Annotated in this window: 53 protein-coding genes (2 of these 53 running past the window's edge); 22 read left to right on the top strand and 31 right to left on the bottom strand. The window is 59.3% G+C overall.

Annotated elements, in window-relative coordinates; genetic code table 11:
* Positions 1 to 1,153, top strand: partial view of a glycosyltransferase family 39 protein gene (locus tag K0F75_RS15350; protein ID WP_219062717.1) — the 3' portion only. Its footprint begins 371 nt before the window's first position; the window shows 1,153 of its 1,524 coding nt (coding positions 372-1,524); its start codon lies off the left edge, out of view; the stop codon is at positions 1,151 to 1,153.
* Between the two features lie 89 nt (positions 1,154 to 1,242).
* Here the strand turns inward: K0F75_RS15350 and K0F75_RS15345 are convergent, their stop codons facing one another.
* The 21 genes from K0F75_RS15345 to K0F75_RS15245 form a co-directional block, all read right to left on the bottom strand.
* Positions 1,243 to 2,490, bottom strand: coding sequence for an SfnB family sulfur acquisition oxidoreductase (locus K0F75_RS15345; RefSeq protein WP_219062716.1), 1,248 nt, complete (start codon positions 2,488 to 2,490; stop codon positions 1,243 to 1,245).
* An 11-nt stretch (positions 2,491 to 2,501) separates the two neighbouring features.
* Positions 2,502 to 3,104: an OmpW family protein gene (locus K0F75_RS15340; RefSeq protein ID WP_257604399.1), complete on the bottom strand. Its 603-nt coding sequence runs from the start codon at positions 3,102 to 3,104 to the stop codon at positions 2,502 to 2,504.
* Between the two features lie 301 nt (positions 3,105 to 3,405).
* Positions 3,406 to 4,647 carry an acyl-CoA dehydrogenase family protein gene (locus tag K0F75_RS15335; RefSeq protein WP_219062715.1) on the bottom strand — a complete coding sequence of 414 codons (1,242 nt, stop codon included), beginning with the start codon at positions 4,645 to 4,647 and terminating at the stop codon, positions 3,406 to 3,408.
* A gap of 31 nt (positions 4,648 to 4,678) precedes the next feature.
* Positions 4,679 to 6,106, bottom strand: coding sequence for an LLM class flavin-dependent oxidoreductase (locus tag K0F75_RS15330; RefSeq protein ID WP_219062714.1), 1,428 nt, complete (start codon positions 6,104 to 6,106; stop codon positions 4,679 to 4,681).
* A gap of 258 nt (positions 6,107 to 6,364) precedes the next feature.
* Positions 6,365 to 7,552, bottom strand: a complete 1,188-nt coding sequence (locus tag K0F75_RS15325; RefSeq protein WP_219062823.1) for an acyl-CoA dehydrogenase family protein — start codon at positions 7,550 to 7,552, stop codon at positions 6,365 to 6,367.
* 90 nt (positions 7,553 to 7,642) lie between these two features.
* A complete protein-coding gene (locus K0F75_RS15320) occupies positions 7,643 to 8,488 on the bottom strand; it encodes an amidohydrolase family protein (protein WP_219062713.1) in 846 nt (281 codons plus the stop codon).
* Positions 8,485 to 9,633, bottom strand: coding sequence for an FMNH2-dependent alkanesulfonate monooxygenase (gene ssuD, locus K0F75_RS15315; RefSeq protein WP_219062712.1), 1,149 nt, complete (start codon positions 9,631 to 9,633; stop codon positions 8,485 to 8,487). The genes K0F75_RS15320 and ssuD overlap by 4 nt, the downstream gene beginning before the upstream one ends.
* 388 nt (positions 9,634 to 10,021) lie before the next feature.
* Complete coding sequence (locus K0F75_RS15310; RefSeq protein WP_219062711.1) at positions 10,022 to 12,169, bottom strand: EAL domain-containing protein; 2,148 nt, start codon at positions 12,167 to 12,169, stop codon at positions 10,022 to 10,024.
* On the bottom strand, positions 12,166 to 12,579 hold the full coding sequence (locus tag K0F75_RS15305) for a response regulator (RefSeq protein ID WP_219062710.1): 414 nt from the start codon (positions 12,577 to 12,579) through the stop codon (positions 12,166 to 12,168). The genes K0F75_RS15310 and K0F75_RS15305 overlap by 4 nt, the downstream gene beginning before the upstream one ends.
* Positions 12,564 to 14,312 (bottom strand): PAS domain-containing sensor histidine kinase, encoded by a 1,749-nt coding sequence (locus K0F75_RS15300; RefSeq protein WP_219062709.1) that lies wholly within the window; start codon positions 14,310 to 14,312, stop codon positions 12,564 to 12,566. The genes K0F75_RS15305 and K0F75_RS15300 overlap by 16 nt, the downstream gene beginning before the upstream one ends.
* 259 nt (positions 14,313 to 14,571) lie before the next feature.
* Positions 14,572 to 15,660 (bottom strand): macro domain-containing protein, encoded by a 1,089-nt coding sequence (locus K0F75_RS15295; protein ID WP_219062708.1) that lies wholly within the window; start codon positions 15,658 to 15,660, stop codon positions 14,572 to 14,574.
* Positions 15,657 to 16,301 (bottom strand): DUF4433 domain-containing protein, encoded by a 645-nt coding sequence (locus tag K0F75_RS15290; protein WP_219062707.1) that lies wholly within the window; start codon positions 16,299 to 16,301, stop codon positions 15,657 to 15,659. Before K0F75_RS15290 ends, K0F75_RS15295 begins: the two co-directional genes overlap by 4 nt.
* 731 nt (positions 16,302 to 17,032) lie before the next feature.
* Positions 17,033 to 17,767 (bottom strand): helix-turn-helix transcriptional regulator, encoded by a 735-nt coding sequence (locus tag K0F75_RS15285; RefSeq protein WP_219062706.1) that lies wholly within the window; start codon positions 17,765 to 17,767, stop codon positions 17,033 to 17,035.
* Between the two features lie 238 nt (positions 17,768 to 18,005).
* Positions 18,006 to 18,533 (bottom strand): inorganic diphosphatase, encoded by a 528-nt coding sequence (gene ppa / locus K0F75_RS15280; protein WP_219062705.1) that lies wholly within the window; start codon positions 18,531 to 18,533, stop codon positions 18,006 to 18,008.
* 115 nt (positions 18,534 to 18,648) lie between these two features.
* Entirely contained in the window at positions 18,649 to 19,461 is an 813-nt protein-coding gene (locus tag K0F75_RS15275) for a zinc-dependent peptidase (protein WP_219062704.1), read from the bottom strand.
* A gap of 6 nt (positions 19,462 to 19,467) precedes the next feature.
* On the bottom strand, positions 19,468 to 20,115 hold the full coding sequence (locus tag K0F75_RS15270) for a DedA family protein (protein WP_219062703.1): 648 nt from the start codon (positions 20,113 to 20,115) through the stop codon (positions 19,468 to 19,470).
* Between the two features lie 245 nt (positions 20,116 to 20,360).
* Entirely contained in the window at positions 20,361 to 20,819 is a 459-nt protein-coding gene (locus K0F75_RS15265; protein ID WP_219062702.1) for an N-acetyltransferase, read from the bottom strand.
* A gap of 104 nt (positions 20,820 to 20,923) precedes the next feature.
* Positions 20,924 to 21,784 (bottom strand): ethanolamine ammonia-lyase subunit EutC, encoded by an 861-nt coding sequence (eutC, locus tag K0F75_RS15260; protein ID WP_219062822.1) that lies wholly within the window; start codon positions 21,782 to 21,784, stop codon positions 20,924 to 20,926.
* A gap of 11 nt (positions 21,785 to 21,795) precedes the next feature.
* On the bottom strand, positions 21,796 to 23,190 hold the full coding sequence (locus K0F75_RS15255; RefSeq protein WP_219062701.1) for an ethanolamine ammonia-lyase subunit EutB: 1,395 nt from the start codon (positions 23,188 to 23,190) through the stop codon (positions 21,796 to 21,798).
* A 207-nt stretch (positions 23,191 to 23,397) separates the two neighbouring features.
* Positions 23,398 to 24,768 (bottom strand): ethanolamine permease, encoded by a 1,371-nt coding sequence (gene eat, locus K0F75_RS15250; protein WP_219062700.1) that lies wholly within the window; start codon positions 24,766 to 24,768, stop codon positions 23,398 to 23,400.
* Between the two features lie 133 nt (positions 24,769 to 24,901).
* The gene (locus tag K0F75_RS15245; RefSeq protein ID WP_219062699.1) at positions 24,902 to 26,422 is read right to left on the bottom strand and encodes an aldehyde dehydrogenase family protein; all 1,521 of its coding nucleotides are present in this window, start codon (positions 26,420 to 26,422) and stop codon (positions 24,902 to 24,904) included.
* A 298-nt stretch (positions 26,423 to 26,720) separates the two neighbouring features.
* On the opposite strand from K0F75_RS15245, the gene K0F75_RS15240 reads away from it, so the two are divergent.
* The 4 genes from K0F75_RS15240 (at position 26,721) to K0F75_RS15225 (ending at position 30,985) form a co-directional block, all read left to right on the top strand.
* Entirely contained in the window at positions 26,721 to 28,637 is a 1,917-nt protein-coding gene (locus K0F75_RS15240) for a sigma-54-dependent Fis family transcriptional regulator (RefSeq protein ID WP_219062698.1), read from the top strand.
* Positions 28,638 to 28,729: 92 nt separating this feature from the next.
* Complete coding sequence (gene mpl / locus K0F75_RS15235; RefSeq protein ID WP_219062697.1) at positions 28,730 to 30,079, top strand: UDP-N-acetylmuramate:L-alanyl-gamma-D-glutamyl-meso-diaminopimelate ligase; 1,350 nt, start codon at positions 28,730 to 28,732, stop codon at positions 30,077 to 30,079.
* A complete protein-coding gene (gene ubiX, locus K0F75_RS15230; RefSeq protein WP_219062696.1) occupies positions 30,076 to 30,705 on the top strand; it encodes a flavin prenyltransferase UbiX in 630 nt (209 codons plus the stop codon). The genes mpl and ubiX overlap by 4 nt, the downstream gene beginning before the upstream one ends.
* The gene (locus K0F75_RS15225; protein ID WP_219062695.1) at positions 30,698 to 30,985 is read left to right on the top strand and encodes a YceK/YidQ family lipoprotein; all 288 of its coding nucleotides are present in this window, start codon (positions 30,698 to 30,700) and stop codon (positions 30,983 to 30,985) included. The genes ubiX and K0F75_RS15225 overlap by 8 nt, the downstream gene beginning before the upstream one ends.
* A gap of 27 nt (positions 30,986 to 31,012) precedes the next feature.
* On the opposite strand, the gene K0F75_RS15220 is transcribed toward K0F75_RS15225, so the two are convergent.
* The 3 genes from K0F75_RS15220 to K0F75_RS15210 form a co-directional block, all read right to left on the bottom strand.
* The gene (locus K0F75_RS15220) at positions 31,013 to 31,654 is read right to left on the bottom strand and encodes an oxidoreductase (protein ID WP_219062694.1); all 642 of its coding nucleotides are present in this window, start codon (positions 31,652 to 31,654) and stop codon (positions 31,013 to 31,015) included.
* Positions 31,655 to 31,685: 31 nt separating this feature from the next.
* Complete coding sequence (locus tag K0F75_RS15215; protein WP_219062693.1) at positions 31,686 to 33,419, bottom strand: C13 family peptidase; 1,734 nt, start codon at positions 33,417 to 33,419, stop codon at positions 31,686 to 31,688.
* A 149-nt stretch (positions 33,420 to 33,568) separates the two neighbouring features.
* Positions 33,569 to 34,024, bottom strand: a complete 456-nt coding sequence (locus tag K0F75_RS15210; protein ID WP_219062692.1) for a MaoC family dehydratase — start codon at positions 34,022 to 34,024, stop codon at positions 33,569 to 33,571.
* 206 nt (positions 34,025 to 34,230) lie between these two features.
* Between K0F75_RS15210 and K0F75_RS15205 the strand changes: the two genes are divergently transcribed.
* The 3 genes from K0F75_RS15205 to K0F75_RS15195 are packed head-to-tail and all read left to right on the top strand — an operon-like array spanning position 34,231 to position 35,907.
* A complete protein-coding gene (locus tag K0F75_RS15205; RefSeq protein WP_219062691.1) occupies positions 34,231 to 34,593 on the top strand; it encodes a CidA/LrgA family protein in 363 nt (120 codons plus the stop codon).
* On the top strand, positions 34,590 to 35,306 hold the full coding sequence (locus K0F75_RS15200) for an LrgB family protein (RefSeq protein WP_374028673.1): 717 nt from the start codon (positions 34,590 to 34,592) through the stop codon (positions 35,304 to 35,306). The genes K0F75_RS15205 and K0F75_RS15200 overlap by 4 nt, the downstream gene beginning before the upstream one ends.
* Before the next feature lie 10 nt (positions 35,307 to 35,316).
* Positions 35,317 to 35,907 carry an LON peptidase substrate-binding domain-containing protein gene (locus K0F75_RS15195; RefSeq protein ID WP_219062690.1) on the top strand — a complete coding sequence of 197 codons (591 nt, stop codon included), beginning with the start codon at positions 35,317 to 35,319 and terminating at the stop codon, positions 35,905 to 35,907.
* A gap of 4 nt (positions 35,908 to 35,911) precedes the next feature.
* Here K0F75_RS15195 and K0F75_RS15190 read toward each other — a convergent pair whose 3' ends face one another.
* Both K0F75_RS15190 and K0F75_RS15185 read right to left on the bottom strand, forming a co-directional pair.
* Positions 35,912 to 37,252, bottom strand: a complete 1,341-nt coding sequence (locus tag K0F75_RS15190; protein ID WP_219062689.1) for a bifunctional DedA family/phosphatase PAP2 family protein — start codon at positions 37,250 to 37,252, stop codon at positions 35,912 to 35,914.
* 3 nt (positions 37,253 to 37,255) lie between these two features.
* On the bottom strand, positions 37,256 to 37,939 hold the full coding sequence (locus K0F75_RS15185) for a DNA-3-methyladenine glycosylase (RefSeq protein ID WP_219062688.1): 684 nt from the start codon (positions 37,937 to 37,939) through the stop codon (positions 37,256 to 37,258).
* Positions 37,940 to 38,169: 230 nt separating this feature from the next.
* On the opposite strand from K0F75_RS15185, the gene K0F75_RS15180 reads away from it, so the two are divergent.
* From K0F75_RS15180 to lipA, 12 genes are all read left to right on the top strand, one after another.
* Positions 38,170 to 39,441 (top strand): glutamate-5-semialdehyde dehydrogenase, encoded by a 1,272-nt coding sequence (locus K0F75_RS15180; RefSeq protein ID WP_219062687.1) that lies wholly within the window; start codon positions 38,170 to 38,172, stop codon positions 39,439 to 39,441.
* A gap of 49 nt (positions 39,442 to 39,490) precedes the next feature.
* Positions 39,491 to 40,150, top strand: a complete 660-nt coding sequence (nadD, locus tag K0F75_RS15175) for a nicotinate-nucleotide adenylyltransferase (protein ID WP_219062819.1) — start codon at positions 39,491 to 39,493, stop codon at positions 40,148 to 40,150.
* 58 nt (positions 40,151 to 40,208) lie between these two features.
* Positions 40,209 to 40,640 (top strand): ribosome silencing factor, encoded by a 432-nt coding sequence (rsfS, locus tag K0F75_RS15170; RefSeq protein ID WP_257604395.1) that lies wholly within the window; start codon positions 40,209 to 40,211, stop codon positions 40,638 to 40,640.
* A 9-nt stretch (positions 40,641 to 40,649) separates the two neighbouring features.
* Positions 40,650 to 41,117, top strand: coding sequence for a 23S rRNA (pseudouridine(1915)-N(3))-methyltransferase RlmH (gene rlmH / locus K0F75_RS15165; RefSeq protein ID WP_219062685.1), 468 nt, complete (start codon positions 40,650 to 40,652; stop codon positions 41,115 to 41,117).
* A 19-nt stretch (positions 41,118 to 41,136) separates the two neighbouring features.
* Entirely contained in the window at positions 41,137 to 43,032 is a 1,896-nt protein-coding gene (gene mrdA, locus K0F75_RS15160; protein ID WP_219062684.1) for a penicillin-binding protein 2, read from the top strand.
* 31 nt (positions 43,033 to 43,063) lie between these two features.
* Entirely contained in the window at positions 43,064 to 44,167 is a 1,104-nt protein-coding gene (gene rodA / locus K0F75_RS15155; protein ID WP_219062817.1) for a rod shape-determining protein RodA, read from the top strand.
* A gap of 17 nt (positions 44,168 to 44,184) precedes the next feature.
* Positions 44,185 to 45,195, top strand: coding sequence for a lytic murein transglycosylase B (gene mltB, locus K0F75_RS15150; RefSeq protein WP_219062683.1), 1,011 nt, complete (start codon positions 44,185 to 44,187; stop codon positions 45,193 to 45,195).
* Positions 45,195 to 46,199 (top strand): septal ring lytic transglycosylase RlpA family protein, encoded by a 1,005-nt coding sequence (locus tag K0F75_RS15145; protein ID WP_219062682.1) that lies wholly within the window; start codon positions 45,195 to 45,197, stop codon positions 46,197 to 46,199. The genes mltB and K0F75_RS15145 overlap by 1 nt, the downstream gene beginning before the upstream one ends.
* A 234-nt stretch (positions 46,200 to 46,433) precedes the next feature.
* A complete protein-coding gene (locus tag K0F75_RS15140) occupies positions 46,434 to 47,594 on the top strand; it encodes a D-alanyl-D-alanine carboxypeptidase family protein (RefSeq protein ID WP_219062681.1) in 1,161 nt (386 codons plus the stop codon).
* 80 nt (positions 47,595 to 47,674) lie between these two features.
* Positions 47,675 to 47,950, top strand: a complete 276-nt coding sequence (locus K0F75_RS15135) for a DUF493 domain-containing protein (protein WP_219062680.1) — start codon at positions 47,675 to 47,677, stop codon at positions 47,948 to 47,950.
* Positions 47,950 to 48,597: a lipoyl(octanoyl) transferase LipB gene (lipB, locus tag K0F75_RS15130; RefSeq protein WP_219062679.1), complete on the top strand. Its 648-nt coding sequence runs from the start codon at positions 47,950 to 47,952 to the stop codon at positions 48,595 to 48,597. Before K0F75_RS15135 ends, lipB begins: the two co-directional genes overlap by 1 nt.
* 2 nt (positions 48,598 to 48,599) lie before the next feature.
* Entirely contained in the window at positions 48,600 to 49,619 is a 1,020-nt protein-coding gene (lipA, locus tag K0F75_RS15125) for a lipoyl synthase (protein WP_257604394.1), read from the top strand.
* Between the two features lie 121 nt (positions 49,620 to 49,740).
* Here lipA and K0F75_RS15120 read toward each other — a convergent pair whose 3' ends face one another.
* The 5 genes from K0F75_RS15120 to leuS all read right to left on the bottom strand — a co-directional run bounded on the left by K0F75_RS15120 (position 49,741) and on the right by leuS (position 55,807).
* Positions 49,741 to 51,072 (bottom strand): lytic murein transglycosylase, encoded by a 1,332-nt coding sequence (locus K0F75_RS15120; protein ID WP_219062678.1) that lies wholly within the window; start codon positions 51,070 to 51,072, stop codon positions 49,741 to 49,743.
* Positions 51,073 to 51,155: 83 nt separating this feature from the next.
* Entirely contained in the window at positions 51,156 to 51,311 is a 156-nt protein-coding gene (gene arfA, locus K0F75_RS15115; protein WP_219062677.1) for an alternative ribosome rescue factor ArfA, read from the bottom strand.
* A gap of 114 nt (positions 51,312 to 51,425) precedes the next feature.
* Positions 51,426 to 52,463 carry a DNA polymerase III subunit delta gene (gene holA, locus K0F75_RS15110; RefSeq protein ID WP_219062676.1) on the bottom strand — a complete coding sequence of 346 codons (1,038 nt, stop codon included), beginning with the start codon at positions 52,461 to 52,463 and terminating at the stop codon, positions 51,426 to 51,428.
* 42 nt (positions 52,464 to 52,505) lie between these two features.
* Positions 52,506 to 53,111, bottom strand: a complete 606-nt coding sequence (gene lptE / locus K0F75_RS15105; RefSeq protein WP_219062675.1) for an LPS assembly lipoprotein LptE — start codon at positions 53,109 to 53,111, stop codon at positions 52,506 to 52,508.
* A gap of 89 nt (positions 53,112 to 53,200) precedes the next feature.
* Positions 53,201 to 55,807 (bottom strand): leucine--tRNA ligase, encoded by a 2,607-nt coding sequence (gene leuS, locus K0F75_RS15100; protein ID WP_219062674.1) that lies wholly within the window; start codon positions 55,805 to 55,807, stop codon positions 53,201 to 53,203.
* A gap of 292 nt (positions 55,808 to 56,099) precedes the next feature.
* Here leuS and K0F75_RS15095 point away from each other — a divergent pair, with 292 nt between their 5' ends.
* Both K0F75_RS15095 and K0F75_RS15090 read left to right on the top strand, forming a co-directional pair.
* Positions 56,100 to 56,447, top strand: a complete 348-nt coding sequence (locus tag K0F75_RS15095; protein ID WP_219062673.1) for a hypothetical protein — start codon at positions 56,100 to 56,102, stop codon at positions 56,445 to 56,447.
* 122 nt (positions 56,448 to 56,569) lie between these two features.
* A protein-coding gene (locus K0F75_RS15090) for a YdcF family protein (protein ID WP_219062672.1) crosses the window boundary here: on the top strand, positions 56,570 to 56,652 show its start. It continues 679 nt past the right edge of the window; only the first 83 of its 762 coding nucleotides appear in the window; its start codon is at positions 56,570 to 56,572; its stop codon lies off the right edge, out of view.

The raw sequence follows: 56,652 nt of genomic DNA, 5'->3' as shown, positions 1-56,652 counted from the left end.
GACCTATCAGACCTTCAGCATTCTCAGAACCGGGCAGATCGATGGCTTCCTCTGCCTGTGGACCGTCCTCGGAATGTATGGCCTGGTGCGCCATCTGCTCCTTGGCCCGGCGTGGGGCTGGTTCTATGTTGCCTGCGCCGCCATGGGCTTTGGCATCATCAGCAAGGGGGTGGGGTTTGTCCCGATCCTGATGTTGATCCCTTATTTCTATGCCGTGCGCAAGGGTTGGCCAGGCGTCGTGGCGATGCCTGGCCGGGGACTCTCCTGGCTGCTCGGTCTGTTGGTGATGCTGGCGGCCGTTTCGGTCTGGCTCGTGCCACTGGTGGTGAGCGTGACGCTGCAAGGTGACGCAAACGGTATTGCTTACATTAAAGAAATCCTTCTGCACCAGACCGCCAATCGCTATGCCAATGCCTGGGAGCACAAGGAGCCGTTCTGGTACTTCTTCGTCATTGTCATCCCTAAATACTGGCTACCGATGTTCCTCGCGCTGCCGTGGTTCGTGCCCGCATGGCGCAAGCAGTTGGCTAAACATGACGGTCGGGTTTTGGTCTTGCTTGGCTGGGTCGTTTTGGTGCTCCTGTTTTTCTGCCTGAGCAGCGGCAAGCGTAAAATCTACATCTACCCGGCCTTGCCCGGCCTGGCGCTGGTGGCGGCCCCTCTGGTGCCGTGGCTTCTGCACCGCTGGTTTGTCCATCGCCCCCGTGGCCGCAAAATATTTTTTGCGCTGACGTTGGTCTGGTTCGGTGCCTGGTTTGCTCGCGGCTTTATCGAGCCGATCAACGACGGTCCAAACCCGCACGAAGCCATCATGCGTCAGGCTGCCGAACTGACGGGTGGGGCAGACCTGGTTCTGGCCCAATGGCGGGAAGGACATTGGTTATTCGCTCGACAGCCCATCGTACATTTCGGCTTTCTGACGGGGTCTACGGTCGATCAGGCCGCTCTGTGGTTGAGAGGTCATCCGCAGGCATTTGCCCTGGTTCCCTCGGGTGATCTGGCTCGATGCTTCCAGCCGGAGAAGGCCCGCCAGCTCGGTAATACGTCGCGGGCCGACTGGTCCCTGGTCGGTCCCGATGCGGACAATGGTCAATGCAACCCGGAGCCGCCCGCCAAGGTGTACCGATTCGTCTGGCAATCTTCCGTGATATGAGCGGCGTTGGCTGGGCGGGTGCGGCGTCGGGTTGATTTTTTCAGGGGGATACACCTCGTCAGCGCGACTGTGCTGACGAGGTGCAAGGCTTACAGCCAGGGGTGACGCGGCGGCTTGATCTCGTTCAAAACATAGTTGCCGATGGCGTGGAATTTCCAGCGCACGGGGTCGTGCAGAGTATGGGTGCGTGCGTTGCGCCAGTGACGGTCTAGGCCGTATTCCTCCAGCGTGGCGCGGGTGCCCGCCAGCTCAAACAACTTGTTGCTGGCCAGGATGGCGGCCTCGGTGGTGAGTATCTTGGCTTCTGCGGTGCGGATCGAGGCCACTGCGACGCTGTCTTCGCTCGGCTCGAGCAAGGCGTGGTCGATGGCGTCGGCAGCCAGATCGAGGACCGCTTCTGCGGCGCGCAGGCGCACCTGAATGTCGCCGATTTGTTGCAGGATATACGGGTCTTCAGTGGCCTTTTCCTGACCCGAATCAATCCAGGGGCGAGTGAAGCTGCGCACATATTTCAGGGTGTCTTCCAGGGCGCTACGGGCCAGGCCGGCGTCGATGGCAGCCTGGAGAAACTGGGAGATCGGCCCGGCAGCGGTAGGGTTGGCAAATGCGCGCCAGATCGGGATCACATGACTGGCCGGTACGCGCACCTTGTCGATCAGCACCGTGCCGCTTGCGGTGGTCCGCAGGCCGAAGCTGGACCAGTCGTTGACCACCTTGAGCCCCGAGGTATCGCGCGGGACGATGGCCAGATGCGGCAAGCCCTCATCATTGACCGCAACGATAGGAATCCAGTGTGCCAGCAAGGCCCCGGTGGAGAAAAACTTCTGCCCTTCGACGATAAAGTCGTCGCCCTCTGCGCTGATTTTGGTTTGGAACTCTGCAACGTTGCGCCCGCCGCGTTCGGAGAAGGCATTGCCGAAACGAGTGCCGGACAGCGCGAGGTCGAAGAAGAAGCGTTTCTGCTCCTCGGTGCCGTCCAGTGCGATGTGCACGAGAATGACGAAATGGTTCTGTGGCAACTGGCCCAGCGAGGCGTCGGCGGCCGCGATCAATTTGAAGACTTCGGCCACGGTACGGTAACTGGCCCCTAAGCCGCCGTACTGTTTGGGCACGACGATGCTCCACAGGCCGCTTTGCGAATAAGCGTCCAGTTCGGCGAATGGCAGTCGGCGTTCGCGGTCGCGCTGGATGGTTTCCTGGGCGAACTGGACGGCAAGTTGCTTGGCGGCATCGATGGCCTGGGCTTCGCTTTCCAGGCGAGTGGCGGGTGTTTTGGACTGGATCTGCAGGTACGGATCGCTCGGGCTGGCGGTATCGACTTTAGGTAATGAGCTCATGATGATTTCCTTTAGAAGCGGTAGCCGAGGTTGAGGCTGTAGATGGTGGGGTCGACATCGACACTGCCGACCTTGGTGCCAGCGATTTTTACGTCGCTGTTGATCTTCGCGTAGCGCACGTCAGCGCCCAGACTCCAGTGCTCGTCGATGGCCACATCCACACCGGCCTGAAACGCCGCGCCCCATGAGTCGGAGAGTTCAAGTTTGGCGCCGTTGTCCAGGTGCTCATCGAAGAAGTAGGTGTAATTGATGCCTACGCCTACGAAGGGCTGCACTTTGGCGCCGGGCAAGAAGTGGTATTGCAGCGAAACAATCGGCGGCAAGTGGCGGGTGCTGCCAACCTTGTCTCCGTTGAGCTTGATGTCGTGCTTGAACGGTAGGCCGCCGAGTACATCGATGGCCCAGTTGGGGGTGATGAAGTAGGCGATGTTGAACGTGGGACCGATAGAGCTATTGATGTCTATGGTCCCGGGCGTGATGTTGCCAGGGTCGGAGGTAGGCACAATGTCGCTGATACCTACGCGCACTTGCCACGGGCTTTCTGCGTAGACCAGTGGCGCCGCGACACATAGCAGGGCCCCGAGGGTTGTACGTCTTAGCCAGCGATACTGCATAAAGCACTTCCTTGATTCCAGGTGTGACGGACAGCGTTTTAAACGCCGATAGGGTTTGCTCCACCACGTCCGTACATCCGGTATGCAGGGCAGCACCAGACCTTTTGCAGGCTTTGTGCCAGATATCAAGTTGTTGGTTTTTAACGACTTTATGTCGATATAGCTGCGCGCAAGTGTCTGTCGAGTGACAGTGATGATGAAGTTCTGTTGCTGGCCCGACAGTCGTTTTTCCGTGGCGCGGAATAGACAAAGGCCAGCGCAAGCGCTGGCCTTTGTCGTCAGTGGGGCGATACCCGGTTTTTCAGGCGGTCTGCTTGCTGCCACCTCCGATCTGCCAGACATAAGGTGGTTCGGTGCCGTTGATTTCCCAGTCGCCGATGATGCGTTCCTTGTAGATCAACGGGTTGTGCGAAGCCGTTGTGCGGGCATTGCGCCAGTGCCGATCGAGTTGCTTGGTGGTACTGGTCGCCGATGCGCCCAGTGCATTGAACAGGTCGCTGGTGGCGCGTAGCACCAGTTCGGCGATTGCTACCTGCGCCTGGGCAGACTCCAGTTCTGCGGCGATGTTGGCATCGCGCTCTGCTTGTTCGTCCTTGCCATAGCGGGTGAGGTAGGCCCGCTGCGAGGCGTGCGCGGCCCGGATGGCGGCAGCTTCGGCGGCGTAGACCTGGGCCGACGCCTTGCCCACGACCTGTTGGATCTGGGCATCTGCGCTGGCGGACGACGCGTTGCCCGTGCTGAAGATGCGCGTACGTGTGCGCACTTCCTCGGCGATGTCGCGCACGGCGGCACGACCGGAACCCACCAGCACGGCCAGCAGCGTCAATTGATAGAACGCTGTCTGGTATTTGAAGCGGGTGGAGAAGTCGATGATGTTCTCTTCTTCGACCACGGCGTTCTCAAATACCGAGGTGCCGCTGCCGGTTGTGCGCTGCCCGAAGCCGTCCCAGTCGTCGCTCTGACGGACGCCCGGTTGCTGGACCCTGACGGCGGCGATCACGTCGGCGCCGTTGTCATCGCGCTGGGCATACAGGTCGATCCAGTCGGCGAAAAGGCTGCCGGTGCTGTAGTACTTGGTGCCATTCACGACCCACTGCTCGCCCTGACGGCTGACGCGGGTGATGACCTGGCCGATCTTCACGCCGCCCACCTCGGTCCAGGCGTTGCCGACCAGTTCACCGGCGACGAAGCGTTTGAACCAGACATCCTGAGAGTGGGTGGCGTGGGCGTTGAGACGGTCCTCGACAAACGCCAGGTGACCACGCAGCGCTTGCGGCAAGTTGGAGTCGGCCTCGGCCAGCTCGATCAGCAACTGGACCAGTTGTGGCAGCGAGGCGCCGGCTCCGCCGTGTTCAACCGGGATGCGCACGGCACCGAAACCGGCCTCTTTCAGCCATTTGATTTGCTCGAAGGGCAGTACGCGGTTGCGTTCACGCGCCACCGCGCCTTCGGCGATACGCGCGAAAATCGGCCTGAAACGCGCAGCTAGCTGCTCGTAGTCGGTACCAAGGGACAGGGGGTTTAACGGTTGATGGCTAGACATTGATTGAACTCCTCTTGGGCGATACTGCGCGTCAGGTCAGCTTGGAAAACTTGGACGGTTTGGTGCGGTCGGTGGCGTTGGCCCCTTCCGTGAACGCGCCGCGATACTGAGCGGCAGGGTGGTCGGCTGCGGCGTAGGCTGAATCGCTGTCGAGCAGGTTTTCCCGCAGGGTGCTGCCCTCATAGGAGGTGCGCACACGACCCCGGCGTTGCAGTTCGGGGACGATGTACTCGACGAAGTCCACAAACGACCCGGGTGTGATGGCATAGGCCAGGTTGAAGCCGTCGATACCGCCGACATCCACCCAACGCTCCAGCTCATCGGCCACTGTTTTCGGGCCGCCCACCAGCACGGGGCCAAGGCCGCCAATGCTGCGGTGCTTGATGATGTCGCGCGGAGTCCATTTGCGGTGTGGGTCGGCGGTGGCGAGCAGCTCCAATACCGAGCGAATGCTGTCGTTGTCGATGGCTTCCAGGGGTTGATCCGGGTCGTACTCGGAGAAGTCGATACCGGTCCAGCCGCCGTAGAACGACAGCATGCCTTCGCCATTGCTGTAGCCCAGGTATTCCTGGTATTTGGCTTGCGCAGCTTCATCGCTTTCGGCGGTGATCACCGTGAGCAACGTGAATATTTTCAGCGAGTCGCGTGTACGGCCTGCCTCCACGGCGCGGTTGCGGATGTCATCGGAGACTTCACGCGCCTGTTCCGGAGTGGCCGGGCTGATGAACACGCCTTCGGCATGCTTGGCGGCAAAGGCGCGACCGCGGGTGGAAGCGCCGGCCTGGAAAATTACCGGCGTGCGTTGCGGCGACGGCTCGGACAGGTGGATGCCGGGCACGTCGAAATACTTACCTTTGTGACCGATGGGGTGAACCTTGGTCGGGTCGGTGAAGATGCCTTTCTCACGGTCGCGCAGCACCGCGTCTTCATCCCAGGAACCCTCCCACAGCTTGTAGGTGACATCCAGAAACTCGTCGGCGATGTCGTAGCGTTCGTCGTGGGAGATCTGCTGCTTGAGGCCGAGATTGACTGCGGCGCTGTTCAAGTAGGAGGTCACCACGTTCCAGGCCACGCGGCCTTTGGTCAGGTGGTCGAGGGTGGAGAACTTGCGCGCCAGAGCATACGGCTGCTCGTAGGTCAGCGCAGAGGTCACACCGAAACCCAAGTGTTTGGTCACGGTGGCCATGGCCGGCACCTGAAAGAACGGGTCGTTCACCGGCACCTGGTCGGCGTCAACCAGCGAAGTTTCCACCGAGCCGCGATAGACGTCGTAGACACCGACGACGTCGGCGATGAACAGCGAGTCGAAATAGCCGCGTTCGAGCAACTTGGCCAGGTCGACCCAGTAGTCGAGGTCCTTGTATTTCCACGCCTGGCTTTCCGGGTGACGCCAAGTGCCAGCGGCCTGGTGGCTAACGCACGTCATGTCGAATGCATTGAGAATAATGCGAGATGCCATAGTCGGTTAACTCCTTACTCGATAGGTTCATTAAGCGCACGCGGCACATGAATGATTGTTTATGTCGAGATTGCACAGTCCGTGCCGAGTCAGGAAAGCCGCGTAATACAAGGGGTCTGGCTGTTTTTAGCGTCTGCAAGTGTTGGCCGGGCAACACTTTGCTGTTTGATTGAGCGATATCCAACAGTCCGGTTCGCCGCTAGGAGAGGCCGGGCAGCAAGCCCGGCCCGGTAATCAATTTCCTGCGTGGGCAGGGGCTCAGGAATAAAAACTGGGAGTAGGCGGTGTCTGCTTCAACGCCCACTCGCCGAGTTCGCGGATGCGATAGTCCACCGGGTCGTGCAGGGTCTGAGTGCGCAGGTTGCGCCAGTAGCGATCGAAGCGCCGAGATGCGTTGGTCGCACGGGCGCCGGTGACTTCGAACAGGCGGTTGCACACGTCCAGGCCGATCCGCGTGGCATAGACTTTGGCGCTGCCGATGGCGAGGGCCAGTTGCGCGCGCTCCTCGGCTTCCAGGTTTTCGGCTCTACTCCAGGCGTGGTCGAACCGTGTATTGGCCCGTTCGGCCAGTGCGCGAACGGCCTCCAGCCCCGCCCAGAACTCCCCGTAGTGGGCCAGCACGTACGGGTCGTCAACGGCTTTGCTGACATCGGCCTTGAACCAGGGGCGCGCCTCATTAACCGTATAGTCTCGAGCCTCTTCGAAGGCGCCTTCGGCGATCCCCAGGAACAGGTTGACGAAGGTCAGTTGCGCCAGCAGCGGCCTCAGGCTGGAAAAGTGCGTGCTCAGCGGGCCTGGATCGAGGAGCAGTTCGTTCTCCTCGACCCGCACGCGTTCAAAGCTGGCGCTGCCGCTGTCGGTCTGGCGTTGGCCCATGTTGTTCCAGTCGCCGTGCAACGTGATGCCGGTACGGTGGGTGGGAATGGCCGCAATCAGCAGCTTGCCACTGGGGCTTTCGTCCAGCGCCGAGGCGATCAGCATGTCGGAGTCGCTGGAGCCGGAACAGAAACTCTTGGTGCCGGAGAATTCGCGCCAGCCGTCGAAGCGGGTCGCTATCGTGCGGGTGTCCAGAGGATTGAGGGCGTTGCCCCAGAACCAGTTCTTGCGGGCGGTCTGTTCCAGCAAGGGCTGCCATTGATCTGGCCTGGCGAACAGGCGCACGGTGGCCAGCATCAAGTGCTGGAAGCCAAAGACGTGGGCGATGGAGCTGTCGACTTTGGCGAACTCGCGAACGATATTCAGGGCTTCGCTCCAGCTGGCACCGAGGCCGCCGAACTCGCGGGGAATACTGAGGGCGAGCAAGCCGCTGTCGCGCAGGGCGTCGCGCTCGGCCTTGGGGGTGCCGCCGCGTTCGTCGCGCTCGGCAGCGGTCGTGGCAAATCCGGCCGCCAGACGACGGGCGATCTGCAAGGGATCGTTTGGGGTGGTCACAGGTGACTCCTTGATTGGCTAGGGCGCAGGCCGTCACCGAGGTTCATGCGCCGGGCATCCCCCGTTGATAGACAGGTGCTTGCTCCGGCGCTTATCCAGGCTGCGTTACAGGCCGAACAGCCTCGCCGCGTTACCGTAGAACAGCTTGTCGAGTGCCGATTCGTTAAAGCCGAGGGCCTGGGCGTCGTCGATGGACTGGCGGATCGGCCTGAACGGATAGGACGAGCCAAACAGCAACTGGTCGCCAAGAAAGCTGTTGCCCGCCTGGACATAGGCTTCGCTGCCGGGCTGGAACAGGTACATGTCCGGGACCAGATAAATGTTCGGGTAGCGGAAGGCGACGCCGATGGCCTGTTGCACGTTCGGCCAGTAGCCGTGGTAGCAGACGATGGACAGTTGCGGGAACGCCTGAGCAACTTTGGCCAGGTGCCCTGGGTTGTTGAACGCCGGGTCGGGCGTGGTCGGGCCACTCATCAGGAACAGCGGGATACCGCGCTGTTGCAGATGTTCGTAGATCGGCCAATACAGCGCATCGTCCGGATGACGAGCCGGCGCGCCGAAGCCCGGCTCCAGGTCGATGCCGGAAAGGCCGAGCAGGTTGATAGCACGGTCGATCTCGGCAATAGCACCGTCGATGCCTTGCAGGGCGGGGTCGATACTGCCGATGCCGAGCAGTTCGTCATGGCCCTGAACGATGCCATGGATCAGGTCGTTGGGCAGATGCTGGCTTGGGGTGTGGCGGCCGACCACCACCGCCTTGCTCAACCCTGCATCGCGTACTTCGTCGAGGAAACCCTCGGGCGTCAGCGAGCGGGCGAAGTGTTCATCGTTGCCGCGAGTGCCCACTCGGCGATTGAGCCAGCGTGCGGTGGCGTATTCCGTGGAGCCGGGTGTGGCGCCGAAGAAGTCGTGGAGGTACGCCGGCCGGCAGCGCAAATCGATGACTTTCATGCGGCGGCCTCATCTTTTGCCTGTTTCTTGCCCGCGCGAACGTCGAACGCTCCCCCGGTCAATACCTGATCGCTCACGGTGACCGCTTGCTTGCCCGGCAGCAGCGGGAACACCAGTTCAGCGAAGCGGAAGGCCTCTTCCAGATGGGGGTAGCCAGACAGAACAAAGCGGTCGACGCCAAGGGCGGCGTATTCCAGCAGTCGTGCGGCGACTGTTTGTGGATCACCGACCAGCGCGGTGCCAGCGCCGCCGCGTACCAGGCCAACACCGGCCCAAAGGTTAGGCGACACTTCCAGCTTGTCGCGTTGCCCGCCATGCAGGGCGGCCATGCGCCGCTGGCCTTCGGAGTCCATCTTCGCGTAGTTCTGTTGCGCGTCAGCGATGGTGTCGTCGTCGAGGTGGCTGATCAGTTCTTCGGCTGCGGCCCATGCCTGCTCGTTGGTTTCGCGCACGATCACATGCAGACGCACGCCGAAATGCACCGTACGGCCGTGTTTTTTGGCCCGCGCACGCACGTCGGCGATTTTCTCGGCCACAGCTGCGGGCGGCTCGCCCCACGTCAGGTAGGCGTCGACATGCTTGGCGGCCAGTTCATGGGCGGCCGGTGAGGAGCCGCCGAAATACAACGGCGGATGAGGGCGCTGGACCGGCGGGAAGAAGTTTTGCGCGCCTTCCACCCGCACATGCTTGCCCGCGAAATCCACGGTCTCGCCGCTGAGCAGTTGGCGCCAGACGGTGAGGAACTCATCGGCGGCTTCGTAGCGTTGGTCGTGATCGAGGAAAATGCCGTCGGCGGCTAATTCAGTGGCATCACCACCGGGCACCACGTTGAGCAGCAAACGTCCGTGGCACGCCTGGTCCAGGGTCGCTGCCTGTCGCGCAGACGCAGTGGGGTTGCCGAGAGAGGTGCGCAGTGCAACCAACAATTTGATGCGCTGAGTCACCGGTACCAGGCTGGCGGCGGTGATCCACGGGTCGAGGCAACTGCTGCCCGTCGGGATCAACAAACCGTCATAGCCAAGGTTCTCGGCGGCCACAGCGATCTGCCGCATGTATTCGTTGGTGGCCGGGCGACCGCTGTCGGACTTGCCCAGGTACCGGGTGTCGCCGGAGGTGGGCAGAAACCAGAAAATATCGAGACTCATGAACATAATCCTCGTTGCAGGGGTGGGCGTCACTGGCCTCGAGCAAGGTGAGGAGCGACGGGGCGTGCAACGCAGGGCAAGTACGGCTTTGTTATCGGGGCTTGCTTGGGCAAGTCTGTGAGAAAACGTCGACAGCCAAGAAAGAGCAAAAGTTGTACCAGAAGCACAACCTGTTGATTTATATAGGATTAGATGTTTTTTCGGGGAGGGCGGTCTGTTGCGGTGCGGGCAAAGTGTTTCATGGCTGTTTGCGTGGCAACAGTTGGGGCGCAGTTCAGCGCGTAGGCGCTGGCTTGCCTGCGATAAGGGCCGACGAAATTGGAGGCGTGAAGACAGTTGTTCCTACAAAGGATTAGCGTTTGACTGGGCGTCGGTCGTAACGCTGAATTTACAACGGCTGGCCCACTCTGCATGAGTCCAGCAATGTCAGGCGTCTATCCTCGCGCAGTAATTGCTCGATGGCATGCAGGCCCAGCGGACGACTGAACAGATAGCCTTGAATCTGATCGCAGTGGTTGCGTTGCAGGAAGTCCATTTGCTCGACGGTTTCCACGCCTTCGGCAATCACGTCCAGCTTCAGGCTATGGGCCAAGTGGATGATGGCCAGGACGATGGCGGCGTCTTCCGAGTTGACGGTGACTTCGCGGATAAAGGAGATATCGATTTTCAGCGTGTCGATTTGAAACCGGCGCAGGTAGGACAGGCTCGAATAGCCGGTGCCAAAGTCATCGATGGACACCTTGATGCCCAGGCCGCGCAGTTTTTGCAGGCTGACGATGGTGCGCTCGGTATTGATCATGAGAGAGCTTTCGGTCAGTTCCAGTTCCAGTAAATCGGCTGCAACATCGTTGTTCGTGAGGGCGCTGATGACATCTGTCCACAGCTCGCCCTCATTGAATTGGCGGGCCGAAACGTTGACCGACACTTGAACCGGGCCGATGCCCGAGCGTTGCCACTGGGCGATCTGCCGACAGGCAGCGGCGATTATCCATTTGCCGACCGGGATGATCATCCCGGTCTCTTCCAGGGCTGGAATAAAGGCATTGGGCGAAATCAAACCATGGCCGGGACGCTCCCAGCGCAACAAGGCTTCCAGGCCGCAGACGCGGCCGTCGCTCAGGCGTACCTTGGGCTGATAGTGCAGGACGAACTCTTCATTCTCCACGGCTTTGCGCAGGGCTGTTTCCAGATCAAGGCGGGCCAACACCTCGGCATTCATTTCAGCCGTAAAGAATCGATAGCTGTCGCGACCGGCTTGCTTGGCCCGATACATGGCGGTGTCGGCGAATTTGATCAGTGTGTCCGGAACGATGTCATCGTCGGGGTACAGGGCAATCCCGATGCTTGCGGTCACCGGGACGTCATGGCCCTTTAGGTGGAAAGGCGCACGCAGTTCCTCGCGGACTTTGTTGACCATCGAGGTCGCGCCTTTCTGGCCGTCCTGCGTCATCAGGATGAGCGCAAACTCATCGCCACCCAGCCGTCCGACGGTGTCCCGGATGTCCACGCATTGCACCAGACGGTTACTGAGCTGGCGTAACAGTTCGTCGCCGATGGCGTGCCCGAAGGTGTCATTGACGTTCTTGAAGTGGTCCAGATCGATGAACAGGACCGCCACTTGCCATTTTTTTTCTGCGGCTTGAGCGAGGATGATTTGCAGGGTGGCATAAAACTGGGTGCGGTTGGGCAGGCCGGTGAGGGCATCGTAATGGGCCATGTGCAGCAGGCGCTTATCGGCCTCTTTACGCTCTGTTATATCGCGCACGACCCCGACGATGATCCATTCATCTCCCGAGCGATAAGCCTGACGGCGAATCTCGACCTGCACGTGCGAGCCGTTCTTGCACCGCAATTGGGTTTCGGTCAGTTCATTGGCGTTTTGGCCGGCGATAATATCGTCAAACAGCACCTGCAAGTCTGCGGTGGAGGAGCCGTCCAGTTCACCGGGGCACATCTGTAACAGTTCTTCGCGGCTATACCCGAGCATGTCGCAGGCACTGGCATTGAATTCGACGAAGCGCAAAGTGCTGCGATTGATGAGTGTGATAGCGTCCGCGGTCACGTCCATCGCCGTGCGAAACTGCTGCAGGTCCGCAGAACGTTGCTGTACCTGATCCTCAAGTTTGGCGCTGTGTTTGCGAAGCAAATCGCCAAACGTTTTGAGCCGCAGCAAATTTCGCACACGCAGCCACAGTTCGGCTCGGTCCACGGGCTTGCTCAGAAACTCTTCGACGCCGGCTTCCAGGGCCGCCAGGCGCGAGCTTCGGTCGCTCAACGCGGTGAGCATGATGATTGGAATGCTCGAGGTCTCAGCATTGGCCTTGAGATGGCTGGCGACCTGACAGCCATCCATTCCAGGCATCATGACGTCGAGCAGAATCAGGTCTGGCTGGGCGTACTTGATCGTCGCCAACGCCTTTTCGCCACTCACTGCGGTGCGGGTCCGATAGCCCTCGTGCTGCAGTAGCAGTTCCAGCAGTTTGCGTACATGGGGGTCGTCATCGACGATCAATACGGTTGCAGATGAACTGATCATGGGGTGGGCTCGGGCGGTGTCGTGTGAGGGGCGCTCGGTCCTGCGCGGTTGGTCAGCAACGTATCGATCGCAGCGTACAGCTCCCGGTAGCGCAGAGGCTTGGCGATGTAACCGTCGCAGCCGGCGATCTGACTCTTTTCCTTATCCTCCTTCATGGCCATCGCCGTCAGCGCTATGACGGGAATATTGGCCGTGGCAGGGTCCTGCTTGAGCAAGGCGGTAGCGGCAAGCCCGTCCATCCCGGGCAACTGAATGTCCATCAGGATCAAGTCGGGTTGTTTCTCGCGCGCGAGTGTCAGTCCGGTTTCCGCGTCCACCGCACACAACACGGTATGGCCCGCATTGCTGAGCAGCAGCCGGGCCAGCTTCATGTTGGCGGCATTGTCTTCAACGATCAGTACATGGGCCATGGCGTTGTCGCTCTTGTTACCTGCGGTCGCGGGGTTTGTCCTGAATCACGTAATGGCAGCCAGACGACGAAGCGCGCGCCGGCCCCAACCAGGCTGGCAACGGCCACGGTGCCGCCGTGTAGTTGGGCGAGTTGCTTGACCATCGCCAGCCCCAGTCCCGTGCCCTCGAATTTTCGTGCGAGGCTGCTATCTATCTGGCTGAACGCCTGGAACAGCTTGGCCATGTCCTCTTGGGAAATACCGATGCCTGTATCGCTCACACAGAGTTCAAGAAATTGCGTATGTTCGCTGTCGGCGAGGGGGAAACCGTACACCGGCCACTCGCCGGCCAGTGTCCCTACCACATCGCGATCAACCCGGCGGGCCGAGAGGATTACACGGCCACCGCTTGCACTGAACTTGACCGCGTTGGCCAGCAGGTTGTAGACAATTTGCTTGGTCTTGCGCGGGTCCAGCACGAGTACATCGAAGTCTTCAGCGGTTTCCAGCTCAAGACGGATGCGCTGGGCCGCCGCCTTTTCCCTGACGATTGACAAGCTATTGCCCAGCAGGCTCTGCAGGTCAACCGCTTCCAGTTCCAGGGCCATCATCCCGGCCTCAACCTTGGACAGGTCGAGGATGTCATTGATCAGAGACAGCAAATGCTGGCCGCTGGTGAAAATGTCGCCGACATATTCGAACTGAGTCGCGCTCATTTCACCCGCCAGACCATCCTTGAGTGCCTCGGAAAAACCGATGATAGCGTTCAAGGGCGTGCGTAATTCGTGCGACATGGTGGCCAGGAATTCCGACTTCATGCGGCTGGCATGCTCCAGCTCGATATTCTTTTCCTCCAGAGTGCGCTCGAAGCGTTTGCGCTCGGTCACGTCGCGGGCAGCGGCGAAAACCCCCTGTAGCTTGCGGTCGCGGTCATGAAATGTGGCGGCGTTGTAAGACACCACCGTCTCCGTGCCGTTATGCGCGCGCACGGTCAGTTCATAGTCGCTGACCTTGTGCTCACTGAGCACGCGCTTGATGGCTGCATCCGCGCGCACCGGGTCGGTAAAGAATTTTTTGCAGGGTGCGCCGATCAGTTCATCACGGGTACGACCGGTAAGGGCGATCATCTGTTGATTGACGTCGGAGATGATCCCTTGGGGATCGGTCATCATCAACGCATCGATATTGGATTCGATCAGGGAGCGCGTGTAGAACTGCTGATCACGCAAGCGCTGATCGAGCAATGCCTGGGCTGCCTCCTCCTGCTTGCGCGCGGTGTTGTCAGTGCCGATCAACAGATAGCCGATGATGTCGTCCTGAGCGTCGCGCAGGGCAGTCACCGAGACAATGGCCGAGAAACGACTGCCATCCTTACGGATGTAGGTCAGCTCGTAGATGTCCTCGATGCCCCGCGATGCCTTGAATACAAGGGCTTCGAAGCCTGGGGTGATAGGTGTGTCCAACTCCAGGCTGAGCGTGGCAGCGCGCGCGATCAACTCCGCAGGGTCAGAGATATCAGCCGGTGTGATCAGATTGACGACATCCTGCGCCTCATAGCCGAGCATGCGCTCCGCACCGACGTTGAAAATCTGGATCACACCCTTTTCGTCAGTGGCGATACTGGAGAAATAGGCGCTATTAAAGATAGCGTCCTGCAGGGCGCCAGTTTTGAGCAACGTCTCCTGCCTACGGGACTCGACTACACCTTCGGCACGCAACAGTCGCGCACCATCGCCTGAACTGTTCTCGTCCATTGGGTTCTTTCCGTAAACAATCACACCAGCGAACCGAAAAGGCAGCGCCGCAGAGCATGCTCACAGATTGCCGCTAGAAAAGCAGGCGAGGAGGAGATGAAGTCCGCAGAAGATAACAGACGCAGGAGGGGGGTAGCATTTATTCGGATGGGTTTGGTGTTGTTTTACACGCGTAAGCTGGTTTTTTGAGTGGGTTGGTGGCCAAGGCGAAGATTGACGACCTGCTTACTGCCGGGGCTATGGGCCGTCTCACGAACCCCTAGCAGGTAGCCATCTCAGGCTTGAAGCTACTGGAGGTAAGGCGTTTGAGCGCAATATCAAGCGCCTGGTCGTCGAACAGCCTGCTTTTGCGAGCTGCAGCACCGGCTCCACCATCCCAATGCCTCAATGCTTCGCGCACGGCAGGGACGGTCGGGGAAACCCCTTCCTGGCTCAGCAACCAATCAACTGTCGCCAATAATTCCATGCCAAAGGGCGACTCAAAGCCATCGATCAGCTCGGCAGTGCGCTCCAAGGCTTGGGAATACTCCCTGGCTTCTGTTTTGAGATAGGTTTGCAAAAAGGCTTTACGCTCTTCGTCAAACCAGATCACATCACTGATACCCGCATCGCTGATGCGTTTGTCGCAATGCAGGTAGCTACCATCGAGACTATTGAGCAGATGCTCCAATCGATTGGCATACGGACCGTATTTATGAGCTACGAACTTAAGGTTTAAAGGGTTCTCGGCGCCTGGTAGCTTTTCTATGGCGCGCTCCAGGAACCAGGCCAGCTTCTGAATCTCAAGCAGGCTGCATTCCATGCCTAAAACCCAATAGCGTCGAACCAATTCGGCTATGAGCGCGCGAGCAGGCGTGAGTTTTTCCACTCCGCTACGTTTGGCGACATTCAGATACTGGCTGGAAGGTTCGTACACCAAGACGTCCACATCCAGATCACTCAACACAGCAACAATCTGTTCGCGGACCTCAGGCCATTTTAAGCCACCGTTACCGGCGCCCAGCGGTGGAACGGCCACAGACTTAACCTGATTTTCAATCAAAAAACGGCGCAGATCATGCAGGCCTTCCGTCACCCATGCCATCTGCGAAGGTGATCGCCAGTGACGTTTGGTAGGGAAGTTTACGATCCAGCGGGGTCCTTCCAGCTCGTTGACTGCGGTTACGTGAACTTTGCCTGTCTCCACTTCCCCAGCCTTGCAGGCAGCCGAGTACAGACGGTAATTCTCTGCGAAGCGCTCTTTGAACATCAGCGCGATACCTTTACCCATCACGCCAACGGTATTCACCGTATTGACGAGGGCTTCGGTCTTGGCTTCCAGAAGGTTGCCTTGGGTGAATCTGATCATTGGAAATACCATCCCGGACGCGCATGGACAGACAACGTCAGGCCTCTAGCGGCGACGTCCTGCTCTATGCGTTCTTTCATTGCATCGGTGTAGCACATGATGCCAAGGAGTCCTGTAATCGGTAGGTGGTGGTGAATCAGCGCTTCGGCCTGATAACGCTCCATCTTTCGAGGGTCATCAGGATCACGTTTAAAGTCACGCCGTTGAAGGATAGACCAATCGATCTCGCGGAGATTCGCCAGATCGCTGTAATAGTCTGTCCAATCCGGGTAGGCATGTGCGTTTGTGAAGACGAACGGTAGGCCAAGCTGTTCGACGCGGTACAGGCTGGAGACCAGAATCACGATCTCGTCGTTGCTGCGCTGCTGAACACTCCACCCGGAGTGAATGTTTTTCATCATCACAGAGAAGGGGGTGAAGTAGAAGGGCACGTAGTCGGCCAACACGCCTGCAGGAGCAATAGGAACACTGCGAGTGCGGCGTTTGTCGATTAAGTCAGCGTTGCCAATATTCACGTACTGCGGCGCCTGCACCTCGGAGCTGGCGCAATGCAGACCGTTGTCCAGAATCCAGGGCAGATTACCGCGGTGGACGATCCGCCAAATCAGAGCCTTCTCTGGATTCAGACTGCTATAAATCATCTAAGAAACATTCCCCGATTCACGGTGAGACACACCTTAACACCTGCCTCGTGCATTTTTTTTCGTGCAGAGCCTCTCGATATCAGAATCTGGGACAAAAAGTATTGAAAAGTCTTTCGGTGCGACGGTACCGCCTGTTTCAACTCGACCAAGACAGTACGCGCCTCGATGCCGCGCTTGAGGACGGTGCGTGTTTCTGCTTGACGGCCTTGCGGTATCCATTTGAAGCGGTGGGGCGCTCCAACTCATGGCGTCAGTGGAGGAGTATGAGATTTACGTGTCGCTGTTTTTTAGTTTTTGCGACACGTCACGGTATCGCGTCGCCGCCGACGACACGTCAGGGGTACATGTGTTCCTGAAACTTTCTTTTCGCTGCATGACAGGTTGCATTCCAACGAGCCGCGATTGCGTGCGGCGGGCTCGATAAAGAGGTTTTTCAGGACTTTTTGGGGATTATTTCGGACAATTAAAAAGCCGGCTTGTGGCCGGCTTCTCGGGGACGGTTTTGGTTTATTTTTGGTAAACCGCAACCGCCTTCAAAATGTGCGACCCGCAACGGGGGCGACTGAATGGGGGGCGACGCGAACGTAGCGTTCGGGGCGTCTAAAACGAGGCGCGTAGCATACTTGGGTTAGTGCCTGATGCCCAGCGTTTGGGCCGATCATTCTCGTTCTGCGTCAGGGACGTGATCGAGGGCGCCCGCTCAATCGTGAGCACGAGGTTTAGCACGATTACCGAAACGATGCCGTTTGTCGGCGGGTGTTTAATGTTGACCACCAAAATACCCAGCCCATGACCCGAATGTTTTGTTTCTTGATTTGTTCGGCGCTAAAAAACTCGTCCGGGTATTCGGCGCTGTTGTGGCTGCGTAGGCGCATGGCGCCGCAGGGCAGGCGATAGAGGTATTTCACGCGGAGCATGCCGTCGTGTTCGAGGGCGTACATTTCGCCGTCGATGACCTGTGTCGTTCCGCGGTCTATGCCGATGATCGAGCCGTCCTGGATCGTCTCGGCCATGCTGTTGCCGATGATCGCGGCACACACGGCGTTGCTGGGGTCGATGTTCATGGCTTGCAGGGTGTGCAACGACAGGCGGACTTTACGGCCGGGGGCTTCGGCGACGACGGTTCGGCCAGGGCCGTGGGTGGATGCGATTTCCTTGAGCAATGGCACGCGCACGTCTTCGGAGGACAGCGGGGCGTCTGCCCGGATGGCGACTGAAGTGCTGCTGTTGTTGTAGGTGTTCTCGATGCGTTCTTTCGGGTGTTTGGGCCCATCACCCGAGCGCAGCCACTGTGGGTTGACGGTCAATAATTCAGCCACTTCCACCAGTCGGGCCATAGGGATGCCGCGCTTGAACCAGTTGTTCACGTGCTGCGGCGTCACTTGGCGATTGGCGGCAAAGTCCGTGGCTGAGAGATGGCACTCCCGAAGGAGGGCGCGTAAGCGATCACCTGATGTCTTCATAAGCACCGAGTTTACGGAGGTCGTGAGCTTGTTTAAATAAACGAGGTGTTCAAATGAGCGGTGCGTCAAATCGCGAAATGAGCGCGCGTACTACAGGCGTGAGGCTGCTTTGTAGGGGGTTTCCATCAGTGTTTCGTGACCGGTAAACAACAGAAGTTCGAGGCGAAAAAAAGCCCTGGCTTCTCATCAAGAAGCCAAGGCTCTTTCACGGTGCTACTGGCGCAGCAACCGTCGTCGATCAGCCCTTGAAGGCAGCAACCGACTTCATGATTTCAGTGCGAGCGGCTTCTGCATCGCCCCAACCTTCGATTTTCACCCATTTGCCTTTTTCGAGATCTTTGTAGTTCTCGAAGAAGTGCTTGATTTGCTCAAGCAGCAGGGGCGGCAGGTCGGTGTATTCTTTAACGTCGACGTACAGCTGGGACAGCTTGTCGTGCGGGACTGCGATGACTTTGGCATCGCCGCCGCCGTCGTCTGTCATGTGCAGGATGCCGACCGGACGGGCGCGGATAACCGAGCCTGGCGTAACCGGGTAAGGGGTTACGACCAGCACGTCGAGGGGGTCGCCGTCGTCAGCCAGGGTGTTCGGGATGAAACCGTAGTTGGCCGGGTAGAACATGGGGGTGGCCATGAAACGGTCAACGAACAGGCAATCGGTTTCTTTGTCGATTTCGTATTTGATCGGCGCGTGGTTGGCCGGAATTTCGATCGCGACGTAGATGTCGTTCGGCAGGTCTTTACCAGCCGGAATCTTGCTATAGCTCATTGGGCGTTGCCCCCGTAGTTGACCAGTCAGGCTTTGGTCGAATCGACCAAAAAGTGGTGGCGATTATAGGCATACTCAGAGCCGGTTGCCACGCGTGGCGATTGGCCCATAGACCTTAGTAGTGGGTCTTGTAGGCGGGATGGTCATGGCGAAGTTGCCGCAGGCGTGCCAGGGGGTCTTGCCGGTAGAAGGCTTTCAGCTGTTCGTAGACGGCTGGATAGGCCGCGATCAACAGGTTCGGCGCGCTGAAGAAGTACTCGCTGGTGACGGCGAAGAATTCTGCAGGGTTTTCTGCGGCGTACGGATCGATGGCCGGTTGGGCGTGCGGGTGGTGATCCAGTTGTCGGTTGAGGTCGTCGTAAGCCGTTTGCATGACGCTGGCCCAGTCGCTGCTGCGCATGTCGCTGTGCAGCGGCGGCACCCCATTGGCGGCGCCATCGAGCATGTCGAGCTTATGCGCCAGTTCATGGATGACCAGGTTATAGGCGTGCCAGCCACCGCTGGACAACACCCCCGGCCACGCCAGAATCACCGGCCCTTGGGACCAGGCTTCGCCGCTGTGTTTGCCGTTCCATTCATGCTCGACGCCGTTGCTGTCGCGATGGCGTTGCGGGCTGATGAAGTCGTCCGGGTACAGCACCAGTTCGTGAAAACCCTGGTACCAGTTCAACTCATCAAGGTTGAGCAGCGGCAATTGTGCCTGGGCGGCGAGAAACAGACGTTGCTCGTCGTCCAGTTCGACGCCGGGCAGGGCGGTCAAGTGCTTGTCCTGAAGGAACAGCACGCTGCGTTCGCGCAGGCGCTGATCCTCCTCGGCATTTAACCCGTCGAGAATCGCCAGCCGTTGCCGGACGCGATCCCAGACCTGTTGATCGACCGGATGCTGGTCGAGAATCCGGCTTCTGTGCCAGGCGCCAAGCGACCACATCAAGTGTCAGCGCGCAGCAGCTGAACGGGCCAGACGCCCGCGCACCAGGCCAATGATCATCGGCATCAGTGACAGCAGAATGATCGCGACCACGAGCAACGACAGGTTCTTCTTGATGAACGGTACGTTGCCGAAGAAGTAACCCAGGGTGACCAGCCCACCGACCCAGGCGACAGTGCCCAGTACGCTAAAACCTAAAAAGCGCGGGTAGGGCATCTTGGCCACGCCCGCAACAAAGGGGGCGAAGGTGCGGATGATGGGCAGGAAGCGCGCCAGCGTTACGGTTTTACCGCCATGGCGATCATAGAAGTCATGGGTTTGTTGCAGGTAGTCGCGCCGGAAAATTTTCGAGTTCGGGTTGCTGAACAGTTTTTCGCCTGCTGTTCGGCCGATCACGTAGTTAGTGCTGTCACCAAGAATCGCCGCCAGCATCAGCAGGCCGGCGAGCAGGACCGGGTCCATGCCACCACCGGCTGCAACCGCGCCAGCGATGAACAGTAATGAGTCACCGGGCAGGAATGGCATGACCACCAACCCTGTCTCGCAGAAAATGACGAGAAACAGGATCGCGTAGATCCAGACGCCGTAGTTGGTGACGAGCATGTCGAGGTACACGTCGAGATGCAAAATAATGTCGATCGGGTTGAAGTCCATGTACGGCACCTGTGTAGATGACCTGATTCTGGGTCGTGTGCTAAGGGGAATGCTGGGGCGATATGGGCTGCATTATAGGGGGGCAACCCTCTAATGCCCCGTCAGTTTGTCGCGAAGTATGTCAATAGAATGTTTTTTATGCGCGGAGGGGGAGCGGGTGCAGGCCGATCAGACCGTATCAGTTTGTTCGTAGGCAATCGCCCGCAGAATCTGTGGGCGATTGCCTGTCGGTGAGTGGGCTTGAATCAATCCTCGTTGATCGGCAACACGTAGTTCTTGAACTGCGTGTCTTCTTTGAAGCCGATGGACTCGTAGACTTTCTGCGCCACGTCATTGTTGCTGCTGGTAGAAACGCGCATGCGCACCGCGTGGGTTTCCTTGGCCATTTTTTTTGCTTTCTGGATCAGATGGTCGGCGACCAGTTGGCGGCGGGCGTCTTCGGCGACGTAGATGTCGTTGAGAATCCACACACGCTTGAGCGACAGCGACGAAAAACTGGGGTAAAGCTGGCAGAAGCCAAGCAGCTTGCTGTCGTCGTCATCGTGCAGTGCCAGGTAAATCACCGACTCTTTGCGACGCAGACGTTTTTCCAGAAAGGCGCGGGATGAATCGGGGAAAGGCAGCTCGCCGTAAAACTCGCGGTATTTGACGAACAGCGGGCTCAGCAGGTCCAGGTGCTCCAGGGTGGCTTGAATGATCCGCATACGATGGGCCTCAACTTCACAATGGGGGATGACAGCGAACGGGTCGCTCAGCCAGTCGTTTTCGATGCTGCCTAAAGCATTTAGAAAGCGCAATCCAATGACCTTCAGTCTTTGGGCTTCGCCAGCAGGAAATTGCTGCTCATCGGGAGTGGTGCATCCGATTCCAGGGTATGAAGCTGGGCTTCATCCTTTAGATTGACCCCCGAAAGCTGCCGTCGACAGGCTTCACGCATCAAGTAAAGCAGGCGGTGAGCGGCCATGCCGTAGCTCAAACCCTCCACGCGAACATTGGAAATGCAGTTGCGATAAGCATCGGTCAGGCCGACCTTCGGGCCGTAGGTGAAATACAGGCCCAGGCTGTCCGGCGAGCTGAGACCGGGGCGTTCGCCGATCAGGATCACCACCATCTTTGCCCCAAGCAACTCGCCGATTTCGTCGGCCACCGCCACTCGGCCTTGCTCCACCAGAATCACTGGCGACAGTGACCAGCCTTCGGCCAGGGCCTGTTCTTCCATTCGCGCCAGAAATGGCAGGGCATGCCGATGGACTGCCAGCGACGACAGGCCGTCGGCGATCACCACCGCCAGATCGACGCCGCCAGGGTGGGCCAGGGCATAGTCGCGCAACTGTTGAGCGGAGGCTTCGTTTAAACGACGGCCCAGGTCAGGGCGTTGTAGATAGCTGTTGCGGTCAAGCGCTGCGCTGTGCAGCAGCAGAGTGTCACGCCCGCGTTCGGCCATTTGGACGCTGAGCCCTGCATGGTCGAAGGGCAGGTGCACGGCATCGCGGGCTTGAGCATGTGCGTACTGAAAGTCCAGCTGCGCGCTTGTCGGCAGGCTGGTGCCGGTGCGTCCGAGGGCTATCCGCGCGGGCGTAAGGCGGCGCAGTTCCAGCCACGGGTTCTGGCTGTCGGCGGGTAAAACAGTCTGCTCTTCAGGCAGTCCATCTATGGGTAGCTCGACCATGGGCAGCTCACTCATCCTAAATGTGCCAGGGCGTGGCGGAAGGCCGGCGGCAAGTTGTCACCGAAACGCACGCGACCATCGGTCTGGGTAAAAATACCCATTTTTGCCAGCCATGCCTCGAATTCCGGGGCGGGCCTCAGACCCAGGGTCTGCCGCGCATACAGGGCATCGTGAAACGAGGTGGTCTGGTAATTGAGCATGATGTCGTCCGAGCCCGGGATGCCCATGATGAAGTTGATCCCGGCCACCCCCAGCAACGTCAGCAGGGTGTCCATGTCGTCCTGGTCGGCTTCGGCATGGTTGGTGTAGCAGATGTCACAGCCCATCGGCACGCCGAGCAGCTTGCCGCAGAAGTGATCTTCAAGACCGGCACGGATGATCTGCTTGCCGTTGTACAGGTATTCAGGGCCGATAAAGCCGACCACGGTGTTCACCAGAAACGGCTTGAAGTGTCGGGCCACGGCGTAGGCGCGGGTTTCGCAGGTCTGTTGATCGATGCCGTGGTGAGCGTTGGCCGAGAGGGCGCTGCCTTGGCCGGTTTCGAAATACATCAGGTTGTGCCCGAGCGTCCCGCGTTTCAGGCTCAGGCCTGCGTCATAACCTTCCTGCAGCACATTCAAATTGATGCCGAAACTGGCGTTGGCCGCTTCGGTTCCAGCGATGGACTGGAACACCAGGTCCAGCGGCACGCCGCGATTGATCACCTCGATCGAGGTGGTGACATGGGTCAGCACGCAGGCTTGAGTCGGGATCTCATAGCGCTGGATGATTGCGTCGAGCATTTCCAGAAGTGTGCAGATGGATGACGTGCTGTCGGTGGCCGGGTTGATGCCGATCATGGCGTCGCCATTACCGTACAGCAGCCCGTCGAGGATGCTCGCGGCGATCCCGGCCGGTTCGTCGGTGGGGTGATTGGGTTGCAGTCGGGTCGAGAGGCGTCCACGCAAGCCCATCGTCCCGCGAAAACGGGTGACGACACGAATTTTCTGCGCCACCAGCACCAGATCCTGCACGCGCATGATCTTCGACACGGCTGCTGCCATTTCCGGGGTCAGGCCGGGGGCGAGGGCGCGCAGGCTGTCTTCATTGGCGTGATCGCTGAGCAGCCAGTCGCGCAGGCCGCCGACCGTGAGGTGGCTGACGATGGCAAACGCCTGTTTATCGTGGGTGTCGATGATCAGTCGGGTGACTTCATCGTCTTCGTAAGGGATCAGGGCCTCTTCAAGAAAATGCTTGAGCGGAATGTCGGCTAGCGCCATCTGCGCGGCGACACGCTCGCCGTCATTGAGCGCCGCAACACCCGCGAGAAAGTCGCCGGAGCGTGCGGGGCTGGCCTTGGCCATGACGTCCTTGAGGCTGTCGAAGCGGTGGGTCTGGGCGCCGACGGTATGGGCAAAAGCAGCCATGGACGGAGTCCTCCTGTGGTTCTAACCAGATCACTCTAAAGCGCCTGGCCTGCACCTGAATAGTGCCTGTGCCGGACGCGAGCCCGGCGCAGGTGCAACTTATGTGTAGGCGCGATCCTGCGTCATCGTTCATCGCTCGCTACGGTTTCACACCGCCTGTGTGGGCGCGCGCTTGCCCGCGATCTAGTGCGAAGCGCTAGCAAAAACCTATATACCGGTGAGCATAGCGTCAGCTGGGGCGTCGGAGCGCTGCTTGGCGGTCAGCTGGAAGTAGATGAAGCCTACAACCATGAAGCCAAGGAAGATCAAGCCGATCAGCGCGTTGAACCAGGCCATTGCCACCAGGCACACCAGCGCCAGCAGCAGGGCGATGCCGGGTACGATCGGGTAACCGGGCGCACGGAAGGTGCGTTCCAGTAGTGGTTCGGTTTTGCGCAGTTTGAACAGGCTGAGCATGCTGATGATGTACATCACGATGGCGCCGAACACCGACATGGTGATCATGGCGGCGGTCAGGGTCATGCCTTGCAGGTTGACCAGACCGTCGCTGTAGATCGCCGCGATGCCGACCACGCCGCCCGCCAGAATGGCGCGGTGCGGGGTCTGGAAGCGCGAGAGCTTGGCCAGGCCTTTGGGCAAATAACCGGCGCGAGCCAGAGCAAAGAACTGCCGCGAATAGCCAAGAATGATCCCGTGAAAGCTCGCGACCAGGCCGAACAGGCCAATCCACACCAGCATGTGCATCCAGCTGGAGTTAGTGCCGACCACGGCTTTCATCGCCTGCGGCAGCGGATCGTTGATGTTCGACAGTTGCCGCCAGTCGCCGACGCCGCCTGCCATCACCATCACCCCGATGGCCAGGAATACCAGAGTCAGAATGCCGCTGACATAGGCCTTGGGGATTGTACGTTTCGGGTCTTTGGCTTCTTCAGCAGCCATGGCCGCGCCTTCGATGGCGAGGAAAAACCAGATGGCAAAAGGAATGGCGGCGAAGATTCCGGGCACCGACGCAAGGGTAAACGTGTCGGAGCCGGACCAGCCGTTGAGCGCGAAGTTACTGAAGCTGAAGCCCGGCGCAACCACGCCCATGAACACCAACAGCTCGGCAACCGCCAGAACAGTCACCACCAGTTCAAAGGTGGCTGCGATGCTGACGCCGAGGATATTCAGGGTCATGAACACGAAATAGGCACCAACCGCCGCGTGTTTCGGGTCCAGTTCCGGGAACTGCACGTTCAGGTAAGCGCCGATCGCCATGGCAATGGCGGGTGGGGCGAAGACGAACTCGATCAGCGTGGCGATCCCGGCAATCAGCCCGGCTTTTTCACCGAAGGCCCGTCGACTGTAGGCAAAGGGGCCGCCGGCGTGAGGAATAGCGGTGGTCAATTCGGTGAAGCTGAAGATGAAACAGGTGTACATCGTTGCCACGATCAACGTGGTGATCAGGAAACCCAGCGTGCCCGCCGCGCCCCAGCCGTAACTCCAGCCAAAGTATTCGCCGGAGATCACCAGGCCAACAGCGATGCCCCATAAATGCAGGGTCCCGAGTGTCGGTTTGAGCTGTGTTGTAGAAGTCATAAGTCCTCGCGTGTGTTTTTATTGTTCGATTGATGGACTTTCAGTAATGGGTACTGCACGCATGCAACCCCCGCGCCAGTTGCGGATCACGCCGCAACTGACTGGGGAGAAGGTGTGACGAGAGGCTAAGGGTTTAGAAGAAACCCAGCGGATTGGTGTCGTAGCTCACCAACAGGTTTTTCGTCTGTTGATAGTGCTCAAGAGCCACTTTGTGGGTTTCGCGGCCGACACCGGATTTTTTGTAGCCGCCGAACGCTGCGTGCGCTGGATACAGGTGATAGCAGTTGGTCCACACGCGGCCAGCCTTGAGGGCGCGGCCGACACGGTAGGCGCGGTTGATGTCGCGGGTCCATACACCGGCGCCCAGGCCGAACTGGGTGTCGTTGGCGATGGCCACGGCTTCGGCTTCGTCCTTGAAGGTGGTGATGCTGACTACCGGTCCGAAGATTTCTTCCTGGAACACCCGCATCTGGTTATTGCCTTTGAGCAGGGTTGGCTGGATGTAGTAACCGGTGGACAGGTCGCCGCTGAGTTTTTCGACCTGGCCGCCGGTCAGCAGCTCGGCACCTTCGCCCTTGGCGATTTCCAGGTACGAGAGGATCTTGTCAAATTGCTGCTCCGACGCCTGAGCACCGACCATGCAGTCGGTATCCAGCGGGTCGCCACGTTTGATCTGCCCGACCTTTTTCATCACGGCTTTGATGAATTCCGGGTAAATCGACTCTTGCACCAGTGCCCGCGACGGGCAAGTGCAGACTTCGCCCTGATTGAAGAACGCCAGCACCAGTCCTTCGGCAGCTTTGTCGATGAACTCGGGTTCGGCTTGCATGATGTCTTCGAAGAAGATGTTCGGCGACTTGCCGCCCAGTTCCACGGTGGACGGAATGATGTTTTCCGCCGCCAGTTTCATGATGTGCGAGCCCACGGGCGTCGAGCCGGTAAAGGCAATCTTGGCGATACGTTTGCTGCTGGCCAATGCTTCGCCAGCTTCGCGGCCATAACCCTGCACCACGTTCAATACGCCGGGTGGCAGCAGATCGCCGATCAGCTCCATCAGCACGCTGATACCCAGTGGGGTTTGTTCGGCAGGTTTGAGCACCACGCAGTTACCGGCAGCCAGGGCCGGTGCGAGTTTCCAGGCCGCCATTAGCAGTGGGAAGTTCCATGGGATGATTTGCCCGACCACGCCCAGCGGCTCATGGATGTGATAAGCCACGGTGTTGCCGTCGATTTCGGCAGCGCTGCCTTCCTGAGCACGCAAGCAGCCCGCGAAGTAGCGGAAGTGGTCGGCGGCCAGCGGGATATCGGCATTCAGGGTTTCACGAACGGCTTTGCCGTTGTCCCAGGTTTCAGTGACGGCCAACAGTTCCAGGTTTGCTTCGATGCGGTCGGCGATCTTCAGCAGCACCAGCGAACGCGCCTGCACCGAGGTTGCGCCCCATGCATCGGCAGCGGCATGGGCGGCATCCAGCGCTTTTTCAATGTCTTCGGCGCTGGAACGCGGAAATTCTGCGATCAGCTTGCCGGTGATCGGCGACGTGTTTTCGAAATATTGGCCTTTGACCGGCGGCACAAACTCGCCACCGATGTAGTTACCGTAACGGTTTTTGAAGGTGACGATAGAGCCTTCAGTACCGGGATGGGCGTAACGCATGGTGAGTGTCTCCTGACTTTTGTGGTTATAGGGGAAGACGCGCTGTAGCGCTTACCTTAAGCGTAGAGCAAAGGTCGGGCCAGCGCCCTGTACGGCACGGTTTATAAGGCTTTTGGCGGTTTTCGTGAGGGCGAAACGCCAGTGTTGTCACGTATCCGATACGGCGGATGTGACACTTTGTACCGCTATCGGTACAGCGCGTGATTCATCGGTTTGGCCGACATTGCAATGCCGTGTCGCGAGGAGGATGCTGGGCTGCACCTCCGCAAAAGCGCCGCAAAAAGGAGAATAATAAAAAGTGCACAGCAATCACCTGACACGGCACGCTCGACAAGTGCTGACGGTCACCCAAGGCAAAGCGCATTTGCGCGGGCCGGGCAGCGATCCTTCCATTGCGCGGTCCTGGTTGCGTTGTCTTGAGGACTATCATCTCGACCCCGCACTGGCCATCGCGCCGACTGTCCTCGAACACGACCGTTTGCTGGAAAGCCGTGAGCGCATGCAGCAAGTGCTGAGCATTGCTGGTGGCGAAATGACCAGCCTGCATCAGCAGTTGTCGGGTGCCGGGCATGCCGTCTTATTGACCGATGCGCGCGGGGTGATCCTCAACTGCGTGACTGCCCCCACTGAACGCAAGATTTTCGAACGCGCCGGGCTCTGGTTGGGTGCGGACTGGAGCGAAGCCTGTGAAGGCACTAACGGCATCGGCACCTGCCTGGTCGAGCGCCAGTCCCTGACTATTCACCAAGAGGAGCATTTTCGCGGACGCCACACCGGGCTGACCTGCTCGGCCAGTCCGGTTTTCGACCCTCATGGCGACTTGCTGGCAGTGCTGGATGTCTCGTCGGCACGCCATGATGTGTCCCGGCAAAGCCAGTTCCACACCATGGCGCTGGTCAATCTGTCGGCAAAGATGATCGAGAGCTGCTATTTCCTGCGCCACTTCGACAATCAGTGGCTGTTGCGTTTTCACGTGCAGGTCGAGTCCGCCGGTTTGTTCAGCGAGGGTTTGCTGGCGTTCGATGATGAGGGGCGGGTCAGTGCGGTCAATCAGAGTGCCTTGAACCTGCTGGGCCTCGGGCGCGGCGGTTTGCTCGGGCAATCAGTCGAGACCTTGTTCGATTGCTCGCTGGATGAGCTGCTTGGCCGTGCCAGCGTTGAGGCCAGCGCCAGTTGGCCGTTACGTACCCGCGAAGGCCGACGTTTGTTCGCACGGCTGCGCGGTCGACCGCATAGCGTGCCGACAGCCTTGCCGGTCAGCCTGACGAGTGCGGCACCGCGCTTGAGTGGGATCTGCCTGGGCGATGCCGCGCTGCAGAATGATTTCCGTCGCGCCCTGCGGGTTTTCGAGCGCGATGTGCCTTTGCTGATCAACGGTGAAACAGGTTCCGGCAAAGAAGCGTTCGCCAAGGCGGTGCATCAAGCCAGCGTGCGCTGCGACAAACCGTTCATCGCGCTCAATTGTGCGGCGATTCCCGAAAGCCTGATCGAAAGTGAACTGTTCGGCTATCGCGGTGGCAGCTTTACCGGTGCGCGCAAGGAAGGCATGCGCGGCAAGCTGCAACAGGCCGATGGCGGCACGTTGTTTCTCGATGAAATCGGCGACATGCCGCTGGCGCTGCAAACCCGGTTGTTGCGGGTGCTGGAAGACCGCTTGGTGGTGCCCTTGGGGGGTGAGCCGCAAGCGGTGAATGTGCGGATCATCAGCGCGACTCACCGCCACTTGCTGGAACGCGTGGCTGATGGCAGCTTCCGCGAAGATCTTTATTACCGCTTGAACGGCCTGGAGATCGGGTTACCGCCGTTGCGCGAGCGCAGCGACAAATCGCAGTTGCTGGATTTTCTCCTGGAAGAAGAGGCGGGCGGCCAGCCCGTGATCCTCGACGCGGACGCCCGCCAGGCGCTGCTGGACTTCGCCTGGCCGGGCAACCTGCGGCAATTGCGCAACGTCCTGCGCACCTTGGCTGCGTTGTGCGATGACCAGCACATTGGCTTCGATGAATTGCCGCACGCCATTCGACAAAGCGCATCCGCGCCGGCCCTTGCACTGGTGGGCGAACACCCGCTGGACGACGCCGAGCGTATCGCCCTGCTGTCAGCCCTGGACGCCCAGCGCTGGCACATGACCCACACTGCCGAACAGCTGGGGGTCAGCCGAAATACGCTGTACCGGAAATTGCGCAAGCACGGGATCGCGCGTTCGCGAATGGCTTAACGCTATCTTTCTGAATCGACTTCGCATTTAAACTCGAGGTGTGATTTGTCGCCCTCTACGCTAACCTGCGCCCATAGTTTACGAGGTCGATCATGCATATTCATATTCTCGGTATTTGCGGTACTTTCATGGGTTCGCTGGCGGTACTCGCCAAAGAACTGGGCCATCGGGTTACCGGTTCGGACGCCAATGTCTACCCGCCGATGAGCACGCAGTTGCAGGCGCAGGGCATTGAGCTGACCCAAGGCTACGACGCCGCACAGCTTGATCCGGCACCGGATCTGGTGGTCATTGGCAACGCGCTGTCGCGAGGCAACCCGGCGGTAGAGTATGTATTGAACAAAGGCCTGCCTTATGTTTCCGGCCCGCAATGGCTGGCCGATCACGTGCTGCAAGGGCGTTGGGTGTTGGCCGTCGCGGGTACGCACGGTAAGACCACGACCAGCAGCATGCTTGCCTGGGTGCTGGAACATGCTGGAATGAGCCCCGGTTTCTTGATCGGCGGCGTGCCACAGAATTTTGCCGTGTCGGCGCGTGTGGGCGAGACCCCGTTTTTTGTCGTCGAGGCTGACGAATACGACAGCGCCTTTTTCGACAAACGCTCAAAATTCGTCCACTACCGTCCGCGTACTGCGATTCTGAACAACCTGGAGTTCGATCACGCCGACATCTTCCCCGATCTGCCAGCCATCGAGCGGCAGTTCCACCACTTGGTGCGGACTATCCCAAGCGAAGGCCTGGTGATCCATCCGACCACTGAGCCGGCGTTGCAGCGAGTGATTCAAATGGGCTGCTGGACGCCGGTGCAAACCACTGGCGAAGGCGGTCAATGGCAGGCGCGCCTGCTCAGCGACGACGGCTCGCGTTTCGAAGTGATCTTTGAAGGCGCAGTTCAGGGCGTGGTCGAGTGGGACATGACCGGTCAGCACAACGTGGCCAATGCCTTGGCCACTCTGGCGGCCGCACGGCATGTCGGGGTCGTGCCGAAGCAGGGGATCGAAGCGCTGGGCGTGTTCAAAAGCGTCAAGCGCCGCATGGAAAAGGTCGCCGAGGTCAACGGCATCACTATTTATGATGACTTTGCTCATCATCCGACGGCTATTGCCACCACCCTCGACGGGTTGCGCAAACACGTTGGCGACGCGCCGGTGATTGCGATCATCGAACCGCGTTCCAATTCCATGAAGCTCGGCGCCCACCGCGACGGCTTGCCGGAAAGTGTGCGTCAGGCCGATCAGGCGATCTGGTACGCGCCGGCCAATCTGGGCTGGGACCTGGCTGCCACTACAGCATTGTGCACGGTGCCGTCGGTGGTCTGCGACTCCCTTGAGGCGATCATCGCCCAAGTGAAAAGCCTGGCTAAATCGGGTACGCAGGTTGTCATCATGAGTAACGGCGGATTCGGCGGCCTGCACGGCAAGTTGGCTGAGGCGCTGAAATGAGCGGTCCGGAACGCGTCACCCTGGCGATGACTGGCGCGTCTGGCGCGCAGTACGGGTTGCGCCTCCTCGACTGTCTGGTGCGTGAAGACCGGGAAGTGCACTTCCTGATTTCCAAGGCGGCCCAGTTAGTGTTGGCCACCGAGACCGATGTCTCGCTGCCGCCGAAAACCCTGATGATGCAAGCGTTCCTGACTGAATACACCGGCGCCGCGGCGGGGCAAATTCGGGTGTATGGCAAGGAAGACTGGATGTCGCCCGTGGCCTCCGGCTCGGGTTCGCCCAGCGCGATGGTGGTGGTGCCCTGTTCCACGGGCACCTTGTCGGCGATTGCGACCGGGGCCTGCAACAACCTGATCGAGCGTGCGGCGGACGTGACGTTGAAGGAGCGCCGCCAATTGATTCTGGTGCCGCGCGAGGCACCGTTTTCCAGTATCCATCTGGAGAACATGCTCAAACTGTCGAACATGGGTGTGGTGATTCTGCCGGCGTCACCGGGCTTCTATCATCAGCCGCAAACCATTGATGACCTGATCGACTTTGTGGTCGCACGGATTCTCAATGTGCTGAATATCCCTCAAGACATGTTGCCGCGCTGGGGCGAGCACCACCTGAGTGCCGATGAATAAGCGCCTGCTGTTGACCCTGTTGGTGCTACAGCTGACGGGGTGTGCCACGGCCAGAACGCTGGATGCCGCCAAACCTGGGGCCCCCGTTGTGTATTCGGGTACGCGTCTGGATTGGTATGCGATGCAGGGTGGTTGCTGCGAGATGGATCGTTTTGGTGCCGAGGCGCCGAGCTATCCAGGCGTGGACCTGCCCGCCAGCGCTTTGCTCGACACCCTGCTTTTACCGTTGTCGCTGCTGACCGTGTTGGGTGTGGGGTTTCAGGCGACCGGCGGCTTGTAGACGGCTGAATCTGGCGTGCTGTCGGGTTCACTTGCCCAGCTTGTTCAACTCTTCGGCTTCGACGATCCGCACCCCGTCCTGTTCTTCCAGCGCCAGGCGCCACAGGGCCCGGGCGAGGCAGCAGGCTTCGATGCCGCGATATTTGCCGGGAATCAATTTGGCCAAGGGACCTGCTATTTGTTCGGCCAGGCGCTGCTCGTTACGGCTGCCGATCAATAACGAGGGACGGACGATGGTCAGTTGCGGCCAGTCCTGGGCTTTGAGCGCTTGCTCCATTTCGCCCTTGACCCGGCTGTAGAAGATGCTTGATTTTGGGTCGGCGGTGACCGCGCTGATGACCACCAGATGCCGTGCCCCGAGTTCGCGAGCGCGCTTGCCGAAGGCCGCCACCAGATCCAGATCAACCGCGCGAAACGCTTCCTGCGAGCCAGCCTGCTTGATCGTGGTGCCCAGGCAGCAAAAGGCGATGTCGACCCGCCCGCTCAACGTTGGCAGCAGTGCATTGAGTTCACCCACCGGATTTTCCAGGCGAGGGTGCTTGCTCAGGGGTTTACGGGTCGGTGCCAGCACGCGGCTGACGGTGGGTTCGTTGAGTAAACGATCAAGTAAATGTTCGCCGGTCAGACCGGTGGCTCCAGCAAGCAAGATGTGTTGGGGCGTCAAATACATGCTGTTTCTCCCTTTTATTCTACAAGGCAGTCTAGCGGTTGCCCGTGGTCTTCGCTTCCTTGCTGCTCAAAGATGTAGTGAGGGCCCTCTGCGCCTGGTTCTTGCGCAACTGCTGCCAGTGCGCGATGACGCCCTTGGGCGCCCATATCTGCGGCTCGGATGCCTCGAAGCTTTCGGTTATTTCGCGGGCTGCGACGTACGATTTGGCATCGTTGAACGCTTGTTGCAGGTTGTCTGTTTCAACCAGCGCTTTGGCGAACATGGCTTCACCAAAGTAAGTGAAGTCGACCTCTTCCGAGCAGCCGAAAGACACTCGGTCCGCACGCGAGGCGGTGATCACCACGGTTTTTTCGTCTTTGAGTGCCGGAATGAAACCACCGGAATAGCAGGCGGAAATCACGATGATTTTGTCGCGGCCTTTTAACGGGGCGAGGACGACGGCCAGCTCATCGGCGGGCAGGTCGGCCAGTTCCATGCGTGGTTGATCAAGAACTAGCTCATGTTCTTGAGTGCCGTGGCTGGTCAGGTAGATGAACACCAGATCTTCCGGCCCGCTGCGTTGCGCCAGGGTCTGCACCGCGCGGCTGATACTTTCGCGGGTCGCCAGCGCCCGGTCGTTCATGTGGTCGCGATGATTGACCAGGCTGATCTGCCCGTAGGCGCCAAAGCGCGTGGCCAGCAGGTTGTTCACGTAATCCGCTTCGCGCATGAATACGCTCTGCTTGCCGTCACCGCCCACCACCAGGCTGTACAACTCGACAGCGGAAGTGGAGGCGGGCACTGCGGCCAGGGCTTTTTCCAGCAGCGGGCCTTGGGCGAGTAAGCCGACCTCAAGTGCATCGGGCAACAGGTTGCCTTGCGCGTCACGCACACGCTGACCGTTGACCCAGGTGCCGCTTTGAACGCTGCCGTCCGCCAGGGTCAAGGTGCCCTTGCCTTGATAGGTGTCGTCGGCGAACGGACCTTGATAGGTGCTGCCATCGACCAGGTACAGAAAACCCTCGCCGTTGAAGCGCCAGTTGCTGAACTGACCCTGGTAATGGCTGCCATCGGCACCGATCAGTTCGCCCTTTCCGTTGAGCGCGCCGTCTTTGAACTGCCCGATCCAGACATCGCCGTCGCTGTTTTCGTAGCGGCCTTTGCCTTGCAGTTGGTTGTTGCTGAAGCCGCCGACGTATTGATCACCCTCGGCGCTGTTGAAGCTGCCGTTGCCTTCCAGCTGACCGTTGACAAATTTGCCGCTGAATTGATTGCCACTGGCGTCGCTGCGCTGGCCTTCGCCATTGGGTTTGCCGTGGGCGAACAGGCCTTGATATTGGCTGCCGTCATCAAGCTCGAGGTGGCCGAGGCCGTCGTATTGGTCAGCCTTGAATTCGCCCCGATAGGCCATGCCTGGCTCTTTGAGCGTGCCTTCACCCTCGCGTCGGCCCAGCTTGAAGCCGCCGACATAACTGCCGGTGCTGGTGGTCAACGTGCCGAAGCCGTGAAACAGACCGTTCTGGAATTGGCCGCGATAGACGTCGCCGTTGCTGGCGTGCCATTCGCCGGCGCCATGCCACTGGCCATTCTGGAACTGACCGGCATACCAACTGCCGTTGGGGTAGTCGACCCGGCCCTGGCCTTGCAACAGGCCATTGACGACATCGCCGCGGTAACGACCGCCATCGGGCAGACGTGCGTCTGGGGGCGACAGTGGTTCGCCCTCGCCGCAAGCCGCGAGTAAAAGAATGAGTGCCAGAGGGGCAAGAGGGGCGAACGCGCGCATGGTCGATCCTGAAGATAAAAATCCAAGCGTGTTTAAGACGTCCCTGAACAGTCGCTTTCACACAGCCGCGAGCAGTATGACGCAGCTATGTGGTTGCTTTATAGAGGCAACGAAACAGCCGGTAACAGCTGTTTCGCTTTTTAGTGGTCTTACACGAAGCACAACGACAGGGGTTCAGCGACGAAGGCTGGCTTGTCCTGGCCCTCTATTTCGAGGGTTGCCGTGGCTTTGAGCAGCCATTGGCCGGGTTTCTTTTCGGTGACTTGAGTCATGGTTACGTTGAGACGAACCCGTGAGTTCACTTTTACCGGCTGGATAAAACGCACGCTGTCCAGGCCATAGTTGACCACCATTTTCAGCCCTTCGGGCACTACGAGCAGGTCTTCCATCAACTTCGGGATCAGCGATAACGACAGAAAACCGTGGGCGATGGTACTGCCGAAGGGGGTTTTCGCCGCTTTTTCAGGATCGACATGGATGAACTGGAAGTCGCCGGTGGCTTCGGCAAACACGTTGATGCGCTCTTGGTCGATGGTGAACCACTCGGAACATCCCAGTTCCTTGCCTTCATAGTTCTTCAACTCTGCAACGGGTACAAAGGGCATAGATACTCTCCTTGTTGTCATCGGTTTTTTGTAGGCATGGCTGTCGTGTTCAGTGTTTTTGGGCGTCGGATTTTTCACCGTGCCAAGGCTTAAGATCAGCACGGGCTTTAGGGATGGTCAAGGATGTATGCCTTTGGCGAATGCTGATTTATCAGCCATCACGACAGCGTGCCTATAATGGCGGCGCGAATTTGCTGGAGTTTCTTATGTTGCTACGGGGTCTGACATGGCTGGTGTTGTTCCAATTGGTGGGCACAGCGCTCAATCACCTGTTTTTGCCGATACTGCCTGGGCCGATTATTGGCCTGGTGTTGTTACTGATTTTTCTGATGACGCGTGGCGAAGTCAGTGAGCCATTGAGTCTGGCCGCCAGCAGCTTGTTGCGTTATCTGCCGCTGCTGTTGGTGCCGCCCGCCGTGGGGGTGATGGTCTACGCTGCCGAGATTGCTGCCGATTTCTGGGCCATTGTCGGATCGTTGGTCCTGTCGTTGTTGCTGTCCCTGGCGTTCGTCGGCTGGCTGATGCAGAAGCTGGTTCTGCGCCAGTCGCGACGCGGGGAGTCCTCATGAGCATGGATTGGAATGGCGCCTGGAACGCGGTGATCCATCATCCGCTGTTTGGCATTGCGATTACGCTGGGGGCGTACCAGTTGATGCTGGCCGCTTACGAAAAAACCCGCTGGATATTTTTGCAGCCGGTGCTTATCTCGATGTTGCTGGTGGTCGGCATTCTGGTCAGCTGCGGCCTGAACTATGCCGAGTACCGTAAAAGCACGGAAATCCTCAGTATTTTGTTGGGGCCTGCGACGGTTGCGCTGGCGGTGCCGCTCTATCTGAACCTGCGACGTATTCGCCAACTGTTCTGGCCGACCTTTACTACGCTCATCGTGGGCGGAGTGCTGGCGACATCCCTGGGCGTGACGCTGGGCTGGCTGTTCGGTGCCGATCACATGATCCTGATGACCATGGCGCCCAAATCAGTGACGTCGCCGATTGCCATGTTGGTGGCCGAACAGATTGGTGGCGTCGCGCCACTTGCGGCGGTGTTCGTGTTGATTACCGGGGTGATCGGTGCGATTTTTGGCCCCGGTCTGCTGTCTCTTATAGGGGTGGAGAATCAGGCTGCGCGCGGTATGGCCCTCGGTTTGGCCGCCCATGCCGTAGGCACCTCGGTGGCGTTGCAGGAAAGTGAGGAGTGCGGTGCGTTCGCCGCGCTGGCAATGAGTTTGATGGGCGTCGGCACGGCGGTATTCTTGCCATTGGCCGTTACGCTGGTCGTTTAAGGAGGCTTCCATGATGTTGCCATTATTTCCGCTCAACGCAGTGCTGTTCCCGGGGTGCATGCTCGATTTACAGCTGTTCGAGGCACGCTATCTGGACATGGTTGGTCGCGTGATGAGGCAGGGCGAAGGCTTTGGCGTGGTGTGCATTCTTGACGGCGAAGAGGTCGGGCAGGCGCCAGAGGGCTATGCGCTGGTGGGTTGCGAAGCGTTGGTGCGGGACTTTCAGCAGCAGGACAACGGCTTGCTGGGGATTCGCGTGGAAGGTGGACGACGTTTCCGCGTGGTCAGTACCGAGGTGCAGCGCGATCAGCTGATTCTGGCTGACGTTGAGTGGCTGGATGAGCTGCCAGAGCGCCCGTTGCAGGAAGCAGACGCCGATCTGGTGGCCTTGCTTGCCGCCTTGGCCGAGCACCCGATGGTTGCCGCGCTGAACATGGGCGTAACGGCCAGCGGCCAGCAATCGCTGGCCAATCAGCTGGCCTATCTGCTGCCCTTCACCGAAGAAGACAAGGTCGAGTTGCTGGAACTCAGCGATGCTCAGGAGCGCCTGGACGCGATTCAGGACCTGCTCGATGAAATGCAGGGCGAGTTGCAGGCCTGACGGGTTAGTTAATCGCCCCGGTGGGGGACAGGTACTGATAACGCAGCGCCGCGTGGGACAGTGAATGCAGGGCGAAGAAGCCGTATAAGGCGACCAGCGCTGGCAGGATCAGCCACCACACCCGCACCGGCATGGGCTCAAGCGGCGTTTTACGCTGGATGAAGAACAGGCTGGCGGCGCAGAGGCAGAACGCGAGCAGGGCCCCGGCCAGCACATCAGTTGGCCAATGCACCCCCAGATAAACCCGCGACATGGCAATCGACAGCGCCGGAATACCGCCCAGCAATAACCAGGTCAGGCGCAAACGCACCGGCTGACCGCGTCCCGCCAGTATCGCCAACGCCATAAACAGCGCGAATGACCCCGAGCTGTGCCCGCTGGGCATGCTGTAAGTAGTGAGCGGGTCGATCAGTACGTCGGGACGCGTGCGGGCGAAGAACCATTTCATTCCGGTATTGGCCAGTGCCGAGCCTACGGTCACTGCGCCAGCAAATATCGCCTGTTTCCATTGCCGGGTTGCCAACAACAGCACCAGCAACAGGGTGACGACGGCCACCTGGGTTTTGAAGTCGCCGAGCCGGGTGATCATCACCACAAACTGATTAGCCGCTTCGCTGCGATGCTCCTGCACCAGTGTCATCAAGCCCTGATCGAAGTGCGTCAGGTAGGGCCAGCCGAAAAATACCCCGGCCAGCATGACAAGGCTCAACACGGCGATCAGCGGGGTTGCATACCGCTTCCCGCCAAAGCTGCTATGGATACTGACGCCGAGCAACACCGCCAACCCACCACCGATCATCCCGGCCTGTGACCAGAAGCCCTCGGGCAGCGGCAAGCGCATCGCCGCGCCGGTGGCCCAGCCCGGCAGCAGGTACGCGAGGGACCAGCCGGCGGCCGCGATCACGCTGACAGCCGCAAAGCGCGGGAAAGGCATGTCGAACATGCCTGCGACCATGGGCAACATGGGTCGCAGTGGCCCGATAAAGCGTCCGACCAGCAGGCTGGCGATGCCGTAGCGCTGGAAATAGAGCTCCGCACCGCCGATCCATTCCGGGTGATGACGCAGCCCTGGCAGGCGGCGGATGTTCTGGTGAAAGCGCCTGCCGACGAAATACGACAGACCGTCACCCAGCAAGCCGCCACAAAAGCCCAGTAAAAGTGTTTCACCCAATGACAAGGCGCCACTGCCAGCCAGTACCGCGACAGTGAACAGAAGCACGGTGCCCGGCACAATGATCCCGGCGATGGCCACGCATTCGAGGAACGCCACCAAAAAAATCGCCACACCCAGCCACGAAGGGTTTGCGCTCAGCCAGCCGGTAATGCCATCGAGCCATGGGCCCATGTCTCAGTTTCCTTGCTTGAGTAAAAAGTAATCGTGGCCTTCGACCTGGCCGCGTCGCAGCGGGTTCCGCGTGCAATACCGGGCGTAGGTGGCGTCGACGAAACGGTACATCAGGTGCCCGTCGCGGCCCTCGGGGATGCCCAGTCGTGTGGTCTGGATAATCTGCTTGGGCTCGGCACCGACATCATCGACGAACAGGTGCTCAAGGTCGAAGCGTTTGGCGTCCCACGTCGGGACTTTGAGCCCCAGCGCCTTGCACAGGAGGGTTTGACCGGCACACAGGCGCTCGGGCGGACGCAGCGCGCCCTTGGCATCAGGGTTGTTCAAGAGCATGTGCGCGAGGCTGTTGCCGTCGGAAAGTTCGTCGACCCACGGATACGCGGACTTGATCAGCACAGCGTTGCCGGGCCCTTCGGCGCTGAAGTTCAGCGAATCACCCCCGCGGGCATAGTACATATAGATGTGCCCGCCCTCGAGAAACAGCGCCTTGCGTTTTTCGGTGTAACCCAAGGACGCGTGGCTGCCTTTTTCTGCACAGTAGTAGGCTTCCGTCTCGATGATCCGCGCCGACAGCCATAACGAATCCTGGCCGCTCCCTACGCGATGACGAATCACCTTGCCCAGCAACGCCCGGGCGAGGACTTGCGCATCGCGGTTGAAAAACGAGTCCGGCAGGGGGTTGGGCATCGGTGCTTTCGGTCGTCGAATGGCAATCAGGGCGGCGATGATAACAACAACTGTCTTAATCAAAGCTGAATGACGGTGTGTTGGGCTCCGGATTGAAATATGGGGTGTTCCAGAGGGCTTTTTATTCCGAGTTTGCGGGGGTTATCGACCATCCGCCTGTCACCGCTGTCGTTACTCGGGCCCGACAGCTATAATCGGCCGCTTTCCTCTCTGCCAAGACCTCTGAGACCATGACTGAGTCCGTTCTTGACTACATGACCCGTTTGGGTCGCGCCGCCCGCGAAGCTTCGCGCGTGATCGGCCGCGCCAGCACCGCGCAGAAAAACCGCGCCTTGCAAGCCACCGCTGACGCTCTCGATGACGCTCGCGCCGAATTGTCTGCCGCCAATGAGCTGGACCTGACCGCCGGTCGGGCCAACGGCCTGTCGCCATACATGCTTGAGCGTTTGACCCTGACGCCAGCACGCATCGACAGCATGATCGAAGGTTTGCGTCAGGTGATCAGCCTGCCGGACCCGATTGGCGCGATTCGCGACATGAGCTATCGGCCGTCGGGTATTCAGGTCGGCAAGATGCGTGTGCCGCTGGGTGTGGTGGGGATTATTTACGAGTCGCGTCCGAATGTGACGATCGATGCCGCGAGCCTGTGCCTGAAATCGGGTAACGCCACGATTCTGCGCGGTGGGTCTGAAGCCATTCATTCCAACCGTGCCATCGCCGCCTGCATTCAGCGCGGCCTGGCGGTCGCCAATTTGCCAGCAGCCGTGGTGCAAGTGGTTGAAGTGACGGATCGCGCGGCAGTTGGCGCGCTGATCACCATGCCCGAGTACGTCGACGTGATCGTTCCGCGCGGCGGCAAAGGCCTGATCGAACGAGTCAGTCGCGATGCGCGGGTGCCGGTGATCAAGCATCTGGACGGCATCTGCCACGTTTATGTCAGTGCTCACGCCGATCTGTCCAAGGCTCAGCGCATCAGTTTCAACGCCAAGACCTACCGTTACGGCATCTGCGGTGCGATGGAAACCTTGCTGGTGGATCAGGCTGTCGCTGCCGAGTTTTTGCCGCCAATGGCCGCACAGTTCCGCGAAAAAGGTGTCGAGTTGCGCGGTTGCGAACGCACCCGCGAGCTGATTGACGCCCTGCCAGCGACTGAAGAAGACTGGAACACCGAATACCTTGCGCCGATTTTGTCGATCCTTGTGGTGGCGGATCTGGATCAGGCCATCGAACATATCAACCGCTATGGGTCGCACCATACCGATGCCATCGTCACTGATCATCAGGGCCAGGCTCGGCGTTTCCTGGCCGAAGTAGACTCCAGTTCGGTGATGATCAACGCCCCGACCTGCTTCGCTGATGGCTTTGAATACGGATTGGGTGCGGAGATCGGCATTTCTACTGATAAGCTGCACGCCCGCGGTCCGGTCGGTCTGGAAGGTTTGACCTGCGAGAAGTACATCGTGGTCGGCGATGGTCAGTTGCGTGGCCAGGAGCCTGCCTGACTTGGCCGATCCCGAAAAACCCGCTGCGCAGGTGCAACAGACGCCAGGCCTGCCCAGACGTATCGGTATGCTGGGCGGCACGTTCGACCCCGTGCACATCGGCCATTTGCGCAGTGCGCTGGAAGTCGCCGAGCTGCTGGGGCTTGATGAGTTACGCCTGACACCCAGTGCCAGGCCGCCTCATCGCGACATGCCAAGCGTCAGTGCGCAGCACCGTCTGGCGATGGTCAAGTGCGCGGTGGCCGGTGTGCCACCTTTGACGGTGGATGACCGTGAGCTGCAACGGGACAAACCGTCGTACACCATCGACACCCTGGAACTGATGCGGGCCGAGTTGGCCGCAGATGACCAGTTATTCCTGTTATTGGGTTGGGATGCCTTTTGCGGGCTACCGACCTGGCATCGCTGGGAAGAACTGCTGGAGCACTGCCATATCGTGGTGCTGCAACGCCCGGACGCCGACAGCGAGTCGCCTGACGCCATGCGCAACTTGCTGGCGGGGCGCGCAGTCAGCGATCCGAAGGCCCTGAAAGGGCCGGGCGGACACATTACATTCGTCTGGCAGACGCCGTTATCGGTGTCTGCCACCCAGATCCGCCAACTGCTGGCCAGCGGGAAGTCGGTACGTTTTCTGGTGCCAGACGCGGTACTGGCCTATATCGACGCGCACGGGCTGTACCATGCGCCGAACACTCAGGGGACCCTTTGAAACAGCCTCTCTAGATGGCGTTTCAGGTCCTCATACACACGAGCTGAATGAGTTTTTTATGACGAAGCAAAATAGCGAAATCCTGATCAAGCTGGCAACGGCTGCACTGGAAGACATCAAGGCCCAGGACATCCTGGCCATCGACGTGCGCGACAAGACCAGCATCACTGATTACATGCTCATCGCCACCGGTACCTCTAACCGTCACATCGCCTCGATGGTCGAGAACGTGCGCGACAAGGTCAAGGCTCAGGGCTTCAAGCCACTGGGTGAAGAAGGCAAGGGCGACAGCGATTGGGTTCTGTTGGACCTGGGCGACATCATCGTGCACGTAATGACCGCCAGCGCCCGTCAGTTCTACGACCTTGAGCGTCTGTGGCATGGTGCCGAGCAAAGCCGTGCAAGCCATGGCAGCCACGATGCAAACCCGTTTGACCCGATGGCAGCCGACAAAATGTCATTCGACAACACGCCGTCTGACAAAGAGTAAGGGGTTGCTGTGCGTCTGCGTTTGATCGCTGTCGGTTCGCGCATGCCAAAGTGGGTGGAGGAAGGTTGGCATGAATATGCCAAGCGTATGCCATCCGAACTGGCGCTCGAACTGGTGGAAATTCCGCTCAATACCCGGGGCAAGAATGCCGACGTGGCGCGCTTTATCCGTCAGGAAGGCGAAGCCATGCTGGCAAAAGTGCAGCCGGGCGAGCGTATCGTCACCCTCGAAGTGCACGGCAAGCCGTGGAGCACCGAGCAGTTGGCGGTCGAACTCGATCGCTGGCGTCTGGATTCGCGCACGGTGAATCTCATGGTCGGCGGCCCGGAAGGGCTGGCACCGGAGGTCTGCGCGCGCAGCGAACAACGCTGGTCGTTGTCCCCGCTGACCTTGCCGCATCCTCTCGTGCGCATCCTCATTGGTGAGCAGATGTATCGCGCCTGGACTGTTCTGTCCGGGCACCCTTATCACAAGTAGTCGTGTGAACTCGCCCTAAATGTCCCAGCCGATTCGCCTCAAGGACCACGAGAAAGATGCCCGCCTAGTGCGCGGCAGAGTCGTGGTCGGGGCTGTGGCGGTGGTGGTACTGGTGTGCGTGCTGATTGCGCGGCTGTATTTTCTGCAGGTCATCCAGTACGAGTATCACTCGACCCTGTCAGAGAACAACCGGGTTCATGTTCAGCCGATTCCGCCACCCCGTGGGTTGATCTACGACCGCAATGGGGTGGTCGTCGCCGATAATCGGGCCAGTTTCAGCTTGAGCATGACCCGCGAGCGTTCTGGCGACTGGGGGCAGGTGCTGGACGTCATCGTCAGCGTGCTGGAATTGACGCCTGATGATCGGATGCTGTTCGAAAAGCGCATGAAGCAGGGGCGTCGGCCATTCGAGCCGGTGCCGATTCTGTTTGAGCTGACTGAAGAGCAAATTGCCCGCGTTGCGGTCAACCAGTTCCGGCTGCCCGGCGTTGAGGTGGTTGCGCAGTTGGTTCGCCACTATCCGCAGGGCGCGCACTTCGCGCACTCGGTGGGTTACATGGGGCGGATAAACGAGAAAGAGCTCAAGGTGCTCGACCCGGTCAATTACAGCGGCACCCACCATATCGGCAAAACCGGCATCGAGCGTTTCTACGAGCCGGAGCTGCATGGTCAGGTGGGCTACGAAGAAGTTGAAACCAACGCCCGTGGGCGAGTATTGCGTGTGCTTAAACGCACCGATCCTTCGCCAGGCAAAGACATCGTCCTGAGCCTCGACATCAAACTGCAGGAAGCCGCCGAAGCTGCATTGGCCGGGCGTCGCGGTGCTGTGGTCGCGCTTGATCCACGTACTGGCGAAGTGCTGGCGATGGTCAGTCAGCCGAGTTTCGACCCTAACCTGTTTGTCACCGGCATCAGCTTCAAAGCCTATGCCGAGCTGCGGGACTCCATTGACCGGCCCTTGTTCAACCGTATTCTGCGTGGCTTGTACCCGCCGGGTTCGACGATCAAACCGGCGGTTGCTATCGCCGGGCTCGACAGTGGCGTCGTCACGGCATCCACCCGGGTATTTGACCCGGGCTATTACCAATTGCCGAACTACGACCACAAATACCGCAACTGGAACCGCACGGGTGATGGCTGGGTCGATCTGGACACGGCGATCATGCGCTCCAACGACACTTACTTTTACGACCTGGCACACAAGCTCGGCATCGACCGGCTGTCGTCGTACCTGAACAAGTTCGGGATCGGGCAGAAGGTCTCGCTGGACATGTTCGAAGAGTCACCGGGCTTGATGCCGTCGCGAGACTGGAAGCGGATGACCCGGCGTCAGGCCTGGTTTCCTGGCGAGACGCTGATCCTCGGTATCGGTCAGGGCTATATGCAGGCGACCCCGCTGCAACTGGCGCAAGCGACTGCGCTGGTGGCCAACAAGGGCAAGTGGAATCGTCCGCACCTGGCAAAAACCATCGAAGGCTTGCCGCCGGTAGACGAAAACCCGATGCCGGACATCGTGCTGCGTGACGCCTCGGACTGGAACAAGGTCAACCACGGCATGCAACAAGTGATGCACGGCGCCCGCGGTACGGCGCGCAAGGCGGCGATCGGTTCGCCATACCGGATTGCCGGCAAAAGCGGTACAGCTCAAGTGGTGGCAATCAAGCAGGGCGAGAAGTATGACCGCACCAAAATTCAGGAGCGTCACCGTGACCACGCCCTGTTCGTCGGCTTCGCCCCGGCGGATAACCCGAAAATAGTCGTGGCAGTGATGGTGGAAAACGGCGAGTCCGGTTCCGGCGTCGCGGCCCCCGTGGTCCGTCAGGTGATGGATGCCTGGTTGCTCGGCCCGGACGGCGTGCTCAAACCTGAGTACGCCAGCACCTCAAATGCGGAGGCTTCGGCCCGTGAAGAGTAATTTCGACCGCATCCTTTCCAGCGAAGACGTGATGCGCCGTCGCGCCAGTTTCCTTCAGCGCATTCATATCGACGGGCCGCTGTTGATCCTGTTGCTGACCCTGGCCGCTGGCAGTTTGTTCGTGCTGTATTCGGCCAGCGGCAAGAATTGGGATCTGCTGATCAAGCAGGCGACTTCCTTTGGTATCGGTCTGGTGTCGATGTTCATCATCGCGCAACTCGAGCCGCGCTTCATGGCGCGCTGGGTACCGGCCGCCTACGTAGTGGGGCTGATGCTGCTGGTGGTAGTGGACGTCATGGGCCACAACGCCATGGGTGCGACCCGCTGGATCAACATTCCCGGTGTCATCCGCTTCCAGCCTTCCGAATTCATGAAAATCATCATGCCGGCGACCATCGCCTGGTACCTGGCCAAGCACACGTTGCCGCCGCACTTGAAGCACGTGGCCTTGAGCCTGGGGCTGATCGGTCTTCCGTTCATCCTTATCGTGCGTCAGCCGGACCTGGGCACCTCTCTGCTGATTCTGGCGTCGGGTACTTTTGTGCTGTTCATGGCCGGCCTGCGCTGGCGCTGGATTATCAGCGTGGTCACCGCCGCCGTGCCGGTGGCGGTCGGCATGTGGTTTTTCTTCATGCACGACTACCAGAAACAACGAATCCTGACCTTCCTCGACCCGGAAAGCGATCCACTGGGCACGGGCTGGAACATCATTCAGTCCAAGGCGGCGATTGGTTCGGGCGGCGTATTTGGTAAGGGCTGGTTGCTGGGCACGCAGTCGCACCTGGACTTTTTGCCGGAAAGCCACACCGACTTTATCATTGCGGTGTTGGGTGAAGAGTTCGGCCTGGTAGGCATTTGCGCCCTGTTGCTGATCTATGTCCTGCTGATCGGTCGAGGGCTGGTGATCACCGCTCAAGCGCAGACGCTGTTTGGCAAATTGTTGGCCGGCAGCCTGACAATGACGTTTTTTGTTTACGTTTTCGTCAACATCGGTATGGTCAGTGGCCTGTTGCCGGTTGTAGGTGTCCCATTGCCATTTATTAGCTATGGCGGAACCTCCCTGGTAACACTGCTGTCAGCGTTTGGGGTTTTGATGTCGGTCCATACCCATCGTAAGTGGATCGCACAGGTTTGATTAAGGTGAACAACTCAATGCAAGTAATGCGTAGCTGGGCTGCTCGATATGCTCCGTTGGTCGGCCTGGTGGGCATCCTTGGTTCAGTGCAGGAGGCGGCCGCAGGCGATTACGAAGGCTCGCCGCAAGTGGCTGAATTCGTCGGTGAAATGACCCGCGACTATGGGTTTGCCGGTGAACAGCTCATGGCTGTTTTCCGCGAAGCAGAACGCAAACAGGCCATTCTCGACGCGATTTCTCGTCCGGCCGAACGGGTAAAACAGTGGAAGGACTACCGGCCGATCTTCGTCACTGATGCGCGCATCGCGCGTGGCGTGGACTTCTGGCGTCAGCACGAAGCGGCTCTCGCACGTGCCGAGCAGGAGTACGGCGTACCGGCTCAAGTCATCGTTTCGATCATCGGCGTGGAAACATTTTATGGTCGCAACACCGGCAACTACCGCGTAATAGACGCCTTGTCGACGTTGGGCTTCGACTATCCGCCGCGTGCCGACTTCTTCCGCAAGGAGTTGCGCGAGTTCCTGATGCTGGCGCGTGAAGAGCAAGTTGATCCCCTGACACTTAAAGGCTCGTATGCCGGTGCCATGGGATTGCCGCAGTTCATGCCCAGCAGTTTTCGGGCGTATGCCGTGGATTTCGACGGTGATGGTCACATTAATATCTGGACCAACCCGGATGACGCAATTGGCAGCGTTGCCAGCTATTTCAAGCGTCACGGTTGGGTCGCGGGCGAGCCCGTTGTGAGCCTTGCGACGGTGCGCGGTGAGCATGCCGACGAAGGTTTGAGCCCCGGAATCGATCCGGTAAAGAATGTTGGGGAGTTGCGAGCGTTGGGGTGGTCGAGTCATGATGCGCTGCGCGATGATATGCCGGTGACCGCTTTCCGGCTCGATGGCGAAAATGGCCCCGAATACTGGATGGGCCTGAAGAATTTTTATGCAATCACGCGCTACAACCGCAGTGTGATGTACGCCATGGCCGTGCATCAACTGTCTGAACTGCTGGTCCAAGCACGGGGCGTCAAGTAATGCGGGCATTGCCGATTCGCAAACCACTAAAGTTCCTGGCCTTTGCAGCCTTGACCATCCTGGTGGCCAGCTGCTCGACCAGCCGCTCGCCACAGAGCACGACTGTGCGTTCGGGCCCCGGTCTGGACATCAACCGTGCGCACAAAGATGGTGCGCCGTGGTGGGATGTCGATGTCTCGCGGATTCCGGATGCAGTGCCGACCCTGCATAACGGCCCGTACAAGGCCAACCCCTACACCGTGTTGGGCAAGACCTATTTCCCGCTGTCGGACTCCAAGCGCTACGTAGCGTCGGGAACCGCGTCCTGGTATGGCACCAAGTTCCACGGCCAGGACACGGCCAACGGTGAAAAATACGACCTGTACGGCATGAGTGCCGCTCACAAGACGTTACCGTTGCCCAGCTATGTGCGTGTGACCAATCTGGACAACAACAAGAGCGTGATCCTGCGGGTCAATGACCGTGGGCCGTTCTATTCCGACCGGATTATCGACCTGTCCTACGCGGCCGCGAAAAAGCTCGGTTACGCCGAAATCGGCACTGCGCGGGTCAAGGTTGAAGGTATCGACCCGCAGGAATGGTGGGCGCAGCGCGGACGTCCAGCGCCGCTGATGCTTGAACAACCGCAAGTCATCGCCCAGGCTGCGCCGCCTGCCTTTACGGCTTCCACTGGAACGGTCGAGCAATATACGCCACCGCCCCAGCAGCACGCTGTGGCAGTTCCGGCCATGCAAATTGATGCAAAAAAAAACGCTTCCGCACAAGCCTCTGGGCTGTATCTCCAGGTGGGCGCTTTCGCCAACCCGGACGCTGCGGAACTCCTGAGGTCGAAGTTGAGCGGGATGGTGCAAACTCCAGTGTTCGTCAGCTCGACAGTACGCAGTCAGCAAACGCTGTATCGGGTGCGGATGGGGCCGATAGACACTCAGGGTGAAGCCCAGCAATTACAAGCCAGCGTCCGGTCGGCCAATCTTGGCCAGCCGAGCGTGGTGACGTCGGATTAATAATTCAACCCTGGTTGGTTCAGGGTTGATGTGCAGTTGTTTGTCCGACGGTGACTTGCCGACAGAGCAAGCGATACATGCAACTGTTCACAGGGCAGCCTGATCAATCAGGCTGTTTTGTAAGCCAGGGGTAATGCCTGGCGTCGCAGACCGGATGAAAACGTCATTTTTTCGCCAGTCAGATTAGCTTTGCCCGCGAGGGCATGTTTGCCCATTAGCAATTTCGAGAGACGGATGAACATCACCACCTTTGCAAAACGCCTGTGCCTGCTAGTCCCGCTTATCATCGCCCCTGCCGCCTGGGCGGCTGAACAGATGATGCCATCGCCGCCGCAACTGGCCGCCAAAGCCTACGTGCTCATGGACGCCTCCAGCGGTAACGTTCTGGTCGAGAATAACGGCGACCAGCGTTTGGCGCCCGCAAGCCTGACCAAGCTGATGACGGCTTACATTGCGACCCTGGAAATCCGTCGCGGCCAGATCGGTGAAAACGATCCAGTGACCGTCAGCGAAAACGCCTGGCGCACAGGCGGTTCGCGGATGTTCATCAAAGTGGGCACCCAGGTCACCGTCAGCGACCTGCTGCACGGCATCATTATCCAGTCGGGCAACGACGCCAGCGTCGCGCTCTCCGAGCACATTGCCGGCAGCGAAGATGCTTTCGCCGACATGATGAACAAAACTGCCGGCGACCTCGGCATGTCCAACAGCCACTTCATGAACCCGACCGGTCTGCCAAACCCGGAGCATTACTCGTCGGCTCATGACATGGCCGTGCTGGCCCGCGCGATCATCCATGAAGACCCTGCTCACTATGCGATCTACTCGCAGAAAGAGTTCTTCTGGAACGGCATCAAACAGCCTAACCGCAACCTGCTGCTGTGGCGTGACAAGACCGTTGATGGTCTGAAAACCGGTCACACCGACGAAGCGGGTTACTGCATGGTGTCCTCGGCAGTGCGTGATGGTATGCGTCTGATCGCCGTGGTGTTTGGCACCAACAGTGAACAGGCTCGTGCGGCCGAGACTCAAAAGCTGCTGACTTACGGTTTCCGCTTCTTCGAAACCCAGACGTTCTATCAGAAGGGCACTGAGCTGGCTCAGGCAGCTGTCTGGAAAGGCGCCGAGCATCAAGTCAAAGCCGGTCTGGCTGATGACCTGACCATGACATTGCCTAAAGGCCAATTGAAAAAGCTGGCCGCTAGCATGACTATGAATCCACAGCTGGTTGCGCCTATCGCCAAGGGCGACGTGATCGGTAAAGTTGAAGTGAAAATGGACGACAAGGTCGTGCACACTGCCGACCTTATCGCCCTCGACGCTGTCGACCAGGGTGGAATCTTCCGTCGCGTGTGGGACAGCATCCGCCTGTTCTTCTACGGTTTGTTCAACTGATATTGCCGACCGGCGTGCACCGGCTCTGACCCAGAGCGCGGTGCGTGCCGCTCGTCACGGCTTACGAGGCCGTTACTGCCATGACTGATACCGACGTTAAGTCGCATAAAATCGAATTTCCCTGCCTCGACTACCCGATCAAGGTGATCGGCGACACCGGCGTAGGTTTCACTGCCCTTGTGATCGAGACCCTGGCCAAACACGCCACGCTCGACATTGCCACGCTCGCCGAGCGTCAAAGCAGCAATGGCAAATACACCACCGTACAGCTGCACATCACCGCGACTGGCGAAGAACAATTGCGTGATATCAATAGTGCGTTGCGCGCTACGGGTTTCGTGCACATGGTGCTCTGATGTCCGGCAGCCTGGGCTTCCGTGACCTGGGGCTGGTCGCTTACGAGCCGGCCTGGCACGCCATGCAGCGTTTCACCGACGAGCGTGCGCGCGATGTGGGTGACGAGGTCTGGCTGGTGCAGCACCCTCCTGTGTTTACCCAAGGTCAGTCAGGCAAACCCGAACATCTGTTGCTGCCGGGTGATATTCCGGTGGTACAGGTCGATCGTGGTGGTCAAGTGACCTATCATGGGCCGGGCCAACTGGTCGCCTACCTGATGCTGGATGTGCGGCGCCTGGGGTTCGGCGTGCGCGAACTGGTCACCCGGATCGAGCGTAGCCTGATTGCACTGTTGGCCAGCTACGGCGTAACAGCGGTAGCGAAAGCGGATGCGCCGGGTGTCTATGTCGATGGAGCGAAAATCGCCTCCCTCGGCCTGCGGATTCGCAACGGTTGTTCATTCCACGGCCTGGCGCTGAATGTGGACATGGACCTTGAACCGTTTCGACGAATTAATCCCTGCGGGTATGCGGGGCTGGCAATGACCCAGCTACGCGACCATGCAGGCCCGATTGAATTTGCCGAGGTAAGTGCCCGGCTGCGCGCGCAGCTCGTCAAACACCTCGACTATGCTGAGCAGACGACCCTAACGGGCGGAATCGACTGACTATGACTACTGCGACTGACACTGCGCCAACCCTTATCCCGACGCTCGACATCGCTGAGCATGCGGCCCGTCCGAAAGTGGAAGCCGGCGTGAAGCTGCGCGGCGCGGAAAAAGTCGCGCGGATTCCGGTAAAGATCATTCCGACCGTCGACTTGCCGAAGAAGCCCGACTGGATTCGTGTCCGTATCCCGGTTTCTCCCGAAGTAGACCGCGTCAAACAACTGCTGCGTAAGCACAAGCTGCACAGCGTGTGCGAAGAGGCATCCTGCCCGAACCTGGGCGAGTGTTTCTCCGGCGGCACCGCCACCTTCATGATCATGGGTGATATCTGCACCCGTCGTTGCCCGTTCTGTGACGTTGGCCACGGCCGACCGAAAGCCCTGGACGTCGACGAGCCGAAAAACCTGGCCGTTGCCATCGCCGATCTGCGCCTCAAATACGTGGTGATCACCTCGGTTGACCGGGATGACCTGCGTGACGGCGGTGCCCAGCACTTTGCCGATTGCATCCGTGAAATTCGCCTGCTGTCGCCAAACGTCAAGCTTGAGACCCTGGTCCCGGACTACCGTGGACGCATGGACATCGCGCTGGAAATCACCGCTGCAGAGCCGCCGGATGTGTTCAACCACAACCTGGAAACCGTGCCGCGCCTGTACAAGGCTGCGCGTCCGGGTTCGGATTACCAGTGGTCGCTGACCTTGCTGCAACGCTTCAAGGAGATGGTCCCGCACGTACCGACCAAATCCGGCTTGATGCTGGGTCTGGGCGAAACCGACGAGGAAGTCATCGAAGTCATGCAGCGTATGCGTGAGCACAATATCGACATGCTGACCCTCGGCCAGTATCTGCAACCGTCGCGCAGCCACTTGCCAGTGGAGCGTTTCGTGCACCCTGACGTCTTCGCCTGGTTCGCTGAGGAAGGCTACAAAATGGGCTTCAAGAACGTCGCCTCAGGCCCGCTGGTGCGTTCTTCGTACCATGCCGATGAGCAGGCGGGTGCCGCGATCAAGGCCATGATCTGAGCTGAATAGGCGCTGATCAAAAAAAGGGCCGGATAGTGATATCCGGCCCTTTTTTGTGGTGTCTGCCCTCACAGGGTGAACGTGATCACCTGTAGGCGCAGGCTTGCCTGCGAAGAGGCCGTTACGGCTTGCGCAGGTTATCCAGCAGTTCATGAGTCGGGTAACCATCGGCCGGCCAGCCGAACGACTGTTGTGCGCTACGGATTGCTTTGCGCGTATTGGAGCCGATGATGCCGTCAGGCGCGCCTGCGTCGTACTGCCGTGACGAGAGCAGGGTTTGCAGCTCTATGCGCTCAGAGCGGCTCAGAGGAAGGTCTCCGCGCGGCCAATCGCCCAGTACATAGCCGCCGCCGTTGAAACGCTCGGACAGCAGGCCGATGGCCATGGCGTAGGACGACGAGTTGTTGTACTTGAGGATCGTGCGGAAGTTATCCAGCACCAGAAATGCCGGGCCTCGGTAACCCGCTGGCAATAGCAGGGCAGCCTGTAGTTGCGCGACATTGGCGGGCAGGGCGCTGCCGCTGGGTAGCTTGAGCCCCATCTGCTGCCATTCGGCTACGGTTTTGCGTGTCGAGGCATCGGCCAGTGCGTAGTCAAAGCCTTGCGTCAGCTTGACTTCAAACCCCCACGGCTGACCTTTTTGCCAGCCCGAGCTTTGCAGGTAGTGAGCTGTCGAGGCCAGAGCGTCGGCCGGGGTATTCCATATATCGCGACGACCGTCGCCATCGAAGTCCACGGCATGGGTGTTATAGGTGGTGGGGATGAACTGCGTCTGGCCCATGGCACCCGCCCACGAGCCGAGCATGTTCTCGGGCGCGATATCGCCGTGCTGAAGAATTTCCAGCGCCGCCAGCAACTGGCTTTGCGCAAAGCCTGGACGACGGCCTTCGTAGGCCAGCGTCGCAAGCGATCGAATCACCGATTGTGTGCCCTGGAACTGGCCGAAGCTGCTTTCCATGCCCCAGATCGCGACCAGTGCCTGGCGGTCGACGCCATAGCGTTGTTCAATGCTTTGCAACACATCGGCGTATTGCACGAGCAAGGCCTGACCTTTGCGCACGCGCACCGCAGACATGGCGCCGTCCAGGTATTCCCAGACCGGGCGAGTGAATTCGGGCTGGCTGCGATCAAATTTGACCACGGTCATGTCCGGCACGACGCCGGCAAAGGCTCTGTCGAAAATATCGGCCCGAATGCCAGCCTTCAGCGCTTCGACTCGAAAACCGGCTTCCCAGTCGCTGAAACTCATGGTGGGCTGAATATCGAATTCGTTATCGCCGGGCACAGTGGCGGGCGGGCTCGCAGGCAACGCGGCAGCCGCAGGGGTGTTAGCGACTTGAAGAGGCGTGGCGTCTGCTGCGGTCGGTTTTTCCGCGCAGGCGACTAACAGGATGAAGCTGGAGGCGGTGATCAGTTGGCGAAAATGCCAACGACGGGAAAAACTAGAGGGCATGCTTGGGTCCAGGGTATTACCGACAAACGCAGACCTTATCATGCCTGTACGTTCGAAGGGGCCTTGGCAAGAGTGGCGACGGTTCAGGCGGCCAGAAAGTAAGAAGCCTCCCAGCTTTTAGACTGGAAGGCTTCGCGGCGGTAGCTGCCTTTGCCCTTGCCGGCGGGTTCCTGACGACTGCGGAACAACGGCTGGGCGATGATGGACTTGGCCTTGTTGGGCCTGGACGGCTTGCTCATGGCGGATACTCTCTCATTGGGGGTTGAATCGGTGCAAATCATCCGCTTGACGGAGGGATCTGTCTAATAGATGTCTGCTATCGCAGGCAAGCCAGCGGCTACAGGGATCAGGGTTTACTCAGCAGGCAAATTCAGCCGCTGTCCAGCCATCAGCAGCGCCAATCGGCTCAAGCTGCTCCAGGCCGAACCGGCGGCCTGGCCCTTGATTTGTGCATCGATGCGTTGAGCATCCATCAGCAACTGGCCCCAGCGTTGCGCAGAGTGGCGTTGCAGGGCTTTGCTCATCAGCGGTTTGCGTTTGTCCCAGATCGGCGGTCTGGCTTGGCTGAAGGCCTTGTCCAGCGGGATACCCTGGCTGAACTGCAACGCCAGGTTGGCCAGCACCCGCAGTTCACGACACAGGGCCCAGAGAATCACCGGCGTTTCCACCCCTTCGCCGCGCAGGCCTTCAAGCATGCGCAGCGCATGAGCGGCTTCGCCGTTGAGAATGGCATCGGTCAAACCGAAAACATCGAAACGTGCACTGTCGGCCACAGCCCCTTGCACGGTTTCGACGGTTATCTGGCCACCTTCGGCCATCAGTTTGAGCTTTTCGATTTCCTGTGCAGCGGCCAGCAAGTTGCCTTCGACCCTGGCGGCGATCAGTTCGATCGCATCCTGGCTGGCCGTCAAGCCGGCCTGTGACAGGCGTTGACGAATCCACTGCGGCAACTGGCTGGCATCCACCGGCCAGATTTGCACGAACTGCGTGTGTGGACCCTCAACCAGCGCCTTGCCCCACTTGGTTTTTTGCGCACTGCCGTCGAGTTTTGGCAGGCTGATCAACAGAATCGTGTCTTCGGCCGGGCGCGAGCAATACTCGATCAGTGCTGCCGCGCCTTTGTCACCGGGCTTGCCCGAAGGCAAACGGAGCTCCAACAGGCGCTTTTGCGCGAACAACGACATGCTGGCGCCCGCCTGCAACAGCGTGCCCCAATCAAAACTGGCATCGGCGCTGAACACCTGGCGTTCGTCAAAACCTTGCTGGCGTACGGCCGCGCGGATGGCGTCTGCCGCGTCCTGACACAGCAACGGATCATCGCCGCTGACGACATACACCGGCGCAAGGTTGCCCTGGAGGTGTTTGCCGAGTTGGGCTGGAGTGAGCTTCATAGGTCAGAAGATGCCGGGGCCAGCGAACCGGCCCCGAGGCATTTATCGGGAAGGGATTTCAATAGGCGATTGTCGAGGTGTCTCGTTCTCGATTTTCTGCGCAGCTTCCAGGGCATCAGCATCCGCTTTTGCTTTGTTGTCTGCGGTCTGCTGCAGTTGCTCCAGTTGGGTCGGAGTCAGCAGTTGCAGACGAACCATCATGTTCTGGACGAGCTGGTTGCGCATTTCTTTACGAACCTGCTCCATTTCCTGATCAGAGCCCATCAAGTTGTTGCCGTCATGCACGTAGACTTTCTGCACTTGCAGCTTGCCGTCGAGCAGCGACAGGTCTTGAGCGCCATGGATCTGATAGTTGAGCACGGCGGTCATTTCATATTCGGCCGAACCTGACGCGCCGGTGTAGCTGAGGGAGCGCTGCGATTCGTTTTCATCGACCAGAATCAGTTTGTACGGTGCACCGGAATGAACCCGCACGCCGCTGCCTTCCAGGGTCTGACGCAACTGAGTCACGATTTCGCCGTAAGCGTTACGTGCAGACAGATCGATTTCTGTGATCGTCAGCTGGTTAGTGCCCGTGCCACGCAGCTGGAAACCACAGGCGCCGAGCAACAGGGCGAGACCTATCACCAGCAAATTGCGTTTGATCATTTGATGCTCCCCTTGAATCCGTAGGGGCCGACGTTGCGTCCCCTGAAAGTTGTGTTCAGCGCCCGATCGATACCGGGCGCTTGATGCCATTAGCTTGCGACGATATTGACCAGCTTGCCAGGGACCACGATCACTTTGCGGATCGTCAGGCCTTCGGTGAAACGCAGCACGTTTTCATTGATGCGCGCCGCTGCTTCGACTTCTTCGCGGGTAGCGCTGGCAGGCATTTCGATCTGTCCACGCAGCTTGCCGTTGACCTGAATGACCAACACCAGGCTGTCTTGCACCAGCGCGGTCTGATCCAGTACCGGCCAGCCAGCGTCTATGATTGCGCCGCTGTGGCCCAAGTGGCCCCACAGCTCATGGCTGATGTGCGGGGTGATCGGGGCCAGCAGCAGGGCGACGGTTTCCAGACCTTCCTGAAGCAGTGCACGGTCCTGTTCGGTAGTGTGCGCGGCCTTTTCCAGCACGTTCATCAGCGTCATCACCTGAGCGATGGCCGTGTTGAATTTTTGGTGCTGGCCGACGTCCTGGCTGGCGTTTTTGATGGCCAGGTGGATCGCGCGGCGAATGACTTTCTGCTCGTCGCTCAAGGCGGCGATGGCAAGTTTGACCGTTGAGCCCAGGCTGACATGCGCCTGAGCCAGACGCCAGACCCGACGCAAGAACCGGTGCGAGCCTTCGACGCCCGAATCGGACCATTCCAGGCTCATGTCGGGTGGCGAGGCAAACATCATGAACAGACGGCAGGTATCGGCGCCGTATTGATCGATCATCGACTGCGGGTCGACGCCATTGTTCTTCGACTTGGCCATCTTCTCGGTGCCGCCGATTTCGACCGGCAGGCCGTCACTGATCAGTGTGGCGCCGATGATCTTGGCTTTGCTGTCACGCACGAGTTCGACATCGGCCGGGTTGAACCAGGTCTTGCTGCCGTTGGCCTCAAGGCGATAGTACGTTTCGGCGATGACCATGCCTTGGGTCAGCAGGTTTTTGAACGGTTCGTTGGAGGTGACCAGGCCTTCGTCGCGCATCAACTTGTGGAAGAAGCGCGCATACAGCAGGTGCAGGATTGCGTGTTCGATGCCGCCGATGTACTGATCCACCGGCAACCAGTGGTTGGCTGCTTCCGGGTCGACCATGCCACCTTCATAGTGCGGCGAGGCATAACGAGCGTAATACCATGAGGACTCGACGAAGGTGTCCATGGTGTCGGTTTCGCGTTTTGCCGGTGCACCGCATTTAGGGCAGGCGCATTCGTAGAACTCAGGCATGCGCGCCAACGGCGAACCGGCGCCATCGGGCACGACGTCTTCTGGCAATACAACCGGCAACTGGTCTTCAGGGACCGGCACGTCACCGCAGGTGTCGCAATGCACGATCGGGATCGGGCAGCCCCAGTAGCGTTGACGGCTGATGCCCCAGTCGCGCAGGCGGAACTGAGTGCGTGATTGGCCGAGGCTCTTTTTCTGCAGGGCGACTTCAATGGCGTCGAAGGCGCCTGCGAAATCCAGCCCGTCGAAAATGCCGGAGTTGATCAGTTCGCCGTGTTCACCATACGCATCCTGCCACGGGGCAGGCGTTTCATCGCCAGCGCTGGTGCGCACAACGGCCTTGATCGGCAGGTTGTACTGGGTGGCGAACTCGAAATCGCGTTCGTCGTGAGCCGGGACAGCCATTACGGCGCCATCGCCGTAATGCATCAATACGTAGTTGGCGACCCACACCGGCAATTTTTCGCCGGTCAGTGGGTGCTCGACGAACAGGGAAGTTGGCAGGCCTTTTTTCGCCTGGGTGGCGATGTCCGCTTCCGCGACACTGCCGCTTTTGCATTCAAGGATGAACGCTTGCAGCTCAGGGTTGCCTTTCGCCGCCAAGGTCGCCAGCGGGTGTTCTGCGGCAACGGCGACATAGGTCGCGCCCATCAGGGTGTCCGGACGTGTCGTGAACACTTTCAGTGCGCCAGCTTCACCAATCGAAGCCTGGTGATACGGAAATTGCACTTCCATGCCACGGGATTTACCAATCCAGTTGCGCTGCATGGTTTTGACTTGCTCAGGCCAGCCCGGCAATTCGTCGAGACCCTCCAACAATTCTTCCGCGTAAGCGGTGATCTTGAAGTAGTACATCGGGATTTCGCGCTTCTCGATCAGCGCGCCGGAACGCCAGCCGCGGCCGTCGATCACTTGTTCGTTGGCCAGTACGGTCTGGTCCACCGGGTCCCAGTTGACGGTGCCGTTCTTGCGGTAGATCACGCCTTTTTCGAACAGGCGAGTGAACAGCCATTGTTCCCAGCGGTAGTAATCGGGTTTGCAGGTGGTGATTTCACGTGACCAGTCGACGCCCAGGCCCAGGCTTCGCAGCTGGGTTTTCATGTAGGCGATGTTTTCGTAGGTCCACTTGGCCGGGGCCACGTTGTTCTTCATCGCGGCGTTTTCCGCGGGCATGCCGAACGCGTCCCAACCCATGGGTTGCAAGACATTCTTGCCCAGCATGCGCTGGTAGCGGGCGATCACGTCACCGATGGTGTAGTTGCGCACATGACCCATGTGCAGCTTGCCGCTGGGGTAAGGGAACATCGACAGGCAATAAAAAGTATCTTTGCCTGGCTGTTCACTGACTTCAAAAGATTTTTGCTCGTCCCAAAAGGTTTGGGCGGCGGCTTCGATTTCGCGGGGCTGATAGAGTTCGTGCATGGCTACTTTTTACTAAAAAGGGGTGACCTTAACCTCTTCGTTGCAACTCTGAATCGGTCGGCACCGCTTGCCGGAAGATTGAGACTGCCTGTGCGGTGCGTTCGGGCTCAGGAGAGCGGGAAGTGGAATTACAGGAAGCGCCGTAGCATACATGAGCGCCGACTATCGAGGGAAACCCTGATTGCTTCGTCGATGCCCTCCGAGGCCGTTGGTCGCGGCATCGGGCTGAATCGGAGAGCAGCGCTAAGCTGTTGAATGAGGGTGCATGTTTTATCTTCGATGAGGTGAGCGGATGGCAGAGTTGCAGCAAACAGCAGTAAAACCCGAGCTATACGACCGCTTGATTAATCGTCTGGGGATCGCCCTGGATGTGGCCAAAACAGCAGTTTGGCTTCGTGATGAAGTACCTGTTGATCTGGAGTTGCGTGGTCTGAGTCCTGCTGAATTCGAGTTGATCGAAGCCTATCTGGACACAGGCGCTTTTGGTTTTAAGGCTGATGATGTGTGGAGGGGTTCTTCTCCTGCACCGGAGCTTGATGGGTCGATTTCGACGCCGCGTCGTTCAGCCGAGGTCATCTGGTTGAAGGATAAAAAGCGCGACAAGGTTTCGATAAAGGTTAAATCGTTGTCTTTCAGGTGATTGTGATAGTCAGCAAACGTTACACCGTTGCACGTTAGCCTACGCAGGCTGCGGGCCTGCTTGATAAGCATTGTTGCTTAGCGTTAATCCTTCTAGGCTTCGAGCATCTCTGGAGATGCTCGATGCCTATTCGATACTTGCTCAAACAATTGCTCCTGCCGCCCGGCATTCTTTTGCTGCTGCTTTTGCTTGCCTGGTGGTTTCG

This window comes from Pseudomonas sp. UMAB-08 (assembly GCF_900095225.1).
Lineage (GTDB): Bacteria > Pseudomonadota > Gammaproteobacteria > Pseudomonadales > Pseudomonadaceae > Aquipseudomonas.
The sequence above is the reverse complement of the archived record's forward strand: the minus strand, read 5'-3'. Positions and strand labels throughout refer to the sequence as shown.

What these genes read in the sequence shown, in the direction of transcription:
- K0F75_RS15345 (WP_219062716.1), bottom strand. Translation starts at nt 2,490, where the DNA reads ATGAGCTCATTACCTAAAGTCGATACCGCCAGCCCGAGCGATCCGTAC.
- K0F75_RS15340 (WP_257604399.1), bottom strand. Translation starts at nt 3,104, where the DNA reads ATGCAGTATCGCTGGCTAAGACGTACAACCCTCGGGGCCCTGCTATGT.
- K0F75_RS15335 (WP_219062715.1), bottom strand. Translation starts at nt 4,647, where the DNA reads ATGTCTAGCCATCAACCGTTAAACCCCCTGTCCCTTGGTACCGACTAC.
- K0F75_RS15330 (WP_219062714.1), bottom strand. Translation starts at nt 6,106, where the DNA reads ATGGCATCTCGCATTATTCTCAATGCATTCGACATGACGTGCGTTAGC.
- K0F75_RS15320 (WP_219062713.1), bottom strand. Translation starts at nt 8,488, where the DNA reads ATGAAAGTCATCGATTTGCGCTGCCGGCCGGCGTACCTCCACGACTTC.
- ssuD (WP_219062712.1), bottom strand. Translation starts at nt 9,633, where the DNA reads ATGAGTCTCGATATTTTCTGGTTTCTGCCCACCTCCGGCGACACCCGG.
- K0F75_RS15310 (WP_219062711.1), bottom strand. Translation starts at nt 12,169, where the DNA reads ATGATCAGTTCATCTGCAACCGTATTGATCGTCGATGACGACCCCCAT.
- K0F75_RS15305 (WP_219062710.1), bottom strand. Translation starts at nt 12,579, where the DNA reads ATGGCCCATGTACTGATCGTTGAAGACAATGCCGCCAACATGAAGCTG.
- K0F75_RS15300 (WP_219062709.1), bottom strand. Translation starts at nt 14,312, where the DNA reads ATGGACGAGAACAGTTCAGGCGATGGTGCGCGACTGTTGCGTGCCGAA.
- K0F75_RS15295 (WP_219062708.1), bottom strand. Translation starts at nt 15,660, where the DNA reads ATGATCAGATTCACCCAAGGCAACCTTCTGGAAGCCAAGACCGAAGCC.
- K0F75_RS15290 (WP_219062707.1), bottom strand. Translation starts at nt 16,301, where the DNA reads ATGATTTATAGCAGTCTGAATCCAGAGAAGGCTCTGATTTGGCGGATC.
- K0F75_RS15285 (WP_219062706.1), bottom strand. Translation starts at nt 17,767, where the DNA reads ATGAAGACATCAGGTGATCGCTTACGCGCCCTCCTTCGGGAGTGCCAT.
- ppa (WP_219062705.1), bottom strand. Translation starts at nt 18,533, where the DNA reads ATGAGCTATAGCAAGATTCCGGCTGGTAAAGACCTGCCGAACGACATC.
- K0F75_RS15275 (WP_219062704.1), bottom strand. Translation starts at nt 19,461, where the DNA reads ATGTGGTCGCTTGGCGCCTGGCACAGAAGCCGGATTCTCGACCAGCAT.
- K0F75_RS15270 (WP_219062703.1), bottom strand. Translation starts at nt 20,115, where the DNA reads ATGGACTTCAACCCGATCGACATTATTTTGCATCTCGACGTGTACCTC.
- K0F75_RS15265 (WP_219062702.1), bottom strand. Translation starts at nt 20,819, where the DNA reads ATGCGGATCATTCAAGCCACCCTGGAGCACCTGGACCTGCTGAGCCCG.
- eutC (WP_219062822.1), bottom strand. Translation starts at nt 21,784, where the DNA reads ATGGTCGAGCTACCCATAGATGGACTGCCTGAAGAGCAGACTGTTTTA.
- K0F75_RS15255 (WP_219062701.1), bottom strand. Translation starts at nt 23,190, where the DNA reads ATGGCTGCTTTTGCCCATACCGTCGGCGCCCAGACCCACCGCTTCGAC.
- eat (WP_219062700.1), bottom strand. Translation starts at nt 24,768, where the DNA reads ATGACTTCTACAACACAGCTCAAACCGACACTCGGGACCCTGCATTTA.
- K0F75_RS15245 (WP_219062699.1), bottom strand. Translation starts at nt 26,422, where the DNA reads ATGCGTTACGCCCATCCCGGTACTGAAGGCTCTATCGTCACCTTCAAA.
- mpl (WP_219062697.1), top strand. Translation starts at nt 28,730, where the DNA reads ATGCATATTCATATTCTCGGTATTTGCGGTACTTTCATGGGTTCGCTG.
- ubiX (WP_219062696.1), top strand. Translation starts at nt 30,076, where the DNA reads ATGAGCGGTCCGGAACGCGTCACCCTGGCGATGACTGGCGCGTCTGGC.
- K0F75_RS15225 (WP_219062695.1), top strand. Translation starts at nt 30,698, where the DNA reads ATGAATAAGCGCCTGCTGTTGACCCTGTTGGTGCTACAGCTGACGGGG.
- K0F75_RS15220 (WP_219062694.1), bottom strand. Translation starts at nt 31,654, where the DNA reads ATGTATTTGACGCCCCAACACATCTTGCTTGCTGGAGCCACCGGTCTG.
- K0F75_RS15215 (WP_219062693.1), bottom strand. Translation starts at nt 33,419, where the DNA reads ATGCGCGCGTTCGCCCCTCTTGCCCCTCTGGCACTCATTCTTTTACTC.
- K0F75_RS15210 (WP_219062692.1), bottom strand. Translation starts at nt 34,024, where the DNA reads ATGCCCTTTGTACCCGTTGCAGAGTTGAAGAACTATGAAGGCAAGGAA.
- K0F75_RS15205 (WP_219062691.1), top strand. Translation starts at nt 34,231, where the DNA reads ATGTTGCTACGGGGTCTGACATGGCTGGTGTTGTTCCAATTGGTGGGC.
- K0F75_RS15200 (WP_374028673.1), top strand. Translation starts at nt 34,590, where the DNA reads ATGAGCATGGATTGGAATGGCGCCTGGAACGCGGTGATCCATCATCCG.
- K0F75_RS15195 (WP_219062690.1), top strand. Translation starts at nt 35,317, where the DNA reads ATGATGTTGCCATTATTTCCGCTCAACGCAGTGCTGTTCCCGGGGTGC.
- K0F75_RS15190 (WP_219062689.1), bottom strand. Translation starts at nt 37,252, where the DNA reads ATGGGCCCATGGCTCGATGGCATTACCGGCTGGCTGAGCGCAAACCCT.
- K0F75_RS15185 (WP_219062688.1), bottom strand. Translation starts at nt 37,939, where the DNA reads ATGCCCAACCCCCTGCCGGACTCGTTTTTCAACCGCGATGCGCAAGTC.
- K0F75_RS15180 (WP_219062687.1), top strand. Translation starts at nt 38,170, where the DNA reads ATGACTGAGTCCGTTCTTGACTACATGACCCGTTTGGGTCGCGCCGCC.
- rsfS (WP_257604395.1), top strand. Translation starts at nt 40,209, where the DNA reads ATGACGAAGCAAAATAGCGAAATCCTGATCAAGCTGGCAACGGCTGCA.
- mrdA (WP_219062684.1), top strand. Translation starts at nt 41,137, where the DNA reads ATGTCCCAGCCGATTCGCCTCAAGGACCACGAGAAAGATGCCCGCCTA.
- rodA (WP_219062817.1), top strand. Translation starts at nt 43,064, where the DNA reads ATGCGCCGTCGCGCCAGTTTCCTTCAGCGCATTCATATCGACGGGCCG.
- mltB (WP_219062683.1), top strand. Translation starts at nt 44,185, where the DNA reads ATGCAAGTAATGCGTAGCTGGGCTGCTCGATATGCTCCGTTGGTCGGC.
- K0F75_RS15145 (WP_219062682.1), top strand. Translation starts at nt 45,195, where the DNA reads ATGCGGGCATTGCCGATTCGCAAACCACTAAAGTTCCTGGCCTTTGCA.
- K0F75_RS15140 (WP_219062681.1), top strand. Translation starts at nt 46,434, where the DNA reads ATGAACATCACCACCTTTGCAAAACGCCTGTGCCTGCTAGTCCCGCTT.
- K0F75_RS15135 (WP_219062680.1), top strand. Translation starts at nt 47,675, where the DNA reads ATGACTGATACCGACGTTAAGTCGCATAAAATCGAATTTCCCTGCCTC.
- lipB (WP_219062679.1), top strand. Translation starts at nt 47,950, where the DNA reads ATGTCCGGCAGCCTGGGCTTCCGTGACCTGGGGCTGGTCGCTTACGAG.
- lipA (WP_257604394.1), top strand. Translation starts at nt 48,600, where the DNA reads ATGACTACTGCGACTGACACTGCGCCAACCCTTATCCCGACGCTCGAC.
- K0F75_RS15120 (WP_219062678.1), bottom strand. Translation starts at nt 51,072, where the DNA reads ATGCCCTCTAGTTTTTCCCGTCGTTGGCATTTTCGCCAACTGATCACC.
- arfA (WP_219062677.1), bottom strand. Translation starts at nt 51,311, where the DNA reads ATGAGCAAGCCGTCCAGGCCCAACAAGGCCAAGTCCATCATCGCCCAG.
- holA (WP_219062676.1), bottom strand. Translation starts at nt 52,463, where the DNA reads ATGAAGCTCACTCCAGCCCAACTCGGCAAACACCTCCAGGGCAACCTT.
- lptE (WP_219062675.1), bottom strand. Translation starts at nt 53,111, where the DNA reads ATGATCAAACGCAATTTGCTGGTGATAGGTCTCGCCCTGTTGCTCGGC.
- leuS (WP_219062674.1), bottom strand. Translation starts at nt 55,807, where the DNA reads ATGCACGAACTCTATCAGCCCCGCGAAATCGAAGCCGCCGCCCAAACC.
- K0F75_RS15095 (WP_219062673.1), top strand. Translation starts at nt 56,100, where the DNA reads ATGGCAGAGTTGCAGCAAACAGCAGTAAAACCCGAGCTATACGACCGC.